This window comes from Stenotrophomonas lacuserhaii, assembly GCF_014836545.1.
In the GTDB taxonomy this organism is placed as follows: domain Bacteria; phylum Pseudomonadota; class Gammaproteobacteria; order Xanthomonadales; family Xanthomonadaceae; genus Stenotrophomonas; species Stenotrophomonas lacuserhaii.
The window spans coordinates 137,467-195,137 of sequence record NZ_JACSQS010000002.1 but is presented as its reverse complement, the minus strand read 5'-3'; the positions used below and the strand labels follow the sequence as shown (position 1 = coordinate 195,137).

The following is a 57,671-nucleotide window of genomic DNA, read 5'->3' as shown; positions in this document are numbered from 1 at the left end:
GATTGCAGCAGCCAGAAGGCGGCCGGCACCGTGTGGTTCACCGACACAGCGCGCACGCACGGCGCCGAACCGCTCAGCCACAACCAGAGCCGCCGCGCGTGCTTCGGCCTGGGCACGCTCCTGCGCGACGACCTGACCCAGTGACGGAGGCCCTCATGACGATGCATCCCACCCTCCTGGCCGTTGCCGCGCTGGCGATCCTGTCCACCGCGCCCACAGGGGCCGCACAACCGCTGCGCGCCGCCGCCGCTGGCGACCAGATACCGGCCACCCTGGTCGCCGCGCCGTTGCCCACCGACGATGAAAGCGAGCAGGTACCGCTGGCCTTCGCCTGGGCGCTGGACCCGGTGCAGCCGCTGCATGCGCCGTCGCCCCATGTGGCCGTCAGCCGGAGTTACTGGCAGCAGGTCGATGCAGCCGAACTGCAGCGCGGCCTGGCATTGCCGCTGACCGCACCGGAGGCGGTGATCCAGCTCAGCCCGGCGCCGGGCGCCCGCGCGCTGTCGGCGGGGTCATTGCAGCTGCGCGATCCGGCCGGGCGAAGCAGCGGGGCCCGCAGCGTCGATGCACGTGTATTGCAGGATGCCGGCATGCCGGTTGGCGATGGCACGCGCATGCTGCGGACCGGCGCAGCCAGCACGGCCGGGATCTACCGCCTGCACAGTCGCCAGGCACGGGGCCGCTACGTGGTGCAGGTGCTGGAACCGAACAGCCCACTGCGGCTGGAAGTCCAGGCCAGCCACTCGCGGGTGCTGGCCGGCGGCAGCATGCAGCTGCAGGCGCGCCTGCGCCAAGGCGGCGCCGGCAGCCTGCCGGCGGGCACGCCCCGAAGCGGTTTCGGCGGTCATGCGCTGCTGGTCGCACCGGATGGCCGCAGCTGGCCGCAGCAGTTGCGGCCCATTCCCGATGGCAGCCTGCGCGCGCAGGTGCGTATTCCCGCCGACGTGGGCAACACGCAGGGTCTGTGGGAGCTGCAGGTGTTCGCACAGCTCGACGGCGTGCTGCGTGATGGCACGGTCGCCTTCGCTGTTGCGCTGCCGACGGCGCGTCTCAGCGGCCAGGCCACGGCAGATCCCGCCAGCCGCCGGGTCGGCTTGTCATTGCAGATGGCAGCGGCGGGGCGTTACGAAGCACGCGGCACCCTGTACGCCAGCGCGGCCGATGGGCAGCTGAAACCCGTCGCGCAGGCCCATGCCGCCGCCTGGTTCGAGGGCCCCGGGCAGGGGACGCTGGTACTGCCGTTCGACCAGGCTGCGTTGCCGGCGGGATTTGGCCCGCCGTATGAACTGCGCGACCTGCAACTGCAGGACCAGAGCCGGATGGCACCGATCGAGTCGCGCGCTGCTGCGCTGCGGTTCTGATCCGGGAGCGGTGGGCCGGGGCCGCCGGCCCGCCCTTGTGGTGCCCCTTGCGACGGCCCTGCGGCACTATCCCGCGTACGCGGCCAGCCGTCCGTGCTGCTCCACCACGGAGATCGGGCCGCCGAACGCGGCCGACAGGGGCGCATCGCACAGCAGTTCGGCACGCGTGCCATCGGCCAGTACACGGCCGTCGCGCAGCAGCACCACGCGTTCGATCTCGGGAATGATCTCTTCCACGTGGTGGGTGACCAGCACCAGCGTGATGCCCTGCCGCGCCAGTGACTGCATGGTATCGACCAGCTGCTGCCGGGCCACCAGGTCCAGCCCGGTGGATGGCTCGTCCAGCAACAGCGCGTGCGGGCGGTTGACCAGTGCCCGGGCGATCAACACGCGCCGCGTCTCTCCGGCCGACAGCTCTGCATAGCTGCGACCGTGCAGCGCCAGCGCGCCGGTCATCGCCAGGGTCTGGCGCGTGCGCTCGCGCATGTCCTGGGTGATCTCGCGGAAGGCAGGCAGCACGTAGCTGGCGAAGAATCCGGTCAGCACCGCCTGTTCCACGGTCAGTCCCGGCATGTCGGCGAGCGTGCTGCTGAGGTCGCCGGTGACGATGCCCAGCTGCGAGCGCAGCCGGTCGACCTGCCAGCGGTTCTGGCCCAGCACTTTCACCGGTACGTGGCCATCGGCATGTGCCAGCGGATACAGCTCGCGGGTGATCAGTTTGATGAAGGTGGATTTGCCGCAGCCGTTGGGCCCGAGCAGCGCGGTGTGCTGGCCCTGTGCGATGCGCAGGCTGAGGCCGTGCAGCACCTTGACCTGACCGCGCATCACGCTGGCGCGATCCAGTTCGATCAGCGGCGGGAGGGTGCCGGCATCGGCTGCGGGCGGTACGACGGCGGCTGGATTCAGGCTGGACAACGCAGGTTCCCGGCTGGAAGGTGCGCGCCGTGGCGGCGCAGGGATGCAGTTTGCCAAGCCAGGGGCCATCATGTCTGCACCGCGGCAACCCCGCGCCGGACCACGGCCTGGAGGCCGCCATGACCGACGTCACCCTTACGCTGCCGCGCGGGCCCGTGATCACCCTGCTGATCGCCTTGCTGCTGTCCGCTGCGGGCAGCGTGCAGGCGCAGGTGGCCGACACCGGCACCTACCTGCAGCGCATGGATGCCGATGGCGATGGGCGGGTCAGCCAGGCCGAGTATGTGCAGTGGATGATGTACGCCTTCGAGCAGATGGATGCCGATGGTGATGGCGTGCTGGATGCCAGCGAGCTGCCGGGCGGCAAGGGGCGGCCGATCACCCGTGAGCAGCAGCGGCAGACGCTGGTGCAGCGGTTCCACAAGCAGGATGCGAACCGCGATGGAGTCCTGGATGCGCGCGAGCTGGCGGCGCCGCCGCGGTGAGTCTGGCGCATGGCGTTGGCGCTGCAACGGGAGCGGGCCGGGCGGTGGGGCTGTGCGGGGACGGCAGAAGCCGCTCCTGCGGGCCTCGTTTCGCGCCATCCATGGCGCTCAACGCCCCCGCACAGCCCCCCCCCCCCCCCCCCCCCCCCCCCCCCCCCCCCCCCCCCCCCCCCCCGACCCGCTGACAGGTGCCGGGGGTCTTTGGAACGCGGTAGCGCCGACCCATGGTCGGCGGGTTCCGTCCGACGCCGTCAGCAACAGCGGCCGGGCGTAGAATCTGCGCATGCCTGAGTTGCCTGAAGTTGAAACCACCCGGCGTGGACTGGCGCCGCATCTGCTCGAACGTGCCATCCATGGGGTGATCCTGCGCCGCAGCGAGCTGCGCTGGCCGATCCCGGACGAGGTGGCCGCCCTGTTGCCGGGGCAGCGCATCGTGGATGTGCGCCGGCGCGCCAAGTACCTGCTGCTGGATACCGAAGCCGGTAGTGCGCTGCTGCACCTGGGGATGTCCGGCAGCCTGCGCGTGCTGCCGGGCGATACGCCGCTGCGCGCGCATGACCACGTGGATATCAGCCTGGACAACGGCCGCCTGCTGCGCTTCAACGATCCGCGCCGCTTCGGCAGCCTGCTGTGGCAGCCGCCGGGCCAGGTCCACCCGCTGCTGCAGGGGCTGGGCCCGGAGCCGCTGGACGATGCCTTCGATGGTGACTACCTGTTCCAGCGCAGCCGTGGCCGCAAGGCGCCGATCAAGACCTTCCTGATGGACCAGGCGGTGGTGGTGGGCGTGGGTAACATCTACGCGGCCGAAAGCCTGTTCCGGGCCGGCATCAGCCCGCTTCGCGAGGCCGGCAAGGTATCGCGCGAGCGCTATCTACGTCTGGCGCAGGCGGTCAAGCAGATCCTGCAGCATGCAATCACCCGCGGTGGCACCACTCTGCGCGACTTCATCAGTCCCGATGGGGCGCCCGGCTACTTCGAACAGGAGTTGTCGGTCTACGGACGCGACGGCCAGCCCTGCCGGTCCTGCGGGCGGCCGTTGAAGCACGCCACCATCGGCCAGCGGGCCAGCGTCTGGTGCGGTTCCTGCCAGCGCTGAGGGCTTTTTCGCCAAGCGCGCTGGACAGGGCTATAGTCGCGCCACGACTCCCGTGGGAGCAGGCGCTGCGATGGATGAAGGATCCGACATCACTGTGTGGCTGGACGCCGCGCGCGGCGGCGACCGTGCCTCGCTGGACCGCGTGCTCACCGTGCTCTACCAGGAGCTGCATGGGATGGCCCGGCGGCAGCTGGCCGGCCAGCAGGGCCGCACCCTGGATGCCACCTCGCTGGTGCACGAGTCCTACCTGAAACTGCTCGGCAGCCGGGGTGGGGCACGCTTCGAGGATCGTGCGCACTTCTTCGCCTATGCCGCTTCGGCCATGCGCAGCGTGGTGGTGGACTACGCCCGCAACCGCTTGGCGCGCAAGCGCGGCGGTGACCTCAAACGGGTGGACATCCCTGAAAACAGCAGCAGCGGCATCCGCATGGACGAGGACCTGCTGGCGTTGGACGTGGCGCTGGAGCGCCTGCAGGCGCTGGATCCGCACCTGGCACGGGTGGTCGAACTGCGCTACTTCGCCGGCCTGACCGAACAGCAGATCGCCGAACTCAGCCAGCGTTCCGAGCGCAGCATCCGACGCGACTGGCAGAAGGCGCGCCTGTTCCTGCTGACCGAAGTAAGCGGGGACTGAGCGCGAACACCCGCCATGGATGCCCTGCGCTGGCGTGAACTGTCCTCATGGCTGGACCAGCTGCTGGAACTGGATGAAGACGGCCGCGTCGCGCGGCTGCGGCAGGTGGCCGGACGCGATCCGGGGTTGGCCGCAGAGCTGGAGAAGATGCTGGCCCATGAACGCGACAGCGAGCAGTTCATGGCCCAGCCGGTGTTTTCCGCGCCCGGATCATCGCGCGGTGGCAGCCGCATCGGTCCCTACCGCCTGTTGCAGCTGCTCGGCGAAGGCGGGATGGGCGAGGTCTGGCTGGCCGAGCGCTGCGACGGCATGTACGAGCGCAAGGTCGCCCTGAAGCTGCTGCGCAGCGGCCTGGCCGAACCGGGGCTGCATGCGCGCTTTGCGCGCGAACGGCAGATCCTGGCCCGGCTGCAGCATCCGCATCTTGCCCAGTTGCACAACGCAGGCATCGATCCGCAGGGGCATCCCTACTTCGCGCTGGACTACGTGCAGGGCGAGCCGATAACCGCGTACTGCCAGCGCAGGATGCTGCCGCTGGAAGAACGACTGCGGCTGATGCTGCAGGTGTGTTCGGTGGTGGCGCATGCGCACGCCAATCTGGTGGTGCACCGCGACCTGAAGCCCTCCAACATCCTGGTGGCCGATGGTGGGGTCAAGCTGCTGGATTTCGGCATCGCCCAACTGCTGGATCCGGACGGCGTCGCGGCGGTGGCCGCCCCCGGCGAGCCGTGCGCGTTCACCCTGCACTACGCCGCGCCAGAGCAGGTAAGGGGCGATCCGCTGAGCACCCGTACCGATGTGTACTCGCTGGGCGTGGTGATCTACGAAGTGGTTACCGGGCACAAACCTTACCGCCTGCGTCGACACTCCGACAGCGAGTGGGAGCGCTGCATCCTGGATGTCCAGCCAATGCCCGCATCGCGTCGGTTGCTGCAGGGTGAAGCCGGGATGTCGGTGCCGGCGGCCGCGCGGCGTCTTGCCCGACGCGTGCGGGGCGACCTGGACCTGCTGCTGGTCAAGGCGATGGCCAAGGATCCGCAGCAGCGCTACGGATCGGTCGATGCCCTGGCCGAAGACCTGCGCCGGTTCCTGGATGGACGGCCGCTGCGCGCCCATCCGCCCGGCACCGGGTATCGCCTGCGAAAGTATCTGCGGCGTCATCGCTGGGGCGTGACCGGCGCCAGCCTGGCCCTGTCGGCCTTGCTGGCGGTATCAACGATGGCCGTCTGGCAGGCGCGCCAGGCCCGTCAGGAAACCGCGCGCGCACAGGCGATGCAGGACTTCAACATCGGCTTGTTCGACCGCGCGGCAAGCGTCCGCCACGGCCACTTCGACGTGCGCCAGCTGCTGGAAACCGGACAACAGCGTGCGCAGGCAGAACTGGCCGGGCAGCCGCTGGCGCTGGCCGAAATGGAGGGGGTCATTGGACGCCTGCACATCGGGCTGGGCGACTACCAGACGGCCTTGCGCATCCTGGATCAACAACGCACGCTGCTGCAGGCACAACAGGATGTGCCGGGCGCGCTGCAGTTGGAAGCGGTGACCCAGCGCGCGCGCGCGTTGCGCATGCTGGGCCGTGACCGCGAATGCGTCGCCCACCTGCAGGCCGCAGCGTCCATCGCCGACCAGCAGCAGGACCTGCTGCCGACCGCCGTGGCGGGCTTCGCCAGCGAACTGGCCCATTGCCAGACCCAGCTCGGCCAGGTCCGTGCTGCGCGCGCTGCGTTCATCCGCGCCCTGGCGCTTTACCAGCGCGGCCAGGGCAACCCGCGTGGCATCGCCGGTGCGCTGGCCGGGCTGGCCGGGCTGGATGCCGAAGCCGGCCTGGACGCGCGTGCACGGGAGGGCTACCAGCAGGCGCTGGCGCTGCTGCAGCGCGCTGCACCGGGCACCCCGGAAGCCATCGGGATGCGGCGCCAGCTGGGGCAGATGCTGGCACGTAGCGGAAACGCCGAAGAGGCCTCTGCGGCACTCGACCAGGCGTGGCAATCGGCGGTGCAGGCGTTCGGCCCGGACCATCCGGAAACGCTGGTGGTGCAGCGTGCGCGCGCGCTGCTGGCACTGCAGCAGGGGCGCCGGGCGTGGGCGGGCCCTGTGCTCGGCGAAGTGCGGGACAAGCTGGCCTTCGCCTTGGGGCCGGACCACCGTGAAGTCGGCCTGGCCGAACACGCCCTGGGTGACCTCGCCAGGGCGGATGGAAATGACCAGGCCACGGTCAGCCACTACCGCACCGCCGTACGTATCTGGCGCCAGCCTGACCATGTGGCCCTGCTGCCGCAGGGCCTGCTCGACCTGGGCGAGGCCGAACGCGCGGCGGGTAGCCCCGCGCGGGCCGCCGCGGCGTGGCGCGAGGCACGCCAGTTGCTGATCGCCCAGCGCGGCATTCCGTCTTCGGCCGTCCGCCAGCTGGACCTGCGCCTGGCGCGCCTGCCGCGCCTGCCGCGGCCAGCTGAACAGATGTCGCCAGCCACTGCCAACAATTAACGAATCTGTTGGAATAATGGCCGACCCTCCATGCCCCGGCTGCCTTCGAATGCAACGACGCGATTTTATCCGCAACGCTTCCCTGGCCTTGGCTGCCTTCGGCCTGCCTGCATTGAACGTGGGCGCCGCGGCAAGCCGACAGGTCGGCCTGCGCCGCCTGGGACAGCCGGTGCCGTTCGATTTCGCCAGCCTGAAGGGCCAGGCGCGCGCGCTGGCCGCTGCGCCCTACAGGACCCACAAACGGACCCTGCCAGGCCCGGTGGAAGCGCTGAGCTGGGATGCATACCAGTCGATCCGCTACCGCCAGGACCATGCGCTGTGGGGTAATGAGCCGGGCCGGTTCCAGGCCAAGTTCTTCCACCTGGGGCTGTACTTCCATTCGCCGGTGCGGATGTTCGACGTGGTCGACGGCAAGGCGCAGGAACTGGCCTACGATGGTGCCGCCTTCGATTATGGGAAGAGCGGGATCAAGGACGGCCAGCTGCCTGCCGACCTCGGCTTTGCCGGCTTCCGGCTCAACACGCGCAAGGACACCGATCGCGATTTCGCTGCGTTCCTCGGCGCCAGTTACTTCCGCGCGGTCGGCAAGGAAGGCCAGTACGGGCAGTCGGCGCGCGGCCTGGCGATCGACACCGGGACCGGCGGCCCGGAAGAGTTCCCGGACTTCATCGCCTACTACCTGGAACGCCCGGACAACGACTCGGACACCATCGTGGTCTATGCGTTGCTGGACTCGCCCAGCGTGGCCGGTGCCTACCGCTTCGCCATCACCAATGGCGATGTGCTGTTGATGGACATCGACAGCGCGCTGTACCCGCGCAAGGCGATCGAGCGGCTCGGCATCGCCCCGTGCACCAGCATGTTCCAGGTCGGCGAGAACGATCGCCGCATGGCGTGGGACTGGCGCCCGGAGATCCACGATACCGACGGCCTGGCGATGTGGAGCGGTGGCGGGGAGTGGATCTGGCGCCCGCTGGTGAACCCGCGCGAGCTGCGCTTCAACATGTTCGTCGATCGCAATCCGCGTGGCTTCGGCCTGCTGCAGCGCGACCGCGAATTCGACCATTACCAGGACGACGGCGTGTTCTACGAGAAGCGCCCGTGCCTGTGGGTGGAGCCCAAGGGCGACTGGGGCGAAGGCTCGGTGCAGCTGGTGGAGATCCCGACCGTGGACGAGACCTTCGACAACATCGTCGCGTTCTGGAACCCGAAGGAGAAACCGCAGGCCGGGCAGGAGCTGCTGGTCGGCTATCGCCTGTACTGGGGCGCCGAGCCGCCGGCACGTTCGCCGCTGGCGCACACCGTGGCCACCCGCACCGGCCTGGGCGGCATCATCGGCAAGAAGCGCACCTATTTCTCTTGGCGTTTCGCGGTGGACTTCGCCGGCGGCGAGCTGGCCAGCCTGATCGACAAGGGTGAGGTGGAGGCCGTGGTGCAGGCGAGCCGTGGCAAGCTGGAGATCGTTTCGGCCCGTCCGTTGCGTGAGATCAACGGCTACCGGGCCATGTTCGACCTGGTGCCGGGCGATGACAGCACCGCGCAGATCGACATCCGGTTGTTCCTGCGCAGCGGGGGCAAGACGCTGACGGAAACCTGGTTGTACCAGTACAGTCCGCCGCCGGCCGGGGCGCCAGAGCGCACGCTGTACTGAGCCCTGTAAACAGGAAACCGGTAGCGCCGAGCGATGCTGGGCGCTACCGGCGCTACCGGTTTACAGCGGCAGCGCGGCCTGCATCGGATCGATCCGGCTTTCGCCGCGGGTGATCTTCTTGAACTCGGCGCGGCTGACCGACACATAGCGTTCGTTGCCGCCGATCTCCACCTGCGGGCCGTCCTGCACCGCGTGGCCGTGCTCGTCCACCCGCACGGTCATGGTCGCCTTCTTGCCGCTGTGGCAGATGGTCTTGATCTCCTGCATCTCGTCGGCCCAGGCCAGCAGGTACTGGCTGCCTTCGAACAGCTCACCGCGGAAGTCGGTGCGCAGGCCATAGCAGAGCACCGGGATGCGCAGCTGGTCGACCACTTCGCTCAGTTGCCAGACCTGGGCGCGGCTGAGGAACTGCGCTTCGTCCACCAGCACGCAGCCAAGCGGGCCGCGCGCGGCGATATCGGCTTCGACCAGGCGCTGCAGGTCGCTGTCGCGCTCGAAGGCCATGCCATCGGCCTTCAGCCCGATGCGCGAGGCCACCACGCCGCTGCCGGCACGGTTGTCCAGCCGCGGGGTAAGGATCGCCACCCGCATGCCGCGCTCGCGGTAGTTGTGCGCACTCTGCAGCAGCGTAGTGGTCTTGCCGGCGTTCATCGCCGAATAATAGAAATAGAGCTTGGCCATCGGCAGATTCTAGCCGCAGCGGGCGGACTCAGTCGCCGCGCAGCGGATGCGGGGAACCCACGTCCACGCTGCTGGTGTTGCCCGCGTCCAGCTGCTGGCTCTGCCACTTCCAGTAGGCTTCGGGCTGCCACAGCCGTGGTGCGTAGTAGATCTCCGGCACCACCCGCACCATCTGCCCGTTGAAGCGGACCTGCATGACCGTCGAACCCAGTGCACCGGTGCGGCTGCCGGTCATTTCCCCCATGTTGCGGCGCATTTCGCGTTCCTGCCGCGGCTTGGCCACCGGGTCGCCGTACTCGGCGTACAGCTTCTGGCCTTCACTGACCGCGCGCTTGCGCTCGGCTTCGTCCAGGGCGGCCCAGTACTGTTCGCGACGCACCACCAGCCATTCGGTGCCACGCTCGGCCGCCAGGTCCATCCAGGCATAGCCCAGTGCGCGATCGACCGGGCCGCCCTTGCCGTTCCACAGCAGCTCGGCCATCAGCGCCTGCGACAGCTTGTCGGCATGCTGGGCGCCAAACCGGAAGTAACGACGCGCATCTTCCAGCTTGTCGCGCTCGACAGCCGCCAGGCCAAGCTGCCGGTAACGCAGGTCCGGGTGCGCTTTCAGGAAGGCCGGTGAACTGACCACCGCGTGTTCCTGCAGCGACAGCGGAACGTTTTCGGCGGCCAGCTGCGCCTGGGCGGGGTGCAGCGGCGACAGCAGGGCGGCGGCGAGCACCGCGCGGCAGGCAAACCTGTTCAGGTCCATCGGTCACTTCCTGTGAAACGGGGTGTGCCGCCACTATCCGCAGCTGGGCGGGCGAGCGCAACCTGCCGGAGGTCAGGGTGCCCCCGCTACAATCTGCAGTACATGCACGGACTCAATCCCCCCCAAAGCGCAGCAGTGCTGCACATCGAAGGCCCCTTGCTGGTACTGGCGGGCGCCGGCAGCGGCAAGACGCGCGTCATCGTAGAGAAGATCGCCCACCTGATCGGCTGCGGCCGCTATCCGGCCCGGCGCATCGCCGCGATCACCTTCACCAACAAATCGGCCAAGGAAATGCGCGAGCGCGTGGCCCGGCGCCTGCGTGATCAGGACGCCGAAGACGTCACCATCTGCACTTTCCACGCGCTGGGCTTGAAGTTCCTGCAGATCGAACACGCTGCGGTGGGGCTGAAGCGCGGCTTTTCGATCTTCGATGCCGACGACAGCAACGCCCAGGTCAAGGACCTGATGCATGGCGCCAAGCCGGATGACATCGAGGACGTGAAGAACCTTATTTCGCGCGCCAAGAATGCCGGCCTGTCACCGGAGCAGGCGATGCGCGAGGCGCGCAGCAACCGCGAGAAGGAAGCGGCCGGCGTCTACGAGCGCTACCAGCTGCGGCTCACGGCCTTCAATGCCGTGGACTTCGACGACCTGATCCGCCTGCCGGTGCAGGTGCTGGAGGAGAATCCGGAGATCGCCATGGCCTGGCGCGAACGCATCGGCTACCTGCTGGTGGATGAGTGCCAGGACACCAACGACGCCCAGTACCGCCTGCTCAAGCAGCTGGCCGGGGACAAGGGCAACTTCACCTGCGTGGGTGACGATGACCAGTCCATCTACGCCTGGCGCGGTGCCAATCCGGAAAACCTGCAGCAGATGGCGCGCGACTACCCCGCGCTGCAGATCATCAAGCTGGAACAGAACTACCGCTGTTCAAACCGGGTGCTGCGCGCGGCCAATGCGCTGATCGCCAACAATCCGCACGAACACCTGAAGAAGCTGTGGAGCGACCAGGCCGACGGCGAACGCATCCGTGTGTGGGAGTGCCGCAACAGCGAGCACGAGGCGGAAAAAGTGGCGGCCGAGATCGCCTTCATCGCCCAGGCGCGACAGGTACCGTGGAGTGATTTCTGCATCCTGTTCCGCGGCAACTTCCAGTCACGTCCGCTGGAAAAGGCGATGCAGCTGGCGCGCGTGCCGTACCACCTGTCCGGTGGCACGGTGTTCCTGGAGCGCCAGGAGGTCAAAGACACGCTGGCCTGGCTGCGCCTGCTGGTGAATCCGGACGACGACACCGCCTTCATGCGCGCGGTGCAGGCGCCCAAGCGCGACGTGGGTGCAGGCACGCTGGCCAAGCTGGCCGAACTGGCATCGGAGAAGAACATGCCGATGGCGCAGGCGGCCGAGGCGCTGGGCGCGCTGCAGCAGCTCCCCCCGCGTGCGGCCAACAGCCTGTCGCGCTTCACCGACATCCTGCGTGACCTGCGCGCACAGACCCGCGAGATTTCTTCCGGCGACATGATCCGCAAGGTGGCCAAGGAATCAGGGCTGTTGAGCGAACTGCGCCAGCAGGCCAAGGAAGAAGCCAGTTACCAGCGCCGCGCCAACAACATCGAAGAGCTGGCACAGTGGTTCGAAGGCGGCCCGCGCGGCGCCACCGCCGCCGACCTGGCCGGCCAGCTGGCGCTGCTGTCGCGCAACGACAAGGACGATGGCGGCAACCAGGTCCGCATGATGACCCTGCATGCTTCCAAGGGCCTGGAGTTCCCCTATGTCTTCATCGTCGGCTGCGAAGACGGCGTGCTGCCGCACCAGGTCAGCCTGGACGAAGGCACGCTGCAGGAAGAGCGGCGGCTGCTGTACGTGGGCATCACCCGGGCCAAGGTCCAGCTGTGGATGAGCCACAGCAAGCTGACGCGCAAGTTCGGTGAGCACGTCCGGCTCAAACCCAGCCGCTTCTTCGCCGAACTGCCGGCCGAAGAACTGCAGCGCGACGGCGCCGATCCGGTGGCCGATGCGGCGCGCAAGCAGGAACGGGCCAGCGCCGGCCTGGCGGCGATCCAGGCCTTGTTCGACTGAGCGCGCAGTGCGCACAATCGGCCACCACGACGGCGACGGGAACGGCAGTGCAGATTGAAACCGACCGGCTGCGCCTGCGGCCCATCGAGCCCGAGCGCGATGCCGGCTGCATGCTGGCCCTGCTCAATGATCCTGGTTTCGTGCGCTTCATCGGCGATCGCGCCGTGCGCAGCGAGGAGCAGGCCCGCGAGTACATCGCGCTGCGCGTGCTGCACAGCTACGCGCTGAACGGCTTCGGCATGTATGCGATCGAGCGCCTGTCCGATGGGGCCTGGCTGGGCAATGCCGGCCTGGTGCGCCGCGACGGCCTGCCGGGGCCGGATGTCGGTTACGCGGTACTGGGCGAGCATGCAGGCCAAGGGTATGCCAGCGAGGCGGCGCAGGCGGTGTTCGCCCATGCACGCGGCACGCTGGGCCTGCAGGACCTGTACGGCATCATCAGCCCGGACAACCTGGCCTCCGCGGCGATCCTGCGCCGGCTGGGGATGCAGCAGCGCGGCCCGATTCAGCTGCCCGGCAGCGAGCAATGGGTGACCCTGTTCGCCACGCCGGGCGCGGCCGACGTCGCCCGCTGATCGCGCCCCGCACGGTAGTGCCGGCTGCTGGCCGGCAACCCTCGATTCAGCCGCGCAGCGCTTCCAGCTCGGCGCGCAGCTCGGCAACTGCGGTTTCCAGCTGCGCCACCCGTTCGGCCAGCGCTGGATCGTGGCCGCCCGAGCCAGTGGATGCCGAACCCGACGCGGCGAACGTCGCCGCCAGCGCCGCACCATCGACTTCGCCACACAACAGGTGCATGTAGCGGTCTTCGCGCTGGCCACTGGCGCGCGGCAGCGCCACCAGCAGCTCGCGCTGCTGCAGGCGTTCGATCGCGTGGCGTACCTCGTCGGCATTGCCGAAGCGATGCAGCCGTTCGGCGCGCGTCATCAGCTCGGCCAACGTCTGTGGACCCCGCAGCAGCAGCAGCGCCAGCACCACGGTCTGCTGGCGGGTCAGATCCAGGGCCGCCTGCAGGCGATGTTCATAGCGGTCGGCACGCGAGGAGAAATGCTGGCGCGCCAGGCCCATGCTTTCCAGCTGGCGCAGCGCGTGCTGCACATTGCCGGCATCCAGATTCATCAGCGGATCGCGCGCGGTCTTCTGGTTGGCCGCCGACTGGGCCGCGTTCACCGTCAGCGGATAGGTGTCCGGCGTGGTGGCTTCCTTTTCCACCAGGCACCCCAGCAGGCGTGCCTGGGTGGCATCCAGCAGCGGGCGGGCAGGGGTGTCGGGGGTGTCGGTCATGGCGGGCTCCGCTGGGTCGATGGAACAGCCATCAAGCATAGCCGCTGCCCCTGTCATGTTTGCCGTTAAAATGGCGGGGATCTGAACATGGTGAAGCCAATGCGTCGTCGTATCGCCCCCCTTTCCCTGTCCCTGCTCGCCATCGCGATGATCGGCCTGTCCGCGTGCAAGCGCGTCGACGCCCCGCCTGTCGCGGCCGAAGGCGCTGCCGCCGCACCAGCGGGTGCGGCCCCGGCAACGGACAGCAGTGCCAACGACAACCTGAACGCGGTGCTATGGATGCAGCGGGCGCAGGAATACCGGGCTATCACCGAGCAGACTTACCGTGCCGCAGCCGACCGCCTGGATGCGGCGCTGAAGGAGTCCCACTGGGATGCCCTGGTGCCGGATGAGCGCGGCAACGATGCCAAGGGCCTGAAGCCGGCGGTGGTGCTGGACCTGGATGAGACCGTGCTGGACAACTCGCCCTATCAGGCGCGCCTGGTGCGCGATGGCAAGGAATACGACGAGATGACCTGGGACCAGTGGGTGGCGGAGAAGAAGGCCAAGGCGATTCCCGGCGTCGTTGATTTCGCCAGGGCGGCCAATGAGAAAGGCGTCACCCTGCTGTACATCTCCAACCGCGCCGTGCACCTGAAGGAGGCCACCCTGGCCAACCTGCGTGCCGAAGGCCTGCCGGTTGCCGACGACAGCGTGTTCCTCGGCCTGGGGACCGTGGTGGAGGGCTGTGAGCAGGCCGGCAGTGAAAAGAACTGCCGCCGCCGCCTGGCCGGACAGCAGTACCGGGTGCTGATGCAGTTCGGTGACCAGCTCGGCGATTTCGTCGAAGTCACCGCCAACACCAACGAAGGGCGCGATGCCCTGCTGCAGCAATACCACGACTGGTTCGGCGAGCGCTGGTGGATGTTGCCGAACCCGACCTACGGCGGCTTCGAGCCGGCGCAGTTCAACAACGATTTCAGCCAGCCGCGCCAGGCCCGCCACGATGCAAAGCGTGCCGCGCTGGACTATGCGCCATGAGCCGCGGACCGCTGCCACTGGACGATGACGAGCGCCTGATCTTCGCGCTGGACGTGCCCGACCGCGCGCAGGCGCTGGCGTGGGTGGATCGCCTGGGCGACAGCGTCGGCTTCTACAAGATCGGCATGGAGCTGCTGGCATCGGGTGAGTATTTCCAGGTGCTGGAGGAGCTGGCGCGCCGCGACAAGCGGGTGTTCGTCGACCTGAAATTCTTCGACATCCCGGCCACCGCCGCGGCGGTCATCAAGCGCTTGACGCAATGGCCGGTGAGCTACTGCACGATCCATGGCTGGCACCCGGCGATGATGGAGGCCTGTGCGGCCGTGGCTGGCGGCGACATGCGCCTGCTGGCGGTCACGGTGTTGACCTCGATGGGGCGCGAAGACCTGGCCCGGATGGGCATCGACCGCGAACCGGTGGATGTTGTCGTGGAACGCGCGCTGGCGGCGAAGGCGGCCGGTATCGACGGGGTGATCGCCTCCGGTCAGGAAGCGGCGCCGATTCGTACCGCCACCGGCGCCGGTTTCTCCATTGTCTGTCCCGGCATCCGTCCTGGCGGCCCGGTGGGCGATGACCAGAAGCGCACGGTCGGTGTTGCCGAGGCGTTCGCCGACGGCGCCGATGCCATCGTGGTCGGGCGACCGATCCGGCTGGCCAGCGATCCTGCGGCAGCGGCGCGGGCCATCCAGCAGGAAATCGCGATGGCCCTGCGCAGGTGAGGCACTGCGGGTTCGGTGGATTTCCCCCACCGAACCCCTGGTGGAGCGTCAGTCGCCCGTCCAGACCGATTGGATGAAGCTGTCAATGCCTGGGCCTGCCAGGCGCGCGTAGACGCCCGGTGAGTCGCCGGAAGCGCATCCGATACCCCAGCTCACCACACCCAGCTGGACCCAGCCCCCGGCGGCGGCGCGGGTGAACAGCGGACCGCCGGAATCACCCTGGCAGGAATCGCGGCCGGCTTCGCTGGCACAGATCTCGGTGGAGGCATCTACCGTCGCACGGCCAGCGTACAGGGCTGAGCAATCGGGGGTACTGATGAAAGGCACGTCGACCTGCTGCATGCGCGTCGGGCTGCCACCGAACCAGGACAGATCGCCCCAACCGGCCACCGTCAGCAGCCGCCCCGCTACTTCGAAGCCGACGCCTTCCTGGCCGAGCAGGCCGATGATCGGCGCGTCCGGCACCGGCGCTGCCAGGCGCAGCAGCGCGACATCGCTCTTGCGCGTGCCGGCGTAGGCGGGATGCAGGTGGATGGCGGCGACATGATGGTCCGTCCCGGTGCCAGCGGTGAGGTCGGTCTCTCCGCTGCGCGCGCGCAGTTGGGCGGCCTGCATGCCTGCCACGCAGTGTGCGGCAGTCAGTACCCACGAGGGCGAGATGAGCGTACCGCCACACCAGTGACGGGCCAGCGGCGTGCTTCCACGCGTAACCAGCTGGATGCTGACCAGAAACGGATGATCGCCGTCGGCCACGTCCGTCCCGCCGACGATGTTCGGCCTGGCCTGGTCAGGTTGCGATGGCGGAAAGGCCAGCGCGGGCAGGCTGAGCAGGCTGGCGAGGACAAAAGCAGGGTAGCGGTTCATATGCGTTCTTCGGATCCGGCGGATTGCCGAACACCAGTGGGCAACCAGCCCGGCCGGATATTCCTTGCGCACTGTCACAGCGAGCGGGTGCAACGACATTGCCCTACGCTGCCATCCGTCCCAGGTCGGAACGCGGAGCGGCCACCCGCAGCCGGCAGCGAGTATGTTTCAATGCCGTGGCCGCGGCCGGGGGCATGAAACCGGCACTGTCTTGCTGCTGACAGGCAACACCGTTCAAGATGCAGGCCGGTCTGGGGAGTCCGAACCATCATGTCGAAGACGAAACGGCGCGCGCTGCGCCATGCGGGTAGGTGGGCTTGCGCTGCCATGCTGCTGTTGGCGATGGCCGCCTGCCAGCGCGATGCGGTCGATGCCGCCCTGCCGCCCGCCGAACCCGTCGCGGCGGTGCAGGCGATGGCGCGTGCGATTGCCGACAACGACCTGGTGGCCTATGCCAGGTTGTCGGTACCACCGGCGCAGTACACGGCACTGGACCAGGCGTGGAGCCAGGGCCACAGCCGCTGGCCGCTGACCGAACTGCCGCTGCACGACCAGCTGCTGCCGATGTTGCAGGCCCTTGCCGCCGATGATGGCAGCCAGCGCCTGCAGCGCAGCTTCGACCAGCAACTGGCCGGGCAGACGGCCGCCGTGCGCCAGGCCGCGCAGTCCATGGGCTTGTTCGGCGTGCAGTACCTGCGCCATGAAACCAGCTTCACCGCCAGCCAGCAGGCGCACTACGTGCAGGTGGTGCAGACGCTGGCGGCGTGGGCGGCCGATGCGCCGATAAGCGACCGGGCACGGGCACGGGCGAGCATCGCCGCGCTCACCAAGGCCGCCAGCGCGACCGGCTTCACCGACGATGCGCAGCTGCAGCAGGCCGGAATGGCGGCCAGCCTGGAGCGGCTGGGACCGTTCATCGCCACGTTGAAATCGGTGCTGGCCAGCTATGGGCTTGATCTGGACGCATCGATGCGCGGGATTGCCGGCGAGGTACTTTCCCGGCAGGGCGACAACGCCCTGGTACGCCTGCAGTATCCGTTGGCAGGAGAGATGATTACCCTGCAGATTCCGTTGACGCGCCGCGAGGGGCACTGGTACCTCACGCGTACGCTGGCCGATACCGACGCGCTGTTGCGCAACGCGCGCACGGCGCAGGCGGCCGTGGAAGCTGAATCCGCCGCGCCCATCGCACTTCCTGTTGAGACCGGGGGCGATGAAAAGCCGGCGGCTACGCCATAATGATGCCGATGTCGAAACAGAATCCGCTGCCGTTCCCCGGCGAACAACCTGAGCAGACCCCTGCCGATCCGGCGCAGGTGTCCCCGATGACGATCGACGGCCCGGTGCCGGCGCATGTTGCCGCGCGCGCTGCCGCCGGCCGGCGTCCGTGGTGGGCGCGGCTGCTGGGTCGTCTGTTCGAGCCCTGGCTGTCGCTGGACATCGAACCGCAGGACCCCGGCCAGTACAACGACGGCCGCCCGGTGGTCTACGTGCTGGAGGACTACGGTCTGTCCAATGCGCTGATCCTGGACAAGGCCTGCCGCCAGGCCGGACTGCCCTCGCCGCTGGTGCCCCTGCCCGGTGACCCCACCGGCCGCAAGCGCGCCTACGTGGCCCTGTCACGGCGCAGTTCGAGCAATTCCATCATCCCCGAACAGCGCGGCGCCAAGACCCACTCCGATTCGCTGGCCAAGGTGCTGCAGGCGCACCGGTCACGCGACGAACTGGACGTGCACCTGGTGCCGGTGTCGATCTTCGTCGGCCGCGCGCCGGACAAGCAGAGCGGCTGGTTTGCCGTGCTGTTCTCTGAAAACTGGGCGCTGGTCGGACGCTTCCGCCGACTGCTGGCGGTGCTGCTGAACGGTCGCAGCACCATCGTGCGCTTCGCCCCGCCGATCTCGCTGCGGGCCACGGTGGATGAAGGGCTGGACCCGGAACGCACGGTGCGCAAGCTGCAGCGTGTGCTGCGCACGCATTTCCGCCGCATCCGCGAATCGGTGATCGGTCCTGACCTGTCCACCCGCCGCCTGCTGGTGGACCAGGTGCTGCAGGCCGAGCCGGTGCGTGAAGCGATTGCCGCCCAGGCCCGCCGCGACAACAGCAAGCCGGCCGACGCGTGGAAGAAGGCGCACGCCTACGCGTGGGAAATCGCCGCCGATTACTCCAGTCCGGTGGTGCGTTCGGCCAGCTTCATGCTGAGCCACGTGTGGAACCGCATCTACGCCGGCGTGCTGGTCCACCACCTTGACAAGTTCAAGGCGGCCGCGCCCGGCCACGAGGTGGTGTACGTGCCCAGCCACCGCAGCCACATGGACTACCTGCTGCTGTCCTACCTGTTGTACGACCGCGGCATCGTGCCGCCGCACATCGTGGCCGGCATCAACCTCAACCTGCCGGTGGTCGGCACGTTGCTGCGCAAGGGCGGCGCGTTCTTCATCCGCCGCTCGATCCGCGGCAACGCGCTGTATTCGGCGGTGCTGAGCGAATACGTCGCCCAGCTCGTCGCCGGCGGCTATTCCATCGAATATTTCGTCGAAGGCGGCCGCTCGCGTACTGGTCGCCTGCTGCAGCCCAAGGGCGGCATGATCTCGATGACGCTCAAGGCATTCCTGCGCCAGCCGCGCAAGCCGGTGTTGTTCCAGCCGATCTACATCGGCTACGAAAAACTGATGGAAGGCAGCAGCTACCTCGACGAGCTGACCGGCCGACCCAAGGAAAAGGAATCGATCTGGTCGCTGCTGTGGGGCATCCCGAAGGTGCTGAAGCAGAACTTCGGCCAGGTGGTGGTGAACTTCGGCGAACCGATCGCGCTCAACGACGTGCTGGCCGAAAAGGCCCCTGAGTGGGATGGTCGTGCGGTGGCCGAGGATGAAAAGCCGGCATGGCTGTCCACTACCGTGGATACCCTGGCCGAACGGATCCAGGTGCGCATCAACGGTGCCGCCGACGTCAACCCGATCAACCTGCTGGCGTTGGCGCTGCTGTCCACGCCCAAACACGCCATGGGCGAGGCCGACCTGATCGCGCAGATCCAGCTGTGCAAGACGCTGCTGGAGGAAATGCCGTACTCGGACCGGGTGACGGTCACCCCGCATTCGCCGGAGCGGATCATCGCCCACGCCGAAGAAATCAACGTGCTGACCCGGGTCAAGCATCCGCTGGGCGACGTGCTGAGCGTGAGCGGGGACACCGCCGTGCTGCTCAGCTACTTCCGCAACAACGTGCTGCACCTGTTCACCGCTTCGTCGTGGGTCGCGTGCTGTTTCCAGAACAACCGGCGCATGGGCCGGGCAGGCCTGGTGCGGCTGGGGCGTTCGGTGTACCCCTTCCTGCAGGCCGAACTGTTCCTGCCGTGGACCGAAGACGAGTTCGGCCAGCGCATCGAACAGACCATCGACCTGTTCATCCGCGAGGGCCTGCTGCAGCAGGTCGGCGAGGATGAGGGCGGCGTGCTGTCGCGCAATACCGGCCAGACCGACGAGGTGTTCCGCCTGCGTGCGATCGGCCACTCCCTGCAGCAGGCATTCGAGCGTTACTACATCGCCATTTCAGTGCTGGTGAAGAATGGTCCCGGCACGCTGGGTGCGGCGGAACTGGAAAGCCTGTGCCAGCAGGCCGCGCAGCGGCTGAGCCTGCTGTACGCGCCGGCGGCACCGGAGTTCTTCGACAAGACCCTGTTCCGTGGATTCATCCAGAAGCTGCGCGAACTGCGGCTGGTCTGGCCGGACGAGAACAGCCGCCTGTTGTTCGACGAGCGCCTGGACGGCTGGGCAAAGGATGCCAAGTTCATCCTCGGCCGCGAGCTGCGCCACACCATTGAACGGGTGAGCCCGGAAGCGGCGCGGCCGGAAGAAACCGTGCCGCAGGACTGATCAGGCAGGGTGTGGAGACCAACGGTCGCCACCCACCGGAAGGGCTCAGGCCGGCTCGTCGGGGATCTGCAGGCTTTCCAGCCGCGTGATGCAGTCTTTCAGCTGCAGCCGGTGACGCTTGAGCCGCTTGGACTCCAGGTCGTCTTCGCCATTGGCCGCCATGCGCGTGATGCGTTCGTCCAGCGCGCGGTGGTCGGCGCGCAGCGCGAGCAGGCGCTCGGTGATTTCTGCGGGAGTGTAGATGTCCACCCGTCGAGCATACACAGCGCGGGTGACCACCGGGAGAACCGCCGCTCCGGAGGCCTCCGATGCGCGCATGCCAGCCGGTAGAATGGGCGGATGACCGACGTCCTGTCCCTGCCCGATCCGTTGCCGCGCGTGCCCCGCGAGGCCGGCGCACAGGCGGACGTGCTGGCGCGCGCACTGCGTCGGCAGGTCGGCCAGGCCATCGCCGATTACGGCATGATCGGGGCGGGCGACAAAGTGATGGTGTGCCTGTCCGGCGGCAAGGACAGCTATACCCTGCTGGACATGCTGCTGCAGCTGCAGCGCAGGGCGCCGGTTCCATTCGAGCTGGTCGCGGTGAACCTGGACCAGAAGCAGCCGGGGTTTCCCGCGCATGTGCTGCCGGCGTACCTGGAGCGGCTGGGGGTGGCATACCAGATCATCGAACAGGACACCTATTCGGTGGTCAGCCGGGTGATTCCCGAAGGGCGCACGCAGTGTTCACTGTGCTCCCGGCTGCGCCGTGGCGCGCTGTACCAGCATGCCGCCCGCCATGGCTTCACCCGGATCGCGCTGGGGCACCACCGCGATGACATGGCAGCGACGTTCCTGATGAACCTGTTCCACCATGCCAAGCTGTCCGGCATGCCGCCCAAGCTGCGCAGTGACGATGGCCAGCACGTGGTGATCCGGCCGCTGGCCTATGTGCGCGAGCGGGACATCGCGCAGTACGCGCAGGCACGCCGCTTTCCGATCATCCCGTGCACGCTGTGTGGCAGCCAACCCAACCTGCAGCGTCGCCAGATAGGCCAGCTGCTGGCGCAGTGGGATAGTGACCATCCGGGGCGCGTGGACCAGATCGCCCGTGCACTGGCCAGCGTGGAACCGTCGCAGCTGGCGGACCTGGACCTGTTTGATTTTCATTCCCTGGAGCGTCGCCACCGCGACGCACCTCCTGAGACGCCGTTGGCCGACGATGGCCACGGCGCCCTTCACTCCTGAATCCGGAATTCCATGTTCTTTCGCAACCTGACTTTCTTCCGTTTCCCCACCGCCACCGATTTCTCCAACGTGGACACCCAGTTGCCGAATGCCCTGCTCAAGCCGGTCGGCCCGCTTGAGATGAATTCGCGTGGCTTCATTTCCCCGTTCGGCCGCGAAGAGAAGGAACAGTTCTCTCACCGCATCGAAGAGCATCTGTGGCTGACCGTCGGCGGTGAAGACAAGATCCTGCCGGGCGCGGTGGTCAACGACCTGCTGGAGCGCAAGCTGGAGGAAATCGAGTCCAACGAAGGGCGTCGTCCCGGCGGCCGCGAACGCAAGCGCATGAAGGACGACCTGCTGCACGAACTGCTGCCGCGCGCCTTCGTCAAGAACTCGCGCAACGATGCCTTCATCGACCTCAAGCATGGCTACGTCGCAGTGGACTGCTCCAGTCGCAAGACCGCCGAGTACTTCATGTCCGACATCCGCGGGCTGCTGGGCAGTTTCCCGGCGATGCCACTGAACGCCGAAGTGGCGCCACGTTCGATCCTCACCGGCTGGATTGCCGGCGAACCGCTGCCGACCGGCCTGTCGCTGGGCGAAGAGTGCGAAATGAAGGATCCGGTGGAGGGCGGTGCCGTGGTCAAGTGCCAGCACCAGGAACTGCGCTGCGACGAGATCGACAAGCATCTGGACGCGGGCAAGCAGGTCACCAAGCTGGCCCTGGTGTTCGAAGACAACCTGTCCTTCGTGATCGGCGATGACCTGATCGTGCGCAAGCTGAAGTTCCTCGATGGCGCCCTGGACCAGCTGGAGCATTCGGATGATGACGGCCGTCGTGCCGAGCTGGATGCACGCTTCGCGCTGCAGAGCGCCGAGATCCGTCGCCTGTTCCTGCTGCTGGAAGAGGCCTTCAAGCTGAGCAAGGCGGACTGAACAGGGTGGGGCGGACGTTGCTGACATCGCGCCGTCCGTGGCGGCGTATGCTGGTGGCATGAGTCGCCTGCTCCGCCGCCTGCTGTCCCCTGCGCCCAGTGCCACCGTGCAGCGCGATACCGTGCGACTGCGGCTGGACGATGCGGAGATTGATGTGCTGCGCGTTCGCGATCCGCGTGCGCGTCGCATCAAGCTCAGCGTGGACGAACGCGGTGCGCGGCTGACGCTGCCGCTGCGTGCCAGCCTGCAGACCGGCGAGCGGTTCCTTGAACAGCATCGTGGCTGGCTGTCCGAACAGCTGCAGCACTACCGCTCCGATCGCATGCCGCCGCCGCTTGTGCCGGGCGAGCCTGGACTGTTGCCACTGCGCGGTGAACTGATTCCGCTGCGCTGGCAGGAAGCGCGCTACGCCAAGCTGGAGGTGGACGAACAGGGCGCGTGCGTGCACTGGCCCGCGCGCGCCACGCCGACCACGCTCAAGCGCCTGCTGCGCGAGTTCTATGAAGCGCAGACGCGCGCCGATGTAGGACGCTGGCTGCCGCGCTACTTGCCTGGCCTGCCACGCGCGCCGACGCGTATCCGGCTGAAGGTGATGTCCTCGCAATGGGGATCACTGGCCCCCGACGGCAGCATGGCACTGGACCTGGCACTGGTCCTGGGCAAGCCGGAAGCGTTCGAGTACGTCCTTGTCCACGAACTCTGCCACCTGCTGCAGGCCAACCACTCGCCCGCCTTCTGGCATGAAGTCGAACAACGCTTCCCTGCCTGGCGCCAACAACGCGACTACTTCCAACAGGAAGGCCGCAGATTGAAGGCAATGCTAAGGCAACTGCTGTAACCCGTCTGCGCCGGGCCACAGCAGTTGCCCACGCATTCCACCTTATCCCCCCGCCTTCGGCGCGCCCCTTGAACAACAAGGGGGCTCCCGCACAGCAGGAATACCGCGGCCGTCTGCGCGAGGCCACAGCAGTTGCCCACGCATTCCACCTTATCCCCCCGCCTTCGGCGCGCCCCCTTGAACAACAAGGGGGCTCCCGCACAGCAGGAATACCGCTGCCGTCTGCGCGAGGCCACTGCAGTCGCCCCGCTTTTCACCCATTCCCCAGGCGCCGGTCACCCCCATGAACCGTCAGGGCGCCGGGTGGGCAGGCCAGGCAGGACCGTCTGTTCGCATGGATGCGAACAGCGAGCCTCCATGGACGGATTCACGGCGTGTCCTGCCTGGCCTGCCCACCCGGCGCCTCACACGTAGACCAAGGGGCCTTACACGCAGACTCACACGCAGCCAGCTTCAGAACGCAGCGCCGCCGCAGAAGCCCACCGCGCCGCCACCCGCGGCGAGGTGATGCACACCGCCAGGTCGGTCACCGTGGTCACCGCCCGCTCCAGCAGCTGGATGTCGGCTTCATGCTGCCGCGCCACGTGCGGATCTTCGAAGAACACCGCGCGCTGGCAGCGCCCCTCCAGCACCTGGTCGGCGATCTGTGCATCACCGCCCATCGGCCCACTCTGGTAGCGGGTCACCCACGGCGTATCGGCCGGCCAGCCGCGGCTCCACGCCAGTTCGTTCAAGCGTTGGCCGGTAGTACCGGTGCCTATCCGCGAAGCAAACCGCGACAGCACGGCGAAGTGCTCGTCGGCGAATGCCAGCATCGCCGGCTTCATCGCATCGTGCGCGATCAGCGCCAGGGTCTGCGCTTCAAACCGGTGCAGGTCGTCCGCGGCCGCATCGGCGGCGAAGCCGGCGTGCAGGCGCTCCACCTCCACCCAGTCGCGCGCGCTGGCCACGGTGGAAATGAAAGGCTTGGCATGGATCACGCACTGGCGCTTGAGCGCGATCGCCTCCGGGAAAATCGAAGACGGATCGACCGGGTCGATCAGGTAGATGGCGCCGTCCAGGCTGCGCTCGGCGCCCATGCCGACCACCTCGGCCACCAGCTTCATCAGCCCGCCGTCGCGGCCATACGGATACTGCCGGACCAGCGGATCGCCGCGCAGCGGACCATGCTGCTGGATCGCATCGAAGGTGCGGCCCACCGCATGCAGCGAACACTGCAGGTCACGCAGACCCGCCTCACTGGCGCGCAGGAAGCGGAACAGGGCCGCTTCGCCATCATGGTGGTGCAGCCGGTTGGCGGCCAGTCCAAGTCGCATACGGAGATTCTCCAAGGGGCACTGCCGAAGTGTATGCGCTGGATCACGCCAGGCGTCGTCGTTTATGCAGCAATCCTGATGGTGCCGAGCGATGAGCCTGCTAGCGTCGGTGGATCCTGGATTGCGGAAAAGGACATCTTCGTGGCGCCGTGCGCTGTCACCGTCTGCCTCGCCCTGGGATCATTCATGCTGTCGGCGCCGACGCCGGGGCCGCTCGTGGTGGCGGGCCTGTTGCTGGCGCTTGCCGGCATCGCCCTGGTGCAGGCGAACGGCTACTGGCGGCTGCGCGATGAAGTCCGCCGCAGCCGTGACGTGCAGCGACTGATCGACGAGGTATCCAGGAACCTGCCGGTGGTCGTGTTCCAGGCACGGCGCGCGCGCGACGGACGACTCCACATCGAACTGTTGGCCGGGGACACGCCGCAGCTGTTCAGCGCATCGCCGCGCGAACTACAGGACGATCCTTCGCGCATCCTTGCCGCCATCCATGCCGCCGACCACAAGCGGGTGCTGTCGGTGTTGCTGCGCGCGGTGCGTCGCATCTGTCCGGTGGCGCTGCGTTTTTCCGCCGAAGGCGTACGCGGGCCACGGCATGTCGCCATGCAGGCATGGCCCAGCCTGGAAACATCCAGCGAGCAGTGCTGGACCGGTTACTGGATGGACGTGTCCGACGCCGACGCCCGTGCACAGGCGATCCTCCGCGCGCATGCGCAGGCCGCTGCGGATGCGGCCGAGCGTGAGCAGATGGTTTCCAGCCTGGGAACGGGGATCGGCGCACCGATGCACGTGCTGCTGCAGCGCCTGGCCCGGCTGCGGGGTGCGCCGCTGGACACGCACCAGCGTGCGGTGATGGCCACCCTCGACGCCGCCGCCTCGATGCTGGCACGCATCCTGGACGACGTTGCCGCGCTGTCCGCAGGGCGCGCCGAGGGCATGGACCTGCAGGACGGGCCGGTCGACCTGCGCGCGCTGGTGCAGAGCGTGGAGGCCCTGCTGCGGCCGGTGGCACAGTCCAAGGGGTTGTACCTGCACCAGCGCGTGGGAGCACGGGTGGCCCCGCAGCTGCTGGCTGATGCCACCCGCCTGCGACAGGTGCTGTTCAACCTGGTCGGCAATGCGATCAAGTTCACCCGCCACGGCGGTGTATCGCTGTCCCTGCAAGCGGTCGAAGACACCGCCCACGCGCAGCGGTTGCGGCTGGTCGTGGCCGATACCGGGGTGGGCATTGCCCTGGAGCGGCAGGAGGCGGTGTTCGAGCCGTTTGCCCAGGCCGAGCGCTCCACCACGCGCCAGCATGGCGGGTCCGGGCTGGGACTGGGCATCTGCCGCCAGCTGGTCACCGCGATGGGCGGCACGCTGGCCCTGCGCAGTGTGCCCGGGGAGGGCACCGTGGTGGAAATCGAACTGGAACTGCAGCACGCCCCGGTGCCGCTCGCAGGTGATGCCGTGGCGGATAACCGGGCCGCTGCTGGCTGTGGGCCGGACGCATCGCCACGCAGCGGATCATCGCCCCGCGTGCTGGTTGCCGAAGACCATCCGACCCAGCAGCTGTTGATGCAGTGGTGGCTGCGCGGCATGGGCCTGGATGTGGAAGTGGCTGGTGATGGCCTGCAGGCGCTGGCGTCGTGGCGCCGCGACCCACCCCGGCTGCTGTTCACCGATGAGCAGATGCCCGGCCTCAACGGTGCCGGGCTGGTGCAGCACATCCGCCGCGAAGAACAGCAACGGGGCCGTGCGCCCGGCCCCATCATCGGCATGACCGCCGATATCGACGGTATGCGGGGGATGGCCCTGGACCACCTGCTCGCCAAGCCGATCAGTCGGCGCACCCTGCACGATGCGATCGCCAAGGTCGCGCCCGGGCTGCTGGCCGCTGGCGCTGCACCCGCAGCACCGTGCGGCGGGCTGGAACGCAGCGATGCGCCGACCCTGGCGTCATTGGTCGCCCGCTTCGGTACGGAGAACGCCGCCCGCCAGCTGGTACAGACCCTGCGCGCCAGCCTGGAAGAGGACGGGGTGGCACTGGAGGACGCGTGGCACCGGGCGGACCAGCGCATGGCCTCGCAGCGGTTGCATCGCATGGCCGGCGGCGTGGGCAGCCTGGGACTGGCCGCGCTGTCCACCCACCTGCGCGAGCTGAACGAGGCGCAGGTGCCGCCATCGCGCGCCCAGCGCGACCAGCTGCATGCCCGCCTTCAGCGCTGCATCGCGTACCTGCGCCAGCTGGAAGGCTAACGCGGGTGCGCGCGCAGGATCATGCCAGCAGCAGGCGCACGATGCTCGCCGCGGCATCACGTCCTTCGGCCACCGCGGTCACCACCAGGTCCGCGCCGCGCACCGCATCGCCGCCGGCGAACAGCCGCGGGTGCGCGGTCTGGAACGGCAGGCGGTCGTTGCCGCCGACCTGCAGGCGACCGTTGCCGGTGGATTCCACGCCGTGCGCGGACAGCCATTCCGGCGCACTGGGCGAGAAGCCGAAGGCGATGATCACCACGTCGGCTTCCAGCAGCGATTCGCTGCCCTCGATCGGCACCGCGGCCTGGCGGCCATCGGCATCGGGCGCGGCCAGTCGTGTCTCCACCACGGTCACGCCGATCGCCTCATCGTCGGCCCCGGCTTCGATGGACAGCGGCTGGCGGTTGAACAGGAAGCGCACGCCTTCTTCGCGGGCATTGGCGACTTCGCGCGCGGAACCGGGCATGTTGGCTTCGTCGCGGCGGTAGGCGCAGGTAACACGCGCCGCACCCAGGCGGATGGCGCTGCGCACGCAGTCCATGCCGGTATCGCCGCCGCCCAGCACCACCACGCGCTTGCCGGTGAGGTCGGGCAGGCTGATCTGGTCTTCCCAGCCGGCGATCGGCCGGCCCTGCGGATTGTCGCCGCTGACGATGCGGGCATTCTGTACCAGGAACGGCAGCGCCGGCAGCACGCCTTTCAGGTCCTGCCCATCCAGCCCGCCGTCGGTATAGCGGTAGGCGCCGGTGCCCAGGAACACCGCATCGTGTCGCTGCAGCAGGTCATCCACGGTGACATCGCGGCCGATCTCCACGCCAAGCCGGAACTGCACGCCCATGCCTTCCAGCACCTCGCGGCGCTTGCGGATCACGTCCTTGTCCAGCTTGAAACTGGGGATGCCGAACTGCAGCAGCCCGCCGATCTGTTCGTAGCGGTCGTAGACCACCGCGGTGATGCCGGCACGCGCCAGGCGGTCGGCGCAGGCCAGCCCGGCCGGTCCGGCACCCACCACCGCCACCGTGCGCCCGGTGGGCTCCACCGCGCTCAGGTCCGGACGCCAGCCGCGTGCCAGCGCGGTATCGACGATGTATTTTTCCACCGCCCCGATGGTCACCGCGCCGAATTCCTCCAGCGTGCAGCTGCCTTCGCACAGGCGGTCCTGCGGGCACACCCGGCCACACACTTCCGGCAGCGGGTTGGTGCTGTGGCACAGCGTGGCGGCTTCTTCGATGCGGTTTTCCTGCACCAGCTGCAGCCATTGCGGGATCGCGTTGTGCACCGGGCATTTCCAGCTGCAGTACGGGTTGCCGCAGTCCAGGCAGCGGCCGGCCTGGTACTGCGCCTCCTCCTTGCCGAACTTGCCGTACAGCTCGCCCCAGTCGCCGGAGGTGCGGAGTTCCACCGGGATGCGCTGCGGCATCGTCCGGGGCAGGTCGAGGAACTGGAATGCGTGCTTGCGGCTCATGGCGTGCTCTGCCTGTCGGTTTGGAGGTGCTGCCGGCCAGCGACCGGCACTACCGATGAAAAGGGCGGGGTCATGCGGCGCGGCGCAGGGTTTCGGTCAGCGATTCGATGCTGGCGGCTTTGGGCTTCACCAGCCAGAACTTGCCGATGTAATCGCGGAACTCGTCCATGATCTGCTGGGCCCAGATGCTGCCGGTCAACTCGCGGTGGCGGCCGATCAGCCGATGCAGGTGCTGGCGGTAGTTCTCGAAGCCTTCGGCGGAAACGCGATGGATGTCGATCAGCTCGTGGTTGTAGCGGTCGACGAAATCACGGTCCACGTCCAGCACGTAGGCCAGCCCGCCGGTGAAGCCGGCGCCGAAGTTCAGGCCGACCTTGCCGAGCACCAGCACCACGCCGTCGGTCATGTATTCGCAGCAGTGGTCACCGGCGCCTTCGATCACCGCCAGCGCACCGGAGTTGCGCACCGCGAAGCGCTCGCCGGCCCGCCCGGCAGCGAACAACTCGCCACCGGTGGCGCCGTACAGGCAGGTGTTGCCGATGATCGCAGTGCTGCGGGCTTCGAAGCGCGCGCCGCGTGGCGGACGCACCACCAGCCGGCCACCGGCCATGCCCTTGCCCACGTAATCGTTGGCTTCGCCTTCCACTTCAAGGTGCAGGCCACCCACATTGAAGGCACCGAAGCTCTGCCCGGCGGTGCCGCGGAAGCGCAGCTCCAGCGGGGCGTCGGCCATGCCTTGGTTGCCATGCGCGCGGGCAATGGTGCCCGACAGGCGGGTGCCGATGCTGCGGTCGGTGTTGTGGATCAGGAAGCGGTGGTCGCCGCCGCGCTTGTGCGCGATGGCATCGGCCAGCAGCCCGTCCATCTGCGTGGCCAGGCTGTCCGGCGATTCGTACAGGCGCTGGGCGGCGCAGTGGCTGCCTTCGTAGCTGGCATCGGCGAGCAGCCGCGACAGGTCCACGCGCACGCCTTCGCGCGGCGCGGCATCGATCTGCCGCAGCAGTTCGGTGCGGCCGACGATCTCCTGCAGCGAACGCACGCCCAGGTAGGACAGCCAGCCGCGCACTTCCTCGGCCAGCAGCCTGAAGAAGTTCTCCACGCGTTCGGGCTGGCCGGTGAAGTAGTTCTCGCGCAGGCGCTCGTCCTGGGTGGCCACGCCGGTGGCGCAGTTGTTCAGATGGCAGATGCGCAGGTACTTGCAGCCCAGCACGATCATCGGACCGGTGCCGAAGCCGAAGCTGTCCGCGCCGAGGATGGCCGCCTTGACCACGTCCAGGCCGGTCTTCAGGCCGCCATCGGTCTGCAGGATGGTGCGCGCGCGCAGATCGTTGCCGACCAGCGCCTGGTGTGCTTCGGCCACGCCCAGTTCCCACGGCACGCCGGCGTAGCGGATGGAACTCACTGGCGAGGCGCCGGTGCCGCCGTCGTGGCCGGAGATGGTGATCAGGTCGGCGCCGGCCTTGACCACGCCGGCGGCGATCGTGCCCACGCCAGCGTGGCTGACCAGCTTCACCGACACCAATGCGGTCGGGTTCACCTGCTTGAGGTCGTAGATCAGCTGGGCCAGGTCTTCGATGGAATAGATGTCGTGATGCGGCGGCGGCGAGATCAGGCCAATGCCCGGCTTGGCATAACGCAGGCGGGCGATCAGTTCGTTGACCTTGTGGCCGGGCAGCTGGCCGCCCTCGCCGGGCTTGGCGCCCTGGGCCACCTTGATCTGCAGCACTTCGGCGTTGACCAGGTATTCGGCGGTGACACCGAAGCGACCCGAAGCCACCTGCTTGATCTTGGAACGCTTCTCGGTGCCATAGCGGGCGGGGTCTTCGCCGCCTTCGCCGGAGTTGCTGCGGCCACCCAGGCGGTTCATCGCGATGGCCAGCGCTTCATGCGCTTCCGGCGACAACGCACCCAGGCTGATCGCCGCGGTATCAAAGAGCGGGAACAGTTCGCTGGCCGGTGCCACCTCGTCCAGCGGCGTCGGCGTGGCGGCCGGAACCAGCTGCAGCAGGTCGCGCAGCGCGGACGGCGGACGTGCGTGCACGGCATCGCAGTACGCCTGCCAGTGCGCCGGATCGCCCGAGCGCGACGCGCGCTGCAGGCTCATGACCACGTCCGGGTTGTACATGTGGTACTCGCCGCCGTGCACGTATTTCAGCAGGCCGCCGACGTCCGGCTGCACCTGGTCATCCCACGCCTGCACGGTCAGCTCGCGGGCTTCTGCATCCAGCCGCGCGAAGCTGACACCACCCACGCGCGACGGCGTTTCCGGGAAGCACAGGTCCACCACGTCCGGCTCCAGCCCGACGATCTCGAACAACTGCGCGCCCCGGTAACTGGCCACCGTGCAGATGCCCATCTTGGAAATGATCTTCGACAGGCCCTTGTACACGCCCTTGCGGTAACGCCGACCAATCTGCGACTGCTCGCCGCCCTTGCTCAGCTTCAGGATGCCGCGACGGCCGAGGTCGAACAGCGTCTGGTAGGCCAGGTACGGATACACCGCAGTGGCGCCGAAGCCCAACAGGCAGGCCATGTGGTGCGGGTCGCGCGCGGTGCCGGTTTCCAGGATCAGGTTGACGTCGCAGCGCAGCCCGGTGTTGCACAGATGGTGGTGTACCGCGCTCGTAGCGAGCAGGGCATGCACCATCGGCCGGTCCGTGACCGGGTAGCGGTCGGACAGCAGCAGCATGACGATGCCCTCGCGCGCGGCCTGCTCGGCCTCGGCACAGATGCGCTCGATGCCGGCCCGCAGGCCTTCTTCTTCGCTGTAGGACAGGTCGATCAGCCGGTTGGCGTCGGCGTACTGCTCCATCTTCAGCAGCTGGCGCAGCTTGCGCTGGCTCAGCACCGGCGAATTGAGGATGACGTGGTTAACGGTCTCCGCGCCGGCGTGGAAGATGTTGGTCTCCTTGCCGAGCTGGGTGGACAGGGACATCGCGCAGTCTTCGCGCAGTGGATCGATCGGCGGGTTGGTGACCTGCGCGAAGGCCTGGCGGAAGTAGTCGTACAGCGGACGGCTGCGCTGGCTCAGCACCGCCATCGGCGTGTCATCGCCCATCGAGCCGGTGGCTTCCTGTTCGGTTTCCGCCAGCGGGCGCAGTACCTGCTCCACTTCCTCGGTGCTGAGCTGGTACAGCTTGTGGTAGCTGCGCAGGGTGCGGGCGTCGAACGGTTCTTCCACCAGCGAAGGATCGATCAGTTCGGTCTGCAGGTAGGTCACGCCCTGCTGCAGCCACTGCTTGTACGGCGCGCGGCCACGGTTGATGCGGTCCACCGCCTCTGAATCGAGCAGGTCGCCGCGCTTGAGGTCGATGGCGATCATCTCGCCCGGCCCCAGCTTGCCCTTGCGCACCACGCGTTCGGTGGGCACTTCCCACACGCCGGCTTCGGAGGCGACCAGGAAGTGGCGGTCGGAGGTGAGCATCCAGCGCGCCGGGCGCAGGCCATTGCGGTCCAGCGTGCACACCGCGTAGCGGTCGTCGCAGGCGACGATGCCGGCCGGGCCGTCCCACGGCTCGCTGTTGAGCCCGTGGAATTCGTAGAACGCGGCGAGGTCGGGATCCTTGAATTCCAGCGACTGCGTCGCCGGCGGGACCAGGATGCGCAGCGCCTGGATCAGCTCCATGCCGGCGCTGACCATCAGTTCCAGCATGTTGTCCAGGCTCTGCGAGTCCGAACCGTGCATGGAGATCACCGGATCGAACTCGGCGATGTCGAAGCGCGGGGTCTTCCACACCTTGCTGCGCGCCTGCGCCCAGCGGCGGTTGCCTTCAATGGTGTTGATCTCGCCGTTGTGGGCGAGCATGCGGAACGGATGCGCCAGCGGCCAGCGCGGCAGCGTATTGGTGGAGAAGCGCTGGTGGAACACGATAGCGCTGGAGGCCAGGTCGCTGCGCTGCAGGTCCAGGAAGAAGCGCGACAGCTTGTCCGGCAGCACCATGCCCTTGTAGCTGATCGCGTTCGGGCTGAGCGTGGTGACGTAGTAATCGGCGTGGTCGCGCAGCGACTGTTCGCTGCGGCGACGGGCCAGGAACAGGGCCAGGGTGAAGCCGGCATTGTCCTGCGCTTGGCCGGCATCGACGAAGACCTGTTCGATGCGCGGCAGCGTATCGCGTGCCAGCTGTCCACAGACGCTGGGATCGGTCGGCACCACGCGCCAGCCGCGCGGCTGCGTGCCGGCCTTGGAGAGCTCCGCTTCCAGCGCGGCGCGGCACTGTGCGGCGGCGGTTTCATCGTGCGGCAGGAACACCACGCCGGCAGCGAAGCACGCGCCGACGTTGAGGCCCGCTTCGGCGGCGATGGCTTTCAGGAACGCCTGCGGGCGACGCAGCAGCAGGCCGCAGCCATCGCCGGTCACGCCGTCGGCGGCGACGCCACCCCGGTGGGTCATCCGCGAAAGCGCGGCGATGGCGGTATCCACGAGCAGTCGGGACGGCTGGTCATCCAACTGGGCGACCATGCCGAAACCACAGGCATCGCGCTCGTGTCGTGGGTCGTAAAGCCCGTGGCGGTTGCGGGGGGCCATCTTTGCCTCTTGGTCAGGTGAGCGGGGACTCCTGAGCCTGCCCACAGGACGCGCCGTGACCACTGGAATGAGGCTGCCGTGCCGGGACGGCAGGGAAAAGCGAAGTGGCGTCCTGGCGTTGGTCGATGCGACCGTTCCCCCGGCAGGGCCGATGCCCGTGCGGTGGCGTGCCTCCCCTGGCGCTCGCCAAGCGCTTTCGCGCTCACTCCAGGAGACAGGGCGCGCTACCTGGAGCGCGCGGGATGCCACCGGATGCTTCGACTAGACCATAGATGGTGCAATGCCGCAACACACGGTTGCACGCGCAACCAAGGCGCTGGCAAGTGCTTGCCAGCGCTGGGGAAATCAGCCGCAGCGAAGGCCGCTGACCACGTCCTTCTCGTCAACTTCCACGTTCAGGCGCTCGCCCACGAACTCCATCGTGGTCATGTCGCCCGGGCGCAGCACGCGCAGCGATTTCGCGCTGGCATCCTGCTGGGCTTGGCTGCCGAGTGCATCGGTATAGGCCTGGCCGACCAGGCTCTGCACCTGGGTGGCATCGCAGTTGCCGATCGGCGGAGCTTCGGTCGCCTTGCCGGCTTCGTCGGCAGGAGCGGTGGCCTTTTCAGCGGCCTGCTGGGCCTGGGCGGTGACCGCATCCTGTTCGTCCATCGGCGGTGCCGAACAGGCGGCCAGCAACAGGGTGGCGGGGAGCAGGAGCAGGAAGGGGCGCGCCAGGCGCGGCAACTGCAGGAACGGCATGCGGACTCCAGGAACGTTCAAGGTGACAAAGGCGTGAGCATAGCGGCTGTTGGCCGCCCACGTGTTTGTGTTGCGTTATTGACGCGGCGTGCTCGGTGCGACCGCCACACTGCGAGCATGAGCCCACCCCCCGCAACCCCTGAAAAAGCCGCCGCCCGCGCTGCCGGACTGCGTTACGTGGACGACAGTCAGCCGGGCTACCAGCGGCGTCGGGCGGGAAAAGGATTCAGCTACCGCGACCCGGCCGGACACGTCGTGCGCGACGCCGAGGTACTGGCCCGCATCCGCTCATTGGCCGTGCCCCCGGCCTATACCGATGTGTGGATCTGCCCCTGGCCCAACGGCCACCTGCAGGCAACCGGTCGTGACGCACGGGGTCGCAAGCAGTACCGCTACCACCCTGATTGGGCGCGGGTGCGCGGGGAGGGCAAGTTCGACCGCATCATCGCCTTCGGCGAGGCCCTGCCGAAGCTGCGCCGGCACCTGCGCAACGACCTGAAGCGTGCGGGATTCCCGCGTGAAAAGGTCCTTGCGATCGTGGTCGCGCTTCTGGCCGAAACGCTGGTGCGGGTGGGCAATGAAACCTATGCGCGCGAAAACAAATCCTTCGGCCTGACCACGCTGCGCAACCGCCACCTGGCGCTGGTGGCGGGCGGCCGGGTGCAGATGCGCTTCCGCGGCAAGTCCGGCCAGCACCACGAAGTGGAGATCGGCGACAGACAGTTGGCCAGGCAGGTGAGAAGCATCCAGCAGCTGCCCGGGCAGGCGCTGTTCCAGTACCGCGATGACGATGGCACGCTGCAGCCGGTGGACTCCGGTGAGGTCAATGACTACCTGCGCGAGGTGATGGGCGAAGAGTTCACCGCCAAGGACTTCCGCACCTGGGGCGGCACCGTGGAAGCACTGCGGGCGTTCGCTGCCACCGAGCTGCCCGAGCCCGCCAGCAAGACCGCACTGGCGGCGGCGCAGCGCGAGGTGGTGTGCAAGGTGGCCGACCTGCTCGGCAATACACCGGCGGTGTGCCGCAAGGCCTACATCGATCCCAGCGTGTTCGACGGCTGGGAGCGGGGTGAGCTGGTCGCGCTGGCCGGCCTGCGTGGGCCGCGGCAGTGGGAACAGGCGACCCTGCGCTACCTGCGCAGGGCACGCCGGGTGACGGCAAAGGTCAGCCGCAGTAAACCGCGGTGATGTTGTTGGTGCGGCCGGTTTCAATCGTCAGCCGCTCCCCGCCCTCATGCGCGGCACCAGCGGCCGGATCGGCGCTGCCGCTGGCGGTGGGGCCACTGCGCTCGCGGCTGCCGCGCAGCACCTGTACCTGCAGGCTGTCACTGTCCACGCGGGCGCGCTCCACGGTTGCCGCCGACGCCGCCAGGCCGACCGCGCCCTGCACCTTGTCCAGGTGGCACTGGCCTGAGATCACCCCGTCGATCGGCTGTACCTGGGCCACCGGCGTGCTGCTGCAGGCGGCCACGGAAACGGCCATCGCGGCCACGCTGAGATAACGGATCATCGTTGCAGCTCCAATCAGGTTCGAGGCGCCCAGACTGACGCCTGCGGCGTGGTGCCGGGATGAACGCGTGCACACGCCGGGCACGTTGCATTCACTGCCGCGCCAACGCGCGATGTGGAGACTGGTTGCACGCTCTGGACACACCGCGCTGTCCTGGACAATCCGCTTCAAGAGGAGATCTCATGGCTACCGCCAAGACCGCCCCGGCAAAGAAAGTCCCCGCCCGCCAGAAAGCCACCCCGAAGGTCCGCAAGGGCACGCGCGCCGTCGCTGCCGCGCCGGCCGATGCAGAAGGCGCCGCGCGCAAACGCGTGGTCAAGACCGCCACGCGCAAAACCGCGGCCACCGATGAACGGGGTGCACGGGTGGCCGCTCGCCAGCGCCGCCTGCAGGACCAGGAAAAGGCCAAGGACGCACGCGCCAGCAAGAAGGCCGCAAAGAAAAAGGTGACTCAGGCCGGCACTCGCAGGCAACCGGAAAAGATGCCCGCGCAGAACATCGCCAAGCCCGGCAACGAAAACGAACTGGACCTGTCGCCCCGTTTCCTGGCCCCCGATTACGTGGGCAGCGGGAAGCTGAAAGGCCTGCGCGCGATCGTCACCGGTGGGGATTCCGGCATCGGCCGCGCCGTCGCGGTGCTGTATGCCCGCGAAGGCGCGGATGTGGCGGTGCTGCACCTGGACGAACACGAAGATGCCGATGTCACCCGCCAGCACGTGGAGCGCGAAGGCGGACGCTGCATCGTGATCGCCGGGGACGTGCGTGATCCGAAGTTCTGCAATCGTGCGGTGAAGCAGGTGGCCAAGGCCTTCGGTGGCATCGACATCCTGGTCAACAACGCCGCCTTCCAGCTGCACTGCCATCGCCTGGAAGACCTCGATGACGCCCACCTGCAGGAAACCCTGCAGACCAACATCGGCGGCTACATCCAGATGGCCCGCGCCGTGCTGCCGCACCTCGGCGAGGGCGCCAGCATCGTCAACTCGGGCTCGGAAACCGGCCTGTTCGGCAGCAAGTCGCTGATCGACTACTCAGCCACCAAGGGCGCCATCCATGCCTTCACCAAGGCACTGGCCAGCCAGCTGCTGCCGCGCGGCATCCGGGTCAACTGCGTGGCGCCCGGCCCGGTGTGGACCCCGCTGAATCCGGCTGACAAGGCCGCCCCGGACGTGGGCGAGTTCGGCCAGGACAGTGACATGGGCCGCGCCGCGCAGCCGGAAGAACTGTCCCCGGCCTACGTGTTCCTGGCCGCGCCCAGCTGCTCCAGCTACATCAGTGGCGCGATCCTGCCGGTGATGGGCGGGCCGCGCGGCTGAGCAAAAACACCTGGGGGTAGGGGTCAGAGTCCTTTTCCGCGACACGGAAAAGGACTCTGACCCCTTTTGCCCTTTTGCCGTTCGTCGGCGCATGACCTTCGGGGGGTTGACTACATCTGTCGCCATGGGCACTGTGGCGACACGTGTAGTCACCCAAGGAACCGTGCCATGCACCGCAAGACGATCGGGGACCAGGAACTGGCCCTGCTGCAGTACATCGACGAGGCAGGAACGCCCAGCGTGGGCGAAGTGGCTGTCGGGTTCGGCGAGCCGCGCGGCTTGGCCCGGTCCACCGTGCTGACCATGATGGAACGCCTTCGTGGCAAGAACTACCTGCGCCGGGAGCAGGCTGATGGCATGTACCGCTACCAGTCCACGGCCGGGCAGGACAGCGTGGTGCAGGGCGCCATCGCGCAGTTCGTCGACCGCACCCTGCAGGGTTCCGTGTCGCCCTTCGTGGCCTATCTGTCGCAGCGCGACACGGTCAGCGATGATGAACTGGCCGAGCTGGAAGCGCTGGTCGAACAGCTGCAGTCACGCCGGCAGGAGGGCTGAGCCATGGACGCGAACCTGATCGTGCTGCTGGAGCGGTTGGCCTGGACCAGCCTGCAGACTGCCCTGCTGGTCGCCCTGGTGTGGGGCGTTTGCCGCGCCGTGCCGTCACTGGGCGCGGCCGCGCGCTGCCGGATGTGGTGGCTGGTATCGCTGCAGGCGGTGCTGGGCCTGTTCTGGGCGCAGCCGCTGCAGCTGGCGGTGCTGCCGGCGCCGACGCTGGCGACCGGGTCGGTCACGCCGGCCGTCGGTGAAACACTGTACGTGCAGGCGGCTGCGCTGTCGGCACAGGGGCTGGCGAGTGTCGATGAGGGCATCGCTTCATCCGCGCTGGCGACCACGCCGTGGTGGGCACTGGCGCTGGCCGCGTTGTGGCTGGCCGGTGTACTGACCATGGCGTGGCGGACCCATGGCGAATGGCGGCGGACCCGCGCGCTGCTGGCCCATGCCACCCCGTGCGATGACCAGGCGCTGGTACGCGCGCTGCAGCTGGCGGCCGAAGCGCATGGCCTGCGTCGTGCCCCGCGCCTGTGGATGAGTGCCGATATCGATGCGCCGCAGGTGGTCGGACCGCTGCGGCCGGTGCTGCTGCTGCCGGTGGGTGGGCATGCCCTGCAGGGCGATGCGCTGGACCTTGCGCTGACCCATGAACTGCAGCACCTGCAGCGCAACGACCTGCAGTGGGGTCTGCTGCCTGCCCTGGCGCAGCACCTGTTCTTCTTCCATCCGCTGCTGCGGCTGGCGGTCAGCGAATACGCCCAGGCCCGCGAGGAAGCGGTGGATGCGGCGGTCGTGGACGGCCGTGGCGAGCGTCGCCAGGACTACGGTCGGCTGCTGTTGCAGCTGGGCGTGATGCCGCACCCGCATCTGGGCGTGGCCAGCGCGGCACCAAGCCGGCAGAGCCTCAAGCGCCGCTTGATCTCGCTGCAGCAGCATCACGCATGCCCGAAGGCGCTGACCGCGCTGCTGACCGCGGCCGTGCTGGCCGTGGCGATCCTGCCGATGCGCCTGGTTGCGGCCATGCCGCCGCCGCCGCTGCCCCCCGCTGCCCCGGCGGCGCCTGACGTGCCGGTCCCCCCGGTACCCGAGGCACCGCCGGCACCGCCTGCACCACCCGCTGCGGCCGTGCCTGCCGTACCGGCAGCTCCCGCAGTGCCGGCAGCCCCCAGCGTGCGCAGTGGACAGGCCAGCACCACTACCCATGTGCTCAGCCGCGACGATGGGAAGCGGGTCACCAGCCTGGTCACCCACGGCAGGCTCGACCTTGGCGAGCGCCCTGAGCGCGCTTATGTACTGGTCAACGGAGAGGAGAGCTACGCCGATGGGGCGCTGGATGACGTGACCCAGGCACGGCATGACCTGGGCGATGGCGCCCCGGGATTGTGGTTCCGCCAAGGTGACCAACGCTACGTGGTGCGCGATCGCGCCCTGCTGCAGCAATTGCAGGCCGCCTATGCCGATGCCGGCCGTGTAGGCCGTCAGCAGGCCGCACTGGGGACCCGACAAAGCGCGCTGGGGCGCCAGCAGGGCGAACTGGGACGGCTCACGGCCGAACAGTCACGTGCTGTCGCGCGACATGCCCGGGACACCGCGCGGCGGGCACTGGGCGGATCGGACATCAACCGTGATGCGGCGGCAGAAGCGGCACGGGCCTCGCGTGAGGTGGCGCAGGACGACGCGCATGAGGAACTGGCCCGTCTCGCCGGCAAGCAGGCCGAACTGGGCAGGCAGCAGGCGGCATTGGGCGTGGAGCAGGCCGCGCTTGGCGAACGCCAGGTGGAAATACAGGAGCGCGCTTCACGCGAAGCACGGCAGGTCATCGCCAAGGCAATGGCCGATGGACGTGCCGTCGAACTCTAGTGAAAAGCAGGGAGCGGGCGCGCGCCCGCTCCCTGCCGCAGGGATCAACCGCAGCTGGCAGAGATGATCTTGTTCTGCTCATCCACGCGCACGGTGACGCGGTCTTCGCGGTAGTCCATGGTGACCGCCATGCCGGGTTTGACCACACGCAGGGTTCGCGCACCGGCGTCGCGCACCGCGCGGTCAATGACTTCCTGGCTGGCCATCTGGCCGCTCAGCGCGGTCAAGGTGTCGCCATGGCAGTGGCTGCCCAGGCCTGCAACTTCCGGCTTCGGCGTGGTCGGCGCGGTGTCTGCGCTGGACGGCGTACTGCTGCAGGCGGCCAGCGGCAGCAGACAGGTGAGCAACAGCCAACGATTCGAACGCATGGCGGACCTCCCGGGTCGATGAATGGATGACACGAGGGGTCATCAGGCGCCATGCGCCGTCAACGTCGGGTAAACGGTCAATTACCCTGCCTGCAGCGGCAGGCAGTTCACCGGGGGCGGCACATCGGCCTGCGCCTGCTGTTCGACCAGGGTCAGGAACAGCTGTGCCAGCGTCACCACGTCCTGGTGGTTGTGTTCGACCACCCGGCGCAGGTTCACCGCATCGCCGCCGCGCAGGTAGCGCAGCCAGGCCGAAGGCGCTTCCGAACCGGGCAGGTCATCCTCGCGCACCACCTTCAGCAGCTGCCGTTCGATGGTGGCCAGCCGGCAGTTTTCCCAGACCCCGCGATAACGGCGACGGGTCGGGTACAGCAGGTCGATGTGGTCCAGCGCGGTGATTGGATCGCCCTGCCGCGCGAGCCGGTAGCGGGTCTTCAGCAGCGGCGCGTCGTAGCTGCGTCCGTTGTAGCTGGAAAACACCGTGGTTGATCCCAGCCAGCTGGTGAAGGTGCGCAGCATGGCGGTCTCCGCGGCCATCGTGGAGATCATCAGCTGGCGAATGCGCAGGCCCGGCCCCCGGCTTGGATCCTGGTGCCAGTCGGCCGCGCCGATCATGAAGGCGCGGGTGCCGGTGCCGCCGGCCAGGCCGGTGGTTTCGGTATCGAAGAACAGCAGGTCCTGCGGCGCCACGTGCTGCTGCTCGCGCTTGGCGAAGGCCAACGACAGCGGTGCCGATGGGACATCCCCCGGCAGGAACGATTCGATCAGGTGCAGGCCCGGCGCGATCTCGGTGCCGGGCAGGCTGCGGTCCTGCGCGCGCGCGCGCGGCGCCTGGGGGGTCTCGCTACCGCGTTCGCGCACGCCCAGCAGGCGTCGCAGTCCTTTGGCGTCGGCCACCTGGCGTGGCGCTGCGGCCACCCCGGTGGGTTTGTGGCGGATCTCCTTTTCCACCCACGCAAACACCGAACGCGCCGCGTCGGGCTGCTTCGCATCGTTGGCGGCGGTGGGCAGTCCGGGCGCCGGCTCCGGCAACGGCCCGGCGGGCGCTGACGGGGCAACCGCCTTGGCGTCACCGGCCTGCCGCCGCAGCAGCCGCAGCTTGTCCAGGCTCAGGCTCACGGTGCCAACAGCTCCAGCGGATCGGCAACCACCACCGACACGTCCGGCACGTGCTCGCAGGCCTGGGCATCGAACAGGTCCAGCACGCGCAGTGCCAGCGCACGCGGGGTGGTGTCGTCGGTTTCCTGTGCGGCCAGCACCGGGCCGACGCAGGCCGGGCAGCCGGCCTTGCAGTCGCAGCGCTGGACCAGTTCGCGCGCGCGCTGCACCAGCTCCTGCTGGCGCAGCCACAACGGCTCGCTCAGGCCGACCCCGCCGGGGAAATTGTCGTACAGGTACACGGTGGGCACGAACTGCTGCAGCAGCTCCACCGCGCCGGGATCACCTTCTTCGCCGCGCAGCTGGCCACGGCCGCTCTGGTCGGCGATGGCGAACCACGCGCCGTCACCGTTGCCGACCGCCTTCTGCAGGTCGCGTGCGTCGGCCATCACCGCCACCGTGGCAACGATGTGCAGCGCGTAGGCCGCACCCAGGAAGCCGTCAAGTGCGTCCTGTTTGCTGGCGAACGCGCGCAGCAGCAGCGCCTGCGGCAACTGCCACCACACCGCCGTGGTGTGCAGTTCCTGATCGGGCAGGTTGACCGGGCCGTAGCCGATGTTTTCGTGGGTGTAGTAGCGGATCTTCTTGTAGCCGGCCACGCGGCGCACCACGTGCACCTCGCCATGATGGGAATCGCCGCGCCCGGCGAGGTTGCCGTCGAAGCGGTCCAGCACCTTGAGCTTGGTGAAGTCGATGCTGTCGGTGTAGTAGTCCACGTGCGTGCGCGTGACGTAGGCCTTGCGGCCTTCCCAGTCCAGCGTCTCCACCTGGTAAGGGGTGGACTGCACCATGTGGATGGCGCCTTCATACAGGGTCAGCGCGGCGGCGGAATAATCCACTTCGGCGATGATCTGCTGCTTCCCGCCGCTGCGGTCGACCACCACGAAGTTGCCATCGGCCACCGAACGCAGGCTCACCGCGTTGGCCGGGTAGCTGTCGGCGATCCACTCCCAGCGCTCGCCTTCGCGGTGCACCACCTCGGTTTCCGCCAATGCCTCCAGGAACACTTCCGGGTCGATCGGGCCGAAGCCATCGCCGACCAGGAACGGCAGTTCGAAGGCGGCGCAGCGGATGTGGTCGAACAGGATCAGCGGCTGGTCCGGGGCGATGCGCGCATGCTCCGGCGAGGCATCACCGAAGAAGTCCGGGTGCCGCACCACGTATTGGTCCAGCGGCTGCGAACTGGCGACCATGACGCCCAGCGCGGGCTGCTGGCGGCGACCGGCGCGGCCGAAGCGCTGCCAGGTGGCGGCCACGCTGCCGGGATAACCGTTGAGGATCACCACGTCCAGGCTGCCGATGTCCACGCCCAGCTCCAGCGCGGAGGTGCTGACGATGCCGTCGATCTGCCCGGCGCGCATCGCGCGTTCGGTCTCGCGGCGCTCGGTCGGCAGGTAGCCGCCGCGGTAGGCGCGGATGCGGGCGGGCTTGCGCGGGTCGTGGTCGAAGATGTCCTTGAGGTACTTGGTGAGCACTTCCACCATCAGCCGGCTCTGCGCGAACACCAGCGTCTTCAACCCGGATTTGATCGCGATGCGTGCGATGCGGTTGCTCTGCGAGCGCGCCGAGGCGCGCAGGCCCAGGTCCGGATTGACCACCGGCGGATTCCACAGCAGCACCTGCTTGGGCCCGCTGGGGGCGCCGGATTCGGTGATCGCGGTGACCGGCGCTTCGATCAGGGCCTCGGCATGCTGCTGCGGATTGCCGATGGTGGCCGAGCACAGGATGAACTGCGGTTGCACGCCGTAGAAGGCGCAGATGCGTTTGAGGCGGCGCAGCACATTGGTGACGTGGCTGCCGAACACGCCGCGGTAGGTGTGCACTTCGTCGATCACCACGTAGCGCAGGTTCTCGAAGAACTGCGCCCATTTGGTGTGGTGCGGCAGGATGGCCTGGTGCAGCATGTCCGGGTTGGACACCACGATGTCGCCATGCAGGCGGATTGCCTGCCGTGCATCGCCAGGGGTATCGCCATCGAAGGTGAACGCCTTGACTCCCAGGTCGCCGGCGCGGTTGAGCTCCAGCAGCTCGGCCACCTGGTCCTGGGCCAGCGCCTTGGTCGGGAACAGATACAGCGCCTTGGCCTTGTGCTGCATGGCCGCGCTGACCACCGGCAGGGTGTAGCAGAGCGATTTGCCGCTGGCGGTAGGGGTGACGATGGCGACGTGTTCGCCGCGCTGTGCTGCGTCCCATGCCTGCGCCTGGTGGCTGTAGAGCTGCTCGATGCCGCGCGCTTTCAGGGCGGCGGCAAGTGCCGGCGGCACGCTGTCCGGGATCGGCGCGTAACTGCCTTCGCGGCCGGGGATGGCGAAGCTGCCGGTGATGCGATCGTGGTAACGGCGCTGCAGGCGGGCGCCGAGCAGGGCGCCATCACGTGCCGGCAGGCCATCGCGGGTAGCGAGCTGGTGTTCGGCATCGGCGGTGCGCTTGGCGAGTTCGTAAGCCATCAGGAAAACATGCCGCAAAGAACGGTATGGGAACACAGCTTCGTCTCAATGCCTGAGACGCGCTTGCCCAGACACGTGAATCATTCACTGCGAGCTCGGCATCACCCGCTCTACAGTAGTGACCGCCGCTGGCCGTCAGCTTCTGCGCTTGGTGGGTGACGACGGTTGGTCGTCAGTTCTGCTCTTGGTGGGTGACGACCGTTGGTCGTCACGTCTTTGCCCTCCCGCTGCGCTCGCCGAGCATGGCTTGGCGCTACCGGTCCGTTGCGGTGGTTCGCCGCTCCAGCCACCACAGCAGGCCGGCGACCAGCACGAAGGCGAGCAGCCATGGCCAGCGCGCGCCCGGTACCTGCTGCGTGGCGGCCGACATCCGTCCGTGCCCGGTGGCGATGCGCTGCGCCGTGCTGTCGCGCAGCTGCTGGCGATGCAGCGCGGTGGCGTCGGCGGGATCGAACACATACACCGCCTGCCGCACATCGCCCTGCATCAGTTCATGCCAGCCGGCCTGGCGTGGCCACCAGGCCGCGCAGCGCTGCGTGCCGGTGGCGGGGTCGACGACCAGGGTTACCGGTGCGGCTTCGGCACTGCGACGTACCTGCGCGCCGGCCGCTACACCGCACACCACCACGCGCTCGCCCGCCCAAGGCGTATCGGACTCCACCTGCACTTCGGGCGCCGCCGCGACCGGGCGCGCCATGAGGCCGATCACACTGCTCCACAGCTCGGCATGGCGATCTTCGCGCCCGGCCAGCACCGCGCGGTAACTGTCGGTCACCGGCAGCAGGCCGATCCGTCCGCGACCGCTCGCGCGCCAGCCGCCGATGGCCGCGCCGTGCGCATCCTGCAGCAGCGGCTGGGCGCCAGCGACGCGCAGGGTCAGCTGTTCCAGCGCCGGCACCTCGGCAAGGTGGGAACGTGCATCGGCCTCGGCCATCCACTGCGTTGCCGCCGCCGCCGGAGCCCGCGGTCCGCGCCGCGCCGGCAACAGCTCCGCCTGCGATTCGCCCGCCAGTTTCAACGCCGCGGCCTGGCCATTGCCGGTGACCGGCAGGCCCCAGCCACGCAGGGTGCGGCGCGCGTTGTCCGGCAGTGGACCCGTGCTACGCACCAACACGCCCAAACCATCGCGCAGGGCCTGCTGCACGGCGTTGCGCTGCGCGGCGCCCAGTGCGGCCAGGCTGCGTTCGTCCAGCAGCAGCACGTCTGATCCCGCAAGCCGCGCCGGGGTCAGGGCCACCGGTGCGTCGCCCAGGGTCACGCCGGCCCCCACGCTGGACTGGAACTGCAGCTCCACCCCCGCATCGGCGGCCCAGCGCCGCAGGTATTTGACCTCGGGTCCGGGCGCACCGGCCAGCATCAGCATCCGCACCGATGCAGGCGCTGCGACCTGCAACGGGACCGGGATGCTGTCCACCTGATGATCGCTGCCATCCAGCAGCCGCAGCTGGAACAGGGTGCGCCCGACGACCCGCGCAACACCTTCAAGGCGGGCACCGCCGTGCTTGTCCAGCGCGGCGCGGGCAACGACCTGGCCCGCAGGATCGAGCAGCTCGGCACGGCCGTCGGGCACGCCCTGGGCACGTGCGCGCACGGCGAAGACCGCCCCGGGGGCGGTGACGGCCGGCGCTTGCAGGTCCATCCAGCCGCGTGGTGCGGGCGACAACCTCAACTGCACCTCGGCGGGCAACGCTGTATCACGATCGCGCGCCGGCAACCCGTCACCGACCAGCGTGAGCCGTTCGGTTCCCGGATGCTGGCGCAGGGCAGTGGCCAGGTCCGGCACGCGCGCGATGCCGGCGCGCGCGTTGGACTCCGGCAGGGCGAGTACCGTTGATGCGTCATCGGCTATTGCAGGCGCCTGCGCGGCGCCGGCGGTCAGCACGGTGAGCGCATGGCGGGGCGCGGTGTGCTGCGGCGGAACCAGCGCCAGCAGCAACAGCCCACCCGCCAGCGCCTGCAGCACCAGCAGCGCGGCCAGCCGCAGGGGCGGCAGGCGCGCGCCGCGCCGTTGCTGCAGCAGCACGCGCAGCGTGGCCAGCAGCACGATGGCGATGATCGCCGCGCTGATCCAGCGACTGTCCGTCATGGTCCGGCTCCCAGTGCATCGCGGTAACGCTGTCCCATCGCGTCGGGTGTGCTGCGCCGTGCCGGTGCCGGAACCGGGCGCAGCAGGGCACGCCACAACTGCGCGCGCAGCGCGTCGCGGCAGCGCATGCAATCCGGTGCCATGCGCAGTTCTTCAATCGATGCGGCAAGGCTGAGCGGGTCGGCGAGGCGGGCTTCATTGGCACGCAGCCAGCTGCTCAACGCATCCAGGTCCGGGGGCTGGCCAGCGCCGTCCAGCTGCTGCCAGACCGCGACGATGGCCTGGTCCGGCGCCGTCAGCGCCGCCAGCGGCAGGCGTCGACTGTCGATGCCCTCACGCTTGCCGCCCAGCCGCCGGCTTTCGTCGATGGGAGGCAGTTCCGGACCCACCCGGGCCAGGTAGATCCGCTCGGCCTGCTGCACTTCCTTGATGAAGGCCAGCGCCTTGTAGGCATGCGGCAAGGCTTCTTTAGGCCGGCCCTGGCGCAGCTCGCCTTCGGAGGACCACATCTGGTCCAGCGCAGCCTTCAACGTGGCGCGCGTCTGCGGATCGAGCAGGGTGGCGGCCTCGGCGTGGTCATGGGTATGACCGTACTCGGAAAGCACATCGGTGGCGCTGCCGAACACCTGCGGCGCGTCGCTGCCAGCGTGATCGTGGCCATGGTCCTCATCGTGGTCTGCGGCATGGCCGTCGTGCTCATGATCATCGGCAGCAGCAGGGGCAGGAACGTCGTTGCTGGGCACGTCGCTGGTCGGCAGGTCGCTGGTGGGTGGGGGCCTGGGTGCGCCCTCGCTTTCTTCACCGAGGAACTGGCCGTAGCGCAGGCGCAGGATGCGCTGGTCCACGCCGATCGCATCGGAGCGACGGGTGAACTCGTCCCCTGACAGCTTGCTGCGCTGGGCGAGCAGGGCTTCGGCATCGATGATGATCTGCCGCTGGCTGCGGAAATACGCCGGCAGGGTGCGCTTGACCATGCCTTCCAGCTCGGCCTCCTGCACGTCGGCTTCGGTCGGCAGGCGCAGGATCAGGCTGCTGCTCTGCGCGGACTGTGGCGTGGGCGCGTGGTTGTCGCGCACCTGCAGCTGCGCGATCACATCGTTGCCAGCGCTGGCACCCAACGCGGCCAGGTCCAGCGCGTGGGCGAAGCGGCGCTGCATTGCCGGGCCGTTGCCACTGAGGGTGATGTGCTGCTCGCGGAAGGTGATGTTCTCGCCGCTGCCCTGGGCCAGGGTCACCTTCAGCTGTGCCGTGGCGGCCACGCCGTGATCATCGCGGGCTTCGAAGCGCAGCTGCCAGCGGCGCTGGCCGGGCGTGCCGAGCACCAGCGTGGCCTCCGGCTCGACCACCCGCACGCTGGGCGGCTGGTCGGGCACCACGTCCAGGCGGTACAGGCGCGTGTCGCGCAGCGCAGGCTCGGTCACCACCCGGTACAGGGCCGGCCGTGCAGCCTTCCAGCTGCCGCTCCACTGCCCATCCTGCTGCGTCAGTTCGACGCGCTGGCCGTCGTGGAACTGCAGCGCGGCACGTGCGGGTGTGCCGGAAAAACGCAGCGACCACCGCAGTTGGCTGTCCTGCGCGACCTTGCCATCGAGCTCACTCTGCGTACGTGCCGGCTGGCCGGTATAGGACGGCGCGGTGATCCGCAGGCGCGCGGACTGCAGCGCAGGCGGCGTGGCAGCAACGGTGCCGCTTGCAGTACCAACCGGCGCATGAGCGGCCGGCACGCTGCCAGCGCGGGGCCAACCGAAGGCGAGGGCGACCACCACCACGCTGGCGCACCCTACCGCTGCCAGCGTGCGCCGCGGCCAACGTGCACGCAGCTCCGGTGGATCCTGGCGCAGGGCCGCATCGATGCGTTCGCGCTGGCGCAACTGCAATGGATTGAGCGTTGCGGCGTCGGTGAACAGCAGATCGGCACTGTCGCGCGCCGTGGGCCGCTGGTCCAGCTGGCGAACCAGCCAGCGGCGATCCAGCGCACGCGCGCGCCAGGTCGCCAGTGCGGCAGCAGCGAGCAGGCCGATCGCCAGCACGCCATTGGCCACGTCATACGTGGCAATCCGCCATGCGAGTGCGGCCAGCGCGACCACCAGCGGCACCGCGATGGCCATCACCCGCGCTGCCTGGCGTCGGCGTGCTGCCTGCCAGGCGCGGCTCACGGCGGTATTCATGGCGTGCTCCTGCGCCGGGCCGACGTCGCCAGCCATCGCTCCAGGGCGAACAGCAGCACGATCGCCAGCAGCAACCACGGGGCAAGGTCATGCGGTCGTGGTAGTGGGGCTGCCGCGCCGGTCAGGGGTGATTGATCCGCCGCCACGCCCAGGGTGGGGACCGGTGGCGGGGTCAGTACATCGCGCAGGCGTCGAGGAAAGTCGTCATCCGCAATAGTGGGGAACGCGGCGGTGGAGAGTGCGGCCGGGAAGCGGAGCAGGCGCCCGCGGCCCACGCGGCGTTGCTCGAGCAGCAGCGCGCCCTGGGCATCGCGCAGCACCGGCCACCACGGCGAGGCCGCGGTTCCGGCGTCGGCACCACCGGGCTGAGGGGCGGCGACGCGCAGCACGCTGCCGCCTTCGGCAAGCCACGCCTGCCAGGTCGGCGGCAATGGCGCGGCGGCCAGCCAGACGCCGATCCGGCCGTCGGCCGGCACGGCATCGGTGGCAACGGACAGCGGCGAACCGGTCCACGCGCGTTGCAACGCGTCGAGCACCCGCAGGGCAGCAGGGTCTCCCTTGCCGCCGACATGCAGGCGCGGCGCTTCCGGCACGGTGCCTGCGGCGGCCACCGGCAGTGGTTGCGATCGCCATTGCACGGTGCGCGACAACCGGATGCGCTCGCCGTCCAACCCGGGCAGCGGATCGGGAAGATGAACCACCAGCGGTGTGCCGGCTGGCAGGCTCTGGTCAAGCTCGCGCAGCAGGCTGGCGAAGGCCACCGTCGACGCTGCCGGCAGCTGCTGCAGCGGTGGGAAACCGGGGGCCAGCCAACGCCAGTCCCCTTCGTTGTCCGCACCGCGCAGCATGGCGCCGTCCAGCCCCGGGGCCACCACGGTGACCGGCCGCACATCGGCGGTTCCGCCCTGCAGCACCGGTTGCGCCAGCAGCAGCGCCAGCGTGGCCAGCAGCAACAGGCGCAATGCCAGCAGCAGCCATTCGTCGATCCGCACGCGGCTGCGCGGTCGGACACGTGCCTGCAGCCAGCGCAACGCGGCGAAGTCCAGCGGCACCTCGTGCTGCCGCCGGGCGAGATGGATCAGCAGCGGAACCAGCAGCGTTGCCAGCGCCAGCAGGCCCAGTGGAAACAACAAGGACAGGCTCATGGGGCGCCCCGCGTACCGAACAGCTGCTGCAGCGGGGCATCCAGTGGCTCGTCGAGCCAGCCGGTGGCGTGGGCGATGCCGGCAGACTGCAGGCGTGCCTGCAACGCACGCCGGGCCTGCGCGAACTGTTCCAGGTAGCCGGCGCGCAGCGCGCGGCCGTCACCCAGCAGCTCCGCCCCGGTTTCCGGATCGCGGAACCGATGGCCGTCGGTAAACGGAAAATCGCGCTCCTCGGCGGTCAGCAGCTGCACGTTGAAGACATCCCGGCGCGCGGCGGCCAGGCGTTCCAGCAGCTGGGTGCCGGCCTCGTCGAAGCCATCGCCGAGCGCGACCAGCAGGTCCCCCGCACGCACGCGCTCCCACACCGGGCGCAGCATGTCCGCTGGCGGCCACGTGCCGGTGGCGTTGAGCTGGCGCAGCTGCAGATGCATCCGGTCACGGTGGCGCGGGCCGCTCCCGGCCGGCACCAGCTGCACGCCGCTGCCACCGATTGCCAGCAGCCCGAACCGATCCCCCTGCTGCAGTGCCAGTTCCACCAGGCAGGCGGCCACCGCACTGGCGTGGTCCAGCCGCGACCACGCCGGCCGTGCGCGATCACGCTGGCTGGCCGAGGCACTGGTGTCGATCAGGATCCAGGCCGTTACCGGACTCTCCCGCTCGGATTCCCGAACGAAGAAGCGGTCCGAGCGTGCGTAGAGTTTCCAGTCCACCTGGCGTAGTTCGTCACCGGGTTCGTAGGCGCGGTACTGCGCGAACTCCAGCCCCGCGCCCCGGCTGCGGCTGGCGTGCTGGCCGATGCCGTGCGCGCCGTGCGCACGGCGGGGCTGCAGGCGCAGGGCCTTCAGGCGGCCGCGGACGTCAGCGGGCAGGGCAATGGGGGCGTTGTGGTCCACGCGTGCGTCGTCGCGGTCAGCCGGGGAACGGCACGGCCTGCAGCAGCGCAGCGACCACGTCGTCGGCGCCCTTGCCTTCGGCCTCGGCGGCGAAGGACAACAGCAGGCGGTGGCGCATCACCGGCGCGGCCAGCGCCTGCACGTCGTCGCGCGTGGCGGCAAAGCGCCCCTGCAGCAGCGCACGGGCCTTGGCGGCCAGCACCAGCGACTGGCCGGCGCGCGGGCCGGCACCCCATTTGATCCACTGGTTCACCGCCGCCGGTGCCGCCATGCCCGGGCGGCTGGCGCGGACCAGCCGGGTGATCCAGGCCAGCACATCGTCGCTGACGTGCACCTGGCGCACCGCGTCCTGCAGCGCGATCACCGCCTCGGCATCCATCACCTTCGGGACGCTGCCGCTGGTGCTGCCGGTGGTCTGGCGCAGGATGTCCTGTTCTTCCTGTTCGCTGGGGTAATCCACCCGCACATGCAGCAGGAAGCGATCCAGCTGTGCCTCCGGCAGCGGGTAGGTGCCGGCCTGTTCGATCGGGTTCTGGGTGGCCAGTACGAAGAACGGCTGTGGCAGCGTGTAGGTTGTCCCGGCGTAGCTGACGGTGCGTTCCTGCATGGCCTCCAGCAACGCCGCCTGGGTCTTCGGCGGCGTGCGGTTCAGTTCGTCGGCCAGCAGCAGGTTGGTGAAGATGGGGCCTTTCTGGAAGCGGAAATGGCGGTGGCCGGTGCCATGGTCTTCTTCCAGCAGCTCGGTGCCCAGGATGTCGCTGGGCATCAGGTCCGGGGTGAACTGCACGCGGCGGAACTGCAGCTCCAGCGCTTGCCCCAGCGAACGCACCAGCAGGGTCTTGCCCAGCCCGGGCGCGCCCTCCAGCAGGCAGTGGCCACCGGCCAGCAGGCCGATCAGCAGCTGCTCCACCACCTCGTGCTGGCCAACCACGGCCTGGGCGAGCGCATCGCGCAGCTGTTGCAGGCGCGGCAGCAGGGAATCAAGGTCAGGGGCGGTCATGGTCAAGCCTGTCAGGAGGGGGGAAACGCCGGGAAACGCCGGGAAACGCCCGGCCATGCTCAGTTGTTCAACGCGTACATCACGATGTTGACGCCGAAGCGGGTGTTGTCTTCGGCCAGGAAACGCTTGTTGCGCCAGTCGTAGTCCCACTCGCAACCGTAATCCTTGTTGCTGTAGAGCACCCCGAGCCGGCCATCCACTTCGATGCCCTTGAGGTAATCGTGGACCAGGTCGTCGCCCCAGCCATTCAACTCGAAACCGGTGGCCGGCGGGCCGTCCGGGAAGTTGAAGAAGCTGCGGTACAGCGCGTGGTTGTTAGGCAGCTTCTTCAATGCCGAAGCGCCGAACAGCTTGCCCATCTGGGCTTCGAAGGACTTGGCGAACAGGCCATCGATATCGTGGTTGCAGTCGTCCACGAACACGAACCCCCCATTGCGCACGTACCGCACGAAGTTCTCGCGTTCGGCGGCATTGAACTCCACCAGCTTGTGGCCGGCGAGGTAGCAGAACGGTGCCTGCAGCATGCGGGGATCGGACAGGTCCAGCACGTGTTCCTTCGGGTCCACGCGCAGGCTGGTGTAATCGATCAGCGAGGTGATCAGGTTGGACGGCATCCGCGCATCCACGTCCCAGTCACCGGAATCGTATTTCAGCCGCGTGAACCAGAAATCGTACCGCCCCGCCTGGGCACGGGCGAAGACCGGCAGCGCCGCCAGGGCGGCACCACCGAGCATCGCACGCAGGAACTGCGCGCGGTTCACGCCGTCCCTGCAGACGGCCAGCGGCCGTCGCCATCGGTCCAACGCGGCATCAGACTGCGTCGGACAACGAGGTGAAGGTGAAATCGCGCAGGCGCATCGGCGGGATCATCATCACGAAGCTGGACTCATCCCCGGCCACGCGCACCGGCTTACCCAGCTCGTCGATGTTGTTGAGCATGATCACCGGCGATTCGTTGAAGCGGAAGTTCTTCACCGGATGCTTGATCTGCCCGTTCTCGATGTAGAACGTGCCGTCGCGGGTCAGGCCGGTCAGCAGCACGGTCTGTGGATCGACCATGCGGATGTACCAGGTACGGGTGACCAGGATGCCCTTCTGGGTACCCCGCACCAGGTCCGCCGTGCTCTTGTCGCCGCCGCTCATCAGCAGGTTGCCCGGCCGCGCGTTGGCGGTCTTGCCCTGCTTCTGTGCCCAGAAACGCGAGTAGTCGAGGTTGGCGATCTTGCCGTTCTCGATGATGGCGACCTTGTCGCGCGGCATGCCGTTGTCATCCCACGGCAGTACCGGCGCTTCGGGGTGCCACGGATCGGCGTGCAGGTTGACCCGCGGGTCGTACACCTGTTCGCCGAGCTTGTTGCCGCCGCCCTTCCTGGACAGGAAGCTGCGGCCTTCATCGGCCGAGCGCGCATCGAAGAAGCGCATCATGAAGCTGATCAGACCGGCAGCCGCAGCCGGTTCCAGGATCACCGTGTACTTGCCCGGTTCCAGCGCCTTGGCCTCGGCCGATTCGGTGGCTTTGCGCATGGCGATGCGCACGTCCTGGTCGGCCTTGAAGTCGGCTGCATCCTTCAGGTTGCGGCCGACCCAGCCCGAACCGCGGCCGTCTTCGGTGCGCACCGTGCAGGTGTAATCAAAGCTGCTGGTGCGCTGGTAGCCGAAGTTGCCGTTGCTGTTGGCGGTGGCGACGAAGCCGTGGCCATCTTCCAGGAAGCCGGCCGCGATCACCCCGGCCTGGCGGCACGGCAGGATCGAATCGGCGGCGACCTTGGCGCGGAACGCCGGATCGATGGCGCCGGTGGATTCGCTGAAGGTCGGCGTAGGGCGATAGGTCTGCTTGCCGATCGCCGGGATGAACTCCGGGTTCTCCGGCGCCAGTCGGGCCAGGTCTTCGGCACGGCGCACCACGCGTTCCAGCGCGGCATCGTCGAACTCATTGATCGATGCGGTGCCGACGCGCTTGCCGAAGGCCACTTCCACGGCCAGCGAGGCATCACTGACGATGCCGCTGGTGGAGATGTTGTTCAGCGCGAAACGGATGTTGCCGTTGATGGACCCGGCCAGGGTCGCGGTGCACTCATCGGCCTTGGACAGGGCAATGACCTTGTCGAGGATGGCCTTGGCCTGCTGTTCGGTGAAGATGCTCATGGGTTTCGGGCTCCAGACCGGTCAGCCGAGGCTGCGTGCGGTGTTGATGACGTTGATGCCATTGAAACGGGCAGTGGACGAACCGTGCGAGACCGCCGAGACCTGTCCCGGCTGGCCCTTGCCGTCGAAGAACGAGCCACCCAGGCGGTAGTCGCGCTCGTCGGCGACGGCGCTGCAGGCGTTCCAGAACTCCGGCGTGCGGATCTGGTAGGCCACGTCTTCCAGCATGCCGGTGATCTTGCCGTTCTTGATCTCGTAGAACAGCTGGCCACCGAACTGGGCGTTGTAGCGTTGCTGGTCGATCGAGAACGAGCCGTCACCGATGATGTAGATGCCGTTCTCCACGTCCTTGATCAGCTCATCCACGCTGAGCTTCTGCTTGCCCGGCGCCATGGACACGTTGGCCATGCGCTGGAACTGCACGCTGGACCACGAATCGGCATAACAGCAGCCATCGGACTCGGTCTTGCCGAGGATATGGGCCTGGTCGCGGATGGTCTGGTAATCCACCAGCTTGCCGTCGCTGATCAGGTCCCAGCGCTTGCACTTCACGCCTTCGTCGTCGTACGCCACCACGCCCAGGCTGCCTTGCTGGGTCTTGTCGGCGAAGATGTTGACCAGCTCGCTGCCGTACTGGAAACGCTGCTCGCGCTTGTCCAGCGTGGCGAAGCTGGTGCCGGCGTAGTTGGCTTCGTAGCCGAGCACGCGATCCAGTTCCAGCGGGTGGCCGACCGACTCGTGGATGGTCAGCCAGGTGTGCGAAGGATCCAGCACCAGGTCGTACTTGCCGGGCTTCACCGAGGGCGCCTTCAGCTTCTCGCGTGCCTGTTTGGCCGAGGCGATGGCATCTTCCTTCATGTCATAGGACCTGGAGTAGTTCACCACCCCGTTGGGGGTGACCACCTTGCCGGCGGCCGAACCGTCCAGGTATTCGTAGCCCATGCCCATCGGCGCGGACAGGCCCTCGCGGGTGCGGAACTTGCCGCTTTCCTTGTCGATGGCGGTGATCGTCATCGGCACCCAGATGCGGTGTACGTCCTGGTCGATGTAGGAGCCATCGGTGGAGGCGAAATACTTCTGTTCGTTGACCAGGAACATCATCGAATTGACGAAGCTGGCGCCGGCATTGATCGCCGCCGCGTTGACATCCAGCAGCAGGTCGACCTTGTCTTTGATCGGCACTTCCATGGAATTGCGGCGTACCGGCGTGCGCCAGCTGACCTCGCCCACGCCGGGGGCTGCAGCCAGCTGCACCGGTGCGGTCTGGATGCCGGCGTTGGCGCGTGCGATGCCCGCCGCCTGCTGCGCCGCCTTGGCGATGTCCGCACTGGCCAGCTGGTTGGTGGCCGCAAAGCCCCAGGCCCCGTTGACCAGCACGCGGATGCCCACGCCGGTGGACTCGGTGTTGACCACGTTCTGCACTTTGTCTTCGCGGGTGATCACGAACTGCCGCAGGTAGCGGCCGATGCGCACGTCGCAGTAGGTGGCGCCGGCACTGCGCGCCGCCTGCAGGGCGACATCGGCCAAGCGTTTTTTCAAGGCCGGGTCGAGCACGGTCTGCAGTTGTTCGGCGGCGATCGCCTTGCCGAAGAAGGAGGGCACCAGCAGCCCGCCCGCGGTAAGCCCGGTGAGGGCGAGGAAGTCACGTCGTTGCAAGGCTGCTCTCCACGTGTGGATGTTGGACAGGACTCATGCGCCGAGACTGCGCGCGGTGTTGATGATGTTGATGCCGTTGAAACGGGTGGTGGACGAACCGTGCGATACCGCCGATACCTGCGAGGGCTGGCCCTTGCCGTCGAAGAACGAGCCGCCGAGGCGGAAATCGCGCGCATCGCAGATCGCCGAACAGGCGTTCCAGAATTCCGGCGTGCGGATCTGGTAGGCCGCGTCCTCGACCATGCCGGTGATGCGGCCGTCCTTGATCTGGTAGCAGAGCTGGGCGCCGAACTGCGCGTTGTAGCGCTGCTGGTCGATGGAATACGAGCCGCGGCCGTGGAAATACAGGCCGTTCTCCACGTCCTTGACCATCTCCGCCACGCTCAGCGGCGCCTTGCCCGGCGCCAGCGAGACGTTGGCCATGCGCTGGAACTGCACGCTGGACCACGAATCGGCGTAGCTGCAGCCATGCGATGCGTCGCGCCCGAGGATATGCGCTTCATCGCGGGTGGCCTGGTAGTCGACCAGGATGCCATCACGGACCAGGTCCCAGCGCTGGGTCTTGACCCCTTCATCGTCGTAGCCCACCGCGCCGAGGCTGCCCGGCTGGGTCTTGTCGGCGGTGAAGTTGACGATGTCGCTGCCCCAGCGGAAGCCGGCATCGCGCTTGTCCAGCGTGGCGAAGCTGGTGCCGGCGTAGTTCGCCTCGTAGCCCAGCACGCGGTCCAGTTCCAGCGGATGGCCGACATTCTCGTGGATGGTCAGGAACAGGTTGGACGGGTCCAGCACCACATCGTACTTGCCGGCCTTCACCGAAGGCGCAGTGAGCTTTTCGCGGGCCTGGCGCGCGGCGGCCAGTGCGTCTTCGCGCGGGTCGTAGGAATGGCCGTAGCCGACCACCCCGCCGGGCAGTTCGAAGCGCCCGCTGCGGTCACCGTCGAGGAACTCGTAGCCCATGCCCATCGGCGCGGACAGGCCGTTGCGGGTGCGGAACCGGCCGCTGGCCTTGTCCACCGCGGTGGCGGTGAAGGGCAGCCAGATGCGGTGCACGTCCTGGTCGATCCAGGAGCCATCGCTGGAGGCGAAGTACTTCTGTTCGTTGACCAGGAACAGGGTGGAGTTGAAGTAGTCCGCGCCGGCGCCGAGCGCGGCGGCATTGATGTCCAGCAGCAGGCCGACCTTGTCCTGCACCGGCACCGCCATGGCGTTCTTCTTCAGCGGGGTGCGCCAGCTGACTTCGCCCACCCCGGGCGTGGCAGCCAGCTGCACGCGGTGGGTCTGCACCTTCGCGTTGGCGCGGGCGATGGCCACCGCCTGCGCCACCGCCTGCACGACCTGCTCCGGCGTGCGCTGGTGGGTGGCAGCGAAACCCCAGGCGCCGTCGACGATCACGCGCACGCCGACGCCGGCCGATTCACTGTTGGTGACGTTCTCCACGTTGCGTTCGCGGGTGATGATGCCCTGGCTCAGGTAACGGCCGATGCGCACGTCGCAGTAGCTGGCACCGGCACCGCGCGCGGCCTGCAGCGCGGCATCGGCCAGGCGCTTGCCGAGCGCCGGGTCACCGGGTTCGAGCAGCTGCTCGGCGGCGATCAATCGCCCATGCGGCAGCATCAGGCCGGCCAGGCCGGCGCCGGTGAAGGCCAGGAAATCTCGACGTCGCACTGCCACCACCCCACGTGCACTCAGTTGACACCCGACTTTCGCCAGCCCCATCCAATGGCACAAGTGACTGCAGTCATGGTCGTGTCACAGGCACAATGGCGTTCTGCCACTTTCGTCACGAACCATGACCGAAAAGCAGTACTCCCTTGCCTGCGAGCGCAACCGCTATCCCATCGCCGCCGCGCTGGACCCGTTCATGGCCGATCGGCGCCGCGTGCTGGAGATCGGCAGTGGCACCGGCCAGCATGCCGCCTGGTTCGCCCAGCGCTGGCCATGGCTGCAGTGGCAGCCCAGCGACCACCCGGACCACCTGGCGGGGATCCGCGCGTGGCGGGAAGATGCCGGGCTGACCAATCTGAAGCCACCGTTCGCGCTGCAGGCCGCGCTGCCGCCGGCGCCGCCGCTGGCCGTGCCGGCCGGTACGCCGCGCTTCGATGCGGTGTTCAGTGCCAATACCCTGCACATCATGGGCTGGGAGCACGTACAGGCGCTGTTCGCCGGTCTGCCTGCGCTGCTGGAGGGCGGTGCGCTGCTTGCGGTGTATGGCCCGTTCAACTACGGCGGCGCGTCCACCAGTGACAGCAACGCCCAGTTCGATGGCTGGCTGAAGGCCCGCGATCCGCGCAGTGGCCTACGCGATGCGGAGGCGGTGCAGGCACTGGCGGTGGCGCAGGGCTTCGTTGCGCTGGAAGACCTGCCGATGCCGGCCAACAACCGGTTGCTGGTGTGGCGGTTGGGGTGATCAGGCGTCGGGAGAGTATTCGAACTTACGAAGCAATCTTTGGCAAGAATCATGGATTTCTGCCACGAGACTGTCCAAGATGGGATGCCCATTGCCTTCTTGTTTGAATTGCTCAAGCAACTGGACTGCAAGTTGAGGTAGTGTCGATGCCATGACTGCGATATCTACGATAGCTTTATCAGGATCCATATGCATGGACTCGGCTGTGGCCTGCCAGTCAATCAAGCGGATATCCCACCATTTGTAACTACTTCCGATTTTCATCGCAAGTTTTATTTTTCGCTTCTGCATTCTCGAGTAAGGGAGTGCGCTCGATATGTCGTATAGCGGGGCAAGTCTTATTGAGCCTTCCGGGCTGAAGAGTAAAGAATAATTTTTCGCGTGCGCATCCGTGCCGCCAATGAGGTAGTTGTACATAAGGGCCATAAGAAGCACTTGTGAGTCATATTCAGGCTCGGACGAGTGCGCTCTTATTATCGTTGCCAAGTCGGATGGCCCAGGGCCTCCTTGACTCTGATACTTGATGTGAGGCATTACGCCTAAGGCTTGGCAGAAATCTTCTTGGTGAATACGAATCCACCTCGATCCAAGTTGTAGGCGATCGTATCTTTCAACGCAGATCGCCGTCTCCGTGCCCACTTTAAGCTTTTCAACATTCGCCGAAGGTAGGCCAAGGAGAGATGCCAGCCTGAGACAGAACATTTCATTCTCAACATAGCCTTCGAAGTCACCGCTAGGTGGCTTAAGTATGTGAGTCGTTGGAATGCGTCCGCTAGGCATGGCCCATCGCCCATCATCTAGCTTGTGCAGCGCGATTTTTGATTGAGCGCCAGCTAGGCTGAACTGCCCGATGTCATCGATTTGAGATGATGCGCCTCGATCCGCTCGAAGACTGGCTAAGCGCTCTTCAAGCTCGACATCGGAAATATGTATGAGCCCATCGTCTGCTCCTGATAGGACGTCGCTGACTCGTTCCGGTGTCACAAACTGGATGGCGCCCGCGCAATCCTCTCCAACGTAGCTGAGAAGCGCGACTGGGTTGCGTGGCGATACATGAAAGTGGGATCCCCACCGCTGGAGAAGCGTTTCATTATCTGGTAGTAGGCCCCAGAGCACGGGTGAAACTTTCGCGCCTAAGTGTAATTCAGAGGTCAGTGGAAGGCTCAACGAAACAGGAAACATTTGCTCTGAATTCAGCCAATGTTCTGAATAAACAAAATTCGGATCTCCATTCCTGTCCGTAGTCAAAGTCCCAGCAACTTGATCGGCGAGAAGTACTGCAAGCAGCATGATTTGTGGCTCCTGATTCTAAGCAGCTGGCGAGCGAAGTCTTTGCTCAAGCTTTACTTTTTTCTCTTACCTTTTTTCTTGGGCAGGGCGTCTGACTTGTCGCGTGCGGACGACCTTGAGTTGCTCACTGCCCCACTATGCGGGAAAGCGTTAGATGTCGCTGTCCCGTGGATTTCTGGCCAGTCCTGAGCATCCTCGACCGCTTTGGTCGGATTATTAGGCTGCAACGCTGCTCTGGCAGTTTCCGCTGCAGATGATGCGCCGCCGTCCAACATGTCAGCGATAGACATCGGTGCCTCGCTCAGTTTCAGCCAATCCTGAGCATCTTTGATCGCTTTAGCCGAGCCGCTGGGCTGCAACGCTGCTCTCGCAGTTTTAGCTGTAGATGATGCGCCGCCGTCCAACATGTCAGCGATAGACATCGGTGCCTTGCTTAGTTTCAGCCAATCCTGAGCATCTTTGATCGCTTTAGCCGAGCCGCTGGGCTGCAACGCTGCTCTCGCAGTTTTAGC

At 67.8% G+C, this 57,671-nt stretch carries 47 protein-coding genes (1 of these 47 running past the window's edge); 22 read left to right on the top strand and 25 right to left on the bottom strand.

Features of this window, described 5'->3' with window-relative positions; genetic code table 11:
- On the top strand, nt 1-144 hold the end of the coding sequence (locus H9654_RS03760) for a lipase family protein (protein WP_191769137.1). Its footprint begins 729 nt before the window's first position; only the last 144 of its 873 coding nucleotides appear in the window; the start codon falls outside the window, past its left edge; it ends in the stop codon at nt 142-144.
- Nucleotides 145-155: 11 nt separating this feature from the next.
- The gene (locus tag H9654_RS03755; RefSeq protein ID WP_191769135.1) at nt 156-1,361 is read left to right on the top strand and encodes a DUF4785 domain-containing protein; all 1,206 of its coding nucleotides are present in this window, start codon (nt 156-158) and stop codon (nt 1,359-1,361) included.
- A 66-nt stretch (nt 1,362-1,427) separates the two neighbouring features.
- Here the strand turns inward: H9654_RS03755 and H9654_RS03750 are convergent, their stop codons facing one another.
- Complete coding sequence (locus tag H9654_RS03750; RefSeq protein ID WP_317450744.1) at nt 1,428-2,276, bottom strand: ABC transporter ATP-binding protein; 849 nt, start codon at nt 2,274-2,276, stop codon at nt 1,428-1,430.
- Nucleotides 2,277-2,395: 119 nt separating this feature from the next.
- Here H9654_RS03750 and H9654_RS03745 point away from each other — a divergent pair, with 119 nt between their 5' ends.
- The 5 genes from H9654_RS03745 (at nt 2,396) to H9654_RS03725 (ending at nt 8,626) form a co-directional block, all read left to right on the top strand.
- On the top strand, nt 2,396-2,761 hold the full coding sequence (locus tag H9654_RS03745; RefSeq protein ID WP_191769134.1) for an EF-hand domain-containing protein: 366 nt from the start codon (nt 2,396-2,398) through the stop codon (nt 2,759-2,761).
- A 283-nt stretch (nt 2,762-3,044) separates the two neighbouring features.
- The gene (mutM, locus tag H9654_RS03740; RefSeq protein ID WP_191769132.1) at nt 3,045-3,857 is read left to right on the top strand and encodes a bifunctional DNA-formamidopyrimidine glycosylase/DNA-(apurinic or apyrimidinic site) lyase; all 813 of its coding nucleotides are present in this window, start codon (nt 3,045-3,047) and stop codon (nt 3,855-3,857) included.
- A 70-nt stretch (nt 3,858-3,927) separates the two neighbouring features.
- On the top strand, nt 3,928-4,491 hold the full coding sequence (locus H9654_RS03735; protein ID WP_042612096.1) for an ECF-type sigma factor: 564 nt from the start codon (nt 3,928-3,930) through the stop codon (nt 4,489-4,491).
- Between the two features lie 15 nt (nt 4,492-4,506).
- Nucleotides 4,507-6,975, top strand: a complete 2,469-nt coding sequence (locus H9654_RS03730) for a serine/threonine-protein kinase (protein WP_191769130.1) — start codon at nt 4,507-4,509, stop codon at nt 6,973-6,975.
- A 49-nt stretch (nt 6,976-7,024) separates the two neighbouring features.
- The gene (locus tag H9654_RS03725) at nt 7,025-8,626 is read left to right on the top strand and encodes an OpgD/OpgG family glucan biosynthesis protein (protein ID WP_191769128.1); all 1,602 of its coding nucleotides are present in this window, start codon (nt 7,025-7,027) and stop codon (nt 8,624-8,626) included.
- A 60-nt stretch (nt 8,627-8,686) separates the two neighbouring features.
- On the opposite strand, the gene H9654_RS03720 is transcribed toward H9654_RS03725, so the two are convergent.
- Both H9654_RS03720 and H9654_RS03715 read right to left on the bottom strand, forming a co-directional pair.
- Complete coding sequence (locus H9654_RS03720; RefSeq protein WP_191769126.1) at nt 8,687-9,307, bottom strand: thymidine kinase; 621 nt, start codon at nt 9,305-9,307, stop codon at nt 8,687-8,689.
- Between the two features lie 28 nt (nt 9,308-9,335).
- The gene (locus H9654_RS03715) at nt 9,336-10,058 is read right to left on the bottom strand and encodes an SEL1-like repeat protein (RefSeq protein ID WP_191769124.1); all 723 of its coding nucleotides are present in this window, start codon (nt 10,056-10,058) and stop codon (nt 9,336-9,338) included.
- A 102-nt stretch (nt 10,059-10,160) separates the two neighbouring features.
- Here H9654_RS03715 and rep point away from each other — a divergent pair, with 102 nt between their 5' ends.
- Together rep and H9654_RS03705 are read left to right on the top strand one after the other, a co-directional pair.
- Nucleotides 10,161-12,137: a DNA helicase Rep gene (rep, locus tag H9654_RS03710; RefSeq protein ID WP_191769122.1), complete on the top strand. Its 1,977-nt coding sequence runs from the start codon at nt 10,161-10,163 to the stop codon at nt 12,135-12,137.
- Between the two features lie 47 nt (nt 12,138-12,184).
- Nucleotides 12,185-12,712, top strand: coding sequence for a GNAT family N-acetyltransferase (locus tag H9654_RS03705; RefSeq protein WP_318241110.1), 528 nt, complete (start codon nt 12,185-12,187; stop codon nt 12,710-12,712).
- 46 nt (nt 12,713-12,758) lie between these two features.
- Here H9654_RS03705 and H9654_RS03700 read toward each other — a convergent pair whose 3' ends face one another.
- Entirely contained in the window at nt 12,759-13,418 is a 660-nt protein-coding gene (locus H9654_RS03700) for a YceH family protein (protein ID WP_191769120.1), read from the bottom strand.
- A gap of 99 nt (nt 13,419-13,517) precedes the next feature.
- Between H9654_RS03700 and H9654_RS03695 the strand changes: the two genes are divergently transcribed.
- Nucleotides 13,518-14,438 (top strand): 5'-nucleotidase, lipoprotein e(P4) family, encoded by a 921-nt coding sequence (locus H9654_RS03695; RefSeq protein ID WP_191769118.1) that lies wholly within the window; start codon nt 13,518-13,520, stop codon nt 14,436-14,438.
- Nucleotides 14,435-15,157, top strand: a complete 723-nt coding sequence (gene pyrF, locus H9654_RS03690) for an orotidine-5'-phosphate decarboxylase (RefSeq protein ID WP_191769116.1) — start codon at nt 14,435-14,437, stop codon at nt 15,155-15,157. Before H9654_RS03695 ends, pyrF begins: the two co-directional genes overlap by 4 nt.
- 48 nt (nt 15,158-15,205) lie before the next feature.
- On the opposite strand, the gene H9654_RS03685 is transcribed toward pyrF, so the two are convergent.
- Entirely contained in the window at nt 15,206-16,021 is an 816-nt protein-coding gene (locus tag H9654_RS03685; RefSeq protein ID WP_191769114.1) for a serine protease, read from the bottom strand.
- 270 nt (nt 16,022-16,291) lie between these two features.
- Here H9654_RS03685 and H9654_RS03680 point away from each other — a divergent pair, with 270 nt between their 5' ends.
- Nucleotides 16,292-17,260: a hypothetical protein gene (locus H9654_RS03680; protein ID WP_191769112.1), complete on the top strand. Its 969-nt coding sequence runs from the start codon at nt 16,292-16,294 to the stop codon at nt 17,258-17,260.
- Entirely contained in the window at nt 17,260-19,893 is a 2,634-nt protein-coding gene (gene plsB / locus H9654_RS03675; RefSeq protein WP_182656557.1) for a glycerol-3-phosphate 1-O-acyltransferase PlsB, read from the top strand. The genes H9654_RS03680 and plsB overlap by 1 nt, the downstream gene beginning before the upstream one ends.
- A gap of 45 nt (nt 19,894-19,938) precedes the next feature.
- Here the strand turns inward: plsB and H9654_RS03670 are convergent, their stop codons facing one another.
- The gene (locus H9654_RS03670; RefSeq protein WP_101101680.1) at nt 19,939-20,142 is read right to left on the bottom strand and encodes a YdcH family protein; all 204 of its coding nucleotides are present in this window, start codon (nt 20,140-20,142) and stop codon (nt 19,939-19,941) included.
- A 90-nt stretch (nt 20,143-20,232) separates the two neighbouring features.
- Between H9654_RS03670 and ttcA the strand changes: the two genes are divergently transcribed.
- Genes ttcA through H9654_RS03655 form a run of 3 tightly spaced genes read left to right on the top strand, consistent with a single transcriptional unit; the run spans nt 20,233 to nt 22,876 of the window.
- Nucleotides 20,233-21,120, top strand: coding sequence for a tRNA 2-thiocytidine(32) synthetase TtcA (gene ttcA, locus H9654_RS03665; RefSeq protein ID WP_191769110.1), 888 nt, complete (start codon nt 20,233-20,235; stop codon nt 21,118-21,120).
- Nucleotides 21,121-21,132: 12 nt separating this feature from the next.
- A complete protein-coding gene (locus H9654_RS03660; protein WP_101101676.1) occupies nt 21,133-22,038 on the top strand; it encodes a recombination-associated protein RdgC in 906 nt (301 codons plus the stop codon).
- A gap of 58 nt (nt 22,039-22,096) precedes the next feature.
- Complete coding sequence (locus H9654_RS03655; protein ID WP_101101803.1) at nt 22,097-22,876, top strand: M48 family metallopeptidase; 780 nt, start codon at nt 22,097-22,099, stop codon at nt 22,874-22,876.
- A gap of 437 nt (nt 22,877-23,313) precedes the next feature.
- Here the strand turns inward: H9654_RS03655 and H9654_RS03650 are convergent, their stop codons facing one another.
- Nucleotides 23,314-24,192 carry a methylglyoxal synthase gene (locus tag H9654_RS03650; RefSeq protein WP_191769108.1) on the bottom strand — a complete coding sequence of 293 codons (879 nt, stop codon included), beginning with the start codon at nt 24,190-24,192 and terminating at the stop codon, nt 23,314-23,316.
- 186 nt (nt 24,193-24,378) lie between these two features.
- On the opposite strand from H9654_RS03650, the gene H9654_RS03645 reads away from it, so the two are divergent.
- The gene (locus H9654_RS03645; protein ID WP_191769106.1) at nt 24,379-26,427 is read left to right on the top strand and encodes an ATP-binding protein; all 2,049 of its coding nucleotides are present in this window, start codon (nt 24,379-24,381) and stop codon (nt 26,425-26,427) included.
- Between the two features lie 19 nt (nt 26,428-26,446).
- Here H9654_RS03645 and H9654_RS03640 read toward each other — a convergent pair whose 3' ends face one another.
- The 3 genes from H9654_RS03640 to H9654_RS03630 all read right to left on the bottom strand — a co-directional run bounded on the left by H9654_RS03640 (nt 26,447) and on the right by H9654_RS03630 (nt 33,158).
- Nucleotides 26,447-27,892, bottom strand: a complete 1,446-nt coding sequence (locus H9654_RS03640; RefSeq protein WP_191769104.1) for an FAD-dependent oxidoreductase — start codon at nt 27,890-27,892, stop codon at nt 26,447-26,449.
- A 70-nt stretch (nt 27,893-27,962) separates the two neighbouring features.
- A complete protein-coding gene (gltB, locus tag H9654_RS03635; RefSeq protein ID WP_191769103.1) occupies nt 27,963-32,417 on the bottom strand; it encodes a glutamate synthase large subunit in 4,455 nt (1,484 codons plus the stop codon).
- Between the two features lie 345 nt (nt 32,418-32,762).
- The gene (locus tag H9654_RS03630) at nt 32,763-33,158 is read right to left on the bottom strand and encodes an I78 family peptidase inhibitor (protein ID WP_101101668.1); all 396 of its coding nucleotides are present in this window, start codon (nt 33,156-33,158) and stop codon (nt 32,763-32,765) included.
- A gap of 117 nt (nt 33,159-33,275) precedes the next feature.
- On the opposite strand from H9654_RS03630, the gene H9654_RS03625 reads away from it, so the two are divergent.
- Nucleotides 33,276-34,346 carry a DNA topoisomerase IB gene (locus H9654_RS03625; RefSeq protein WP_225211853.1) on the top strand — a complete coding sequence of 357 codons (1,071 nt, stop codon included), beginning with the start codon at nt 33,276-33,278 and terminating at the stop codon, nt 34,344-34,346.
- Here the strand turns inward: H9654_RS03625 and H9654_RS03620 are convergent.
- Entirely contained in the window at nt 34,324-34,668 is a 345-nt protein-coding gene (locus H9654_RS03620) for a hypothetical protein (protein WP_191769101.1), read from the bottom strand. The genes H9654_RS03625 and H9654_RS03620 overlap by 23 nt on opposite strands.
- Before the next feature lie 182 nt (nt 34,669-34,850).
- Here H9654_RS03620 and H9654_RS03615 point away from each other — a divergent pair, with 182 nt between their 5' ends.
- From H9654_RS03615 to H9654_RS03605, 3 genes are all read left to right on the top strand, one after another.
- Complete coding sequence (locus tag H9654_RS03615) at nt 34,851-35,984, top strand: SDR family oxidoreductase (protein WP_191769099.1); 1,134 nt, start codon at nt 34,851-34,853, stop codon at nt 35,982-35,984.
- 168 nt (nt 35,985-36,152) lie between these two features.
- A complete protein-coding gene (locus tag H9654_RS03610; RefSeq protein WP_057508951.1) occupies nt 36,153-36,539 on the top strand; it encodes a BlaI/MecI/CopY family transcriptional regulator in 387 nt (128 codons plus the stop codon).
- Nucleotides 36,540-36,542: 3 nt separating this feature from the next.
- Nucleotides 36,543-38,396: a M56 family metallopeptidase gene (locus H9654_RS03605; protein WP_191769097.1), complete on the top strand. Its 1,854-nt coding sequence runs from the start codon at nt 36,543-36,545 to the stop codon at nt 38,394-38,396.
- A 44-nt stretch (nt 38,397-38,440) separates the two neighbouring features.
- On the opposite strand, the gene H9654_RS03600 is transcribed toward H9654_RS03605, so the two are convergent.
- From H9654_RS03600 to H9654_RS03545, 12 genes are all read right to left on the bottom strand, one after another.
- Nucleotides 38,441-38,764, bottom strand: coding sequence for an I78 family peptidase inhibitor (locus tag H9654_RS03600; RefSeq protein ID WP_101101658.1), 324 nt, complete (start codon nt 38,762-38,764; stop codon nt 38,441-38,443).
- 81 nt (nt 38,765-38,845) lie between these two features.
- On the bottom strand, nt 38,846-39,883 hold the full coding sequence (locus H9654_RS03595; protein WP_191769095.1) for a ribonuclease H-like domain-containing protein: 1,038 nt from the start codon (nt 39,881-39,883) through the stop codon (nt 38,846-38,848).
- Entirely contained in the window at nt 39,880-42,369 is a 2,490-nt protein-coding gene (locus H9654_RS03590; RefSeq protein ID WP_191769093.1) for a DEAD/DEAH box helicase, read from the bottom strand. The genes H9654_RS03595 and H9654_RS03590 overlap by 4 nt, the downstream gene beginning before the upstream one ends.
- Before the next feature lie 253 nt (nt 42,370-42,622).
- Nucleotides 42,623-44,455, bottom strand: coding sequence for a hypothetical protein (locus tag H9654_RS03585; RefSeq protein WP_191769091.1), 1,833 nt, complete (start codon nt 44,453-44,455; stop codon nt 42,623-42,625).
- Nucleotides 44,452-46,623: a hypothetical protein gene (locus H9654_RS03580; protein WP_191769089.1), complete on the bottom strand. Its 2,172-nt coding sequence runs from the start codon at nt 46,621-46,623 to the stop codon at nt 44,452-44,454. Before H9654_RS03580 ends, H9654_RS03585 begins: the two co-directional genes overlap by 4 nt.
- Nucleotides 46,620-47,762 (bottom strand): BatA domain-containing protein, encoded by a 1,143-nt coding sequence (locus H9654_RS03575; RefSeq protein WP_191769281.1) that lies wholly within the window; start codon nt 47,760-47,762, stop codon nt 46,620-46,622. The genes H9654_RS03580 and H9654_RS03575 overlap by 4 nt, the downstream gene beginning before the upstream one ends.
- Before the next feature lie 2 nt (nt 47,763-47,764).
- Complete coding sequence (locus tag H9654_RS03570) at nt 47,765-48,661, bottom strand: DUF58 domain-containing protein (protein WP_191769087.1); 897 nt, start codon at nt 48,659-48,661, stop codon at nt 47,765-47,767.
- Nucleotides 48,662-48,677: 16 nt separating this feature from the next.
- Nucleotides 48,678-49,661 carry an AAA family ATPase gene (locus H9654_RS03565; protein WP_191769085.1) on the bottom strand — a complete coding sequence of 328 codons (984 nt, stop codon included), beginning with the start codon at nt 49,659-49,661 and terminating at the stop codon, nt 48,678-48,680.
- Nucleotides 49,662-49,720: 59 nt separating this feature from the next.
- Nucleotides 49,721-50,395, bottom strand: coding sequence for a DUF4159 domain-containing protein (locus H9654_RS03560; RefSeq protein ID WP_191769279.1), 675 nt, complete (start codon nt 50,393-50,395; stop codon nt 49,721-49,723).
- Nucleotides 50,396-50,471: 76 nt separating this feature from the next.
- Nucleotides 50,472-51,806, bottom strand: coding sequence for a TldD/PmbA family protein (locus tag H9654_RS03555; protein ID WP_191769083.1), 1,335 nt, complete (start codon nt 51,804-51,806; stop codon nt 50,472-50,474).
- Nucleotides 51,807-51,827: 21 nt separating this feature from the next.
- A complete protein-coding gene (locus tag H9654_RS03550) occupies nt 51,828-53,462 on the bottom strand; it encodes a TldD/PmbA family protein (protein WP_191769081.1) in 1,635 nt (544 codons plus the stop codon).
- A gap of 33 nt (nt 53,463-53,495) precedes the next feature.
- Nucleotides 53,496-55,127, bottom strand: coding sequence for a TldD/PmbA family protein (locus H9654_RS03545; RefSeq protein WP_191769079.1), 1,632 nt, complete (start codon nt 55,125-55,127; stop codon nt 53,496-53,498).
- A gap of 124 nt (nt 55,128-55,251) precedes the next feature.
- On the opposite strand from H9654_RS03545, the gene H9654_RS03540 reads away from it, so the two are divergent.
- Nucleotides 55,252-55,869: a DUF938 domain-containing protein gene (locus H9654_RS03540; protein ID WP_191769077.1), complete on the top strand. Its 618-nt coding sequence runs from the start codon at nt 55,252-55,254 to the stop codon at nt 55,867-55,869.
- Here H9654_RS03540 and H9654_RS03535 read toward each other — a convergent pair whose 3' ends face one another.
- Nucleotides 55,870-57,159 (bottom strand): type II toxin-antitoxin system HipA family toxin, encoded by a 1,290-nt coding sequence (locus tag H9654_RS03535; RefSeq protein WP_191769074.1) that lies wholly within the window; start codon nt 57,157-57,159, stop codon nt 55,870-55,872.
- Between the two features lie 53 nt (nt 57,160-57,212).
- Nucleotides 57,213-57,671 (bottom strand): hypothetical protein (locus H9654_RS03530; protein ID WP_191769072.1); only part of this gene is annotated, 459 nt, incomplete at its 5' end.

What these genes read in the sequence shown, in the direction of transcription:
- H9654_RS03640 (WP_191769104.1), bottom strand. Translation starts at nt 27,892, where the DNA reads ATGAGCCGCAAGCACGCATTCCAGTTCCTCGACCTGCCCCGGACGATG.
- H9654_RS03645 (WP_191769106.1), top strand. Translation starts at nt 24,379, where the DNA reads ATGCTGTCGGCGCCGACGCCGGGGCCGCTCGTGGTGGCGGGCCTGTTG.
- H9654_RS03565 (WP_191769085.1), bottom strand. Translation starts at nt 49,661, where the DNA reads ATGACCGCCCCTGACCTTGATTCCCTGCTGCCGCGCCTGCAACAGCTG.
- mutM (WP_191769132.1), top strand. Translation starts at nt 3,045, where the DNA reads ATGCCTGAGTTGCCTGAAGTTGAAACCACCCGGCGTGGACTGGCGCCG.
- H9654_RS03555 (WP_191769083.1), bottom strand. Translation starts at nt 51,806, where the DNA reads ATGAGCATCTTCACCGAACAGCAGGCCAAGGCCATCCTCGACAAGGTC.
- H9654_RS03680 (WP_191769112.1), top strand. Translation starts at nt 16,292, where the DNA reads ATGTCGAAGACGAAACGGCGCGCGCTGCGCCATGCGGGTAGGTGGGCT.
- H9654_RS03625 (WP_225211853.1), top strand. Translation starts at nt 33,276, where the DNA reads ATGAGCCCACCCCCCGCAACCCCTGAAAAAGCCGCCGCCCGCGCTGCC.
- H9654_RS03685 (WP_191769114.1), bottom strand. Translation starts at nt 16,021, where the DNA reads ATGAACCGCTACCCTGCTTTTGTCCTCGCCAGCCTGCTCAGCCTGCCC.
- H9654_RS03560 (WP_191769279.1), bottom strand. Translation starts at nt 50,395, where the DNA reads ATGCTCGGTGGTGCCGCCCTGGCGGCGCTGCCGGTCTTCGCCCGTGCC.
- ttcA (WP_191769110.1), top strand. Translation starts at nt 20,233, where the DNA reads ATGACCGACGTCCTGTCCCTGCCCGATCCGTTGCCGCGCGTGCCCCGC.
- rep (WP_191769122.1), top strand. Translation starts at nt 10,161, where the DNA reads ATGCACGGACTCAATCCCCCCCAAAGCGCAGCAGTGCTGCACATCGAA.
- H9654_RS03755 (WP_191769135.1), top strand. Translation starts at nt 156, where the DNA reads ATGACGATGCATCCCACCCTCCTGGCCGTTGCCGCGCTGGCGATCCTG.
- H9654_RS03615 (WP_191769099.1), top strand. Translation starts at nt 34,851, where the DNA reads ATGGCTACCGCCAAGACCGCCCCGGCAAAGAAAGTCCCCGCCCGCCAG.
- H9654_RS03535 (WP_191769074.1), bottom strand. Translation starts at nt 57,159, where the DNA reads ATGCTGCTTGCAGTACTTCTCGCCGATCAAGTTGCTGGGACTTTGACT.
- H9654_RS03700 (WP_191769120.1), bottom strand. Translation starts at nt 13,418, where the DNA reads ATGACCGACACCCCCGACACCCCTGCCCGCCCGCTGCTGGATGCCACC.
- H9654_RS03600 (WP_101101658.1), bottom strand. Translation starts at nt 38,764, where the DNA reads ATGCGTTCGAATCGTTGGCTGTTGCTCACCTGTCTGCTGCCGCTGGCC.
- H9654_RS03655 (WP_101101803.1), top strand. Translation starts at nt 22,097, where the DNA reads ATGAGTCGCCTGCTCCGCCGCCTGCTGTCCCCTGCGCCCAGTGCCACC.
- H9654_RS03660 (WP_101101676.1), top strand. Translation starts at nt 21,133, where the DNA reads ATGTTCTTTCGCAACCTGACTTTCTTCCGTTTCCCCACCGCCACCGAT.
- plsB (WP_182656557.1), top strand. Translation starts at nt 17,260, where the DNA reads ATGATGCCGATGTCGAAACAGAATCCGCTGCCGTTCCCCGGCGAACAA.
- H9654_RS03720 (WP_191769126.1), bottom strand. Translation starts at nt 9,307, where the DNA reads ATGGCCAAGCTCTATTTCTATTATTCGGCGATGAACGCCGGCAAGACC.
- H9654_RS03620 (WP_191769101.1), bottom strand. Translation starts at nt 34,668, where the DNA reads ATGATCCGTTATCTCAGCGTGGCCGCGATGGCCGTTTCCGTGGCCGCC.
- H9654_RS03745 (WP_191769134.1), top strand. Translation starts at nt 2,396, where the DNA reads ATGACCGACGTCACCCTTACGCTGCCGCGCGGGCCCGTGATCACCCTG.
- H9654_RS03590 (WP_191769093.1), bottom strand. Translation starts at nt 42,369, where the DNA reads ATGGCTTACGAACTCGCCAAGCGCACCGCCGATGCCGAACACCAGCTC.
- H9654_RS03725 (WP_191769128.1), top strand. Translation starts at nt 7,025, where the DNA reads ATGCAACGACGCGATTTTATCCGCAACGCTTCCCTGGCCTTGGCTGCC.
- H9654_RS03630 (WP_101101668.1), bottom strand. Translation starts at nt 33,158, where the DNA reads ATGCCGTTCCTGCAGTTGCCGCGCCTGGCGCGCCCCTTCCTGCTCCTG.
- H9654_RS03650 (WP_191769108.1), bottom strand. Translation starts at nt 24,192, where the DNA reads ATGCGACTTGGACTGGCCGCCAACCGGCTGCACCACCATGATGGCGAA.
- H9654_RS03730 (WP_191769130.1), top strand. Translation starts at nt 4,507, where the DNA reads ATGGATGCCCTGCGCTGGCGTGAACTGTCCTCATGGCTGGACCAGCTG.
- H9654_RS03540 (WP_191769077.1), top strand. Translation starts at nt 55,252, where the DNA reads ATGACCGAAAAGCAGTACTCCCTTGCCTGCGAGCGCAACCGCTATCCC.
- gltB (WP_191769103.1), bottom strand. Translation starts at nt 32,417, where the DNA reads ATGGCCCCCCGCAACCGCCACGGGCTTTACGACCCACGACACGAGCGC.
- H9654_RS03610 (WP_057508951.1), top strand. Translation starts at nt 36,153, where the DNA reads ATGCACCGCAAGACGATCGGGGACCAGGAACTGGCCCTGCTGCAGTAC.
- H9654_RS03580 (WP_191769089.1), bottom strand. Translation starts at nt 46,623, where the DNA reads ATGAATACCGCCGTGAGCCGCGCCTGGCAGGCAGCACGCCGACGCCAG.
- H9654_RS03695 (WP_191769118.1), top strand. Translation starts at nt 13,518, where the DNA reads ATGCGTCGTCGTATCGCCCCCCTTTCCCTGTCCCTGCTCGCCATCGCG.
- pyrF (WP_191769116.1), top strand. Translation starts at nt 14,435, where the DNA reads ATGAGCCGCGGACCGCTGCCACTGGACGATGACGAGCGCCTGATCTTC.
- H9654_RS03605 (WP_191769097.1), top strand. Translation starts at nt 36,543, where the DNA reads ATGGACGCGAACCTGATCGTGCTGCTGGAGCGGTTGGCCTGGACCAGC.
- H9654_RS03735 (WP_042612096.1), top strand. Translation starts at nt 3,928, where the DNA reads ATGGATGAAGGATCCGACATCACTGTGTGGCTGGACGCCGCGCGCGGC.
- H9654_RS03715 (WP_191769124.1), bottom strand. Translation starts at nt 10,058, where the DNA reads ATGGACCTGAACAGGTTTGCCTGCCGCGCGGTGCTCGCCGCCGCCCTG.
- H9654_RS03585 (WP_191769091.1), bottom strand. Translation starts at nt 44,455, where the DNA reads ATGACGGACAGTCGCTGGATCAGCGCGGCGATCATCGCCATCGTGCTG.